Origin of the sequence: Magnetospirillum sp. SS-4 (genome assembly GCF_902729425.1) — a bacterium.
Classification (GTDB): domain Bacteria; phylum Pseudomonadota; class Alphaproteobacteria; order Rhodospirillales; family Magnetospirillaceae; genus Phaeospirillum.
The window spans coordinates 1-55,899 of the sequence record NZ_CACVCH010000081.1 but is presented as its reverse complement, the minus strand read 5'-3'; the positions used below and the strand labels follow the sequence as shown (position 1 = coordinate 55,899).

General features: G+C 66.3%; 52 protein-coding genes and 2 pseudogenes (1 of these 54 only partly in view). 18 read left to right on the top strand and 36 right to left on the bottom strand.

The window, feature by feature from the left end; translation table 11 throughout:
• Window positions 1-1,468, bottom strand: partial view of a hypothetical protein gene (locus MTBSS4_RS14620; protein WP_173984142.1) — the 5' portion only. It extends 575 nt beyond the left edge of the window; only the first 1,468 of its 2,043 coding nucleotides appear in the window; its start codon is at window positions 1,466-1,468; its stop codon lies beyond the left edge, outside the window.
• Window positions 1,469-1,637: 169 nt separating this feature from the next.
• Here MTBSS4_RS14620 and MTBSS4_RS14615 point away from each other — a divergent pair, with 169 nt between their 5' ends.
• On the top strand, window positions 1,638-2,453 hold the full coding sequence (locus tag MTBSS4_RS14615; RefSeq protein ID WP_173984141.1) for a YkgJ family cysteine cluster protein: 816 nt from the start codon (window positions 1,638-1,640) through the stop codon (window positions 2,451-2,453).
• Here the strand turns inward: MTBSS4_RS14615 and thiD are convergent.
• Entirely contained in the window at window positions 2,450-3,250 is an 801-nt protein-coding gene (thiD, locus tag MTBSS4_RS14610; protein WP_173984140.1) for a bifunctional hydroxymethylpyrimidine kinase/phosphomethylpyrimidine kinase, read from the bottom strand. The genes MTBSS4_RS14615 and thiD overlap by 4 nt on opposite strands.
• 191 nt (window positions 3,251-3,441) lie before the next feature.
• Between thiD and MTBSS4_RS14605 the strand changes: the two genes are divergently transcribed.
• On the top strand, window positions 3,442-3,636 hold the full coding sequence (locus MTBSS4_RS14605) for a hypothetical protein (protein ID WP_173984139.1): 195 nt from the start codon (window positions 3,442-3,444) through the stop codon (window positions 3,634-3,636).
• 4 nt (window positions 3,637-3,640) lie between these two features.
• On the opposite strand, the gene glmM is transcribed toward MTBSS4_RS14605, so the two are convergent.
• Both glmM and MTBSS4_RS14595 read right to left on the bottom strand, forming a co-directional pair.
• Entirely contained in the window at window positions 3,641-4,999 is a 1,359-nt protein-coding gene (gene glmM, locus MTBSS4_RS14600) for a phosphoglucosamine mutase (protein ID WP_173984138.1), read from the bottom strand.
• Window positions 5,000-5,088: 89 nt separating this feature from the next.
• Window positions 5,089-6,789 (bottom strand): hypothetical protein, encoded by a 1,701-nt coding sequence (locus MTBSS4_RS14595; RefSeq protein WP_173984137.1) that lies wholly within the window; start codon window positions 6,787-6,789, stop codon window positions 5,089-5,091.
• 184 nt (window positions 6,790-6,973) lie between these two features.
• Between MTBSS4_RS14595 and MTBSS4_RS14590 the strand changes: the two genes are divergently transcribed.
• The 5 genes from MTBSS4_RS14590 (at window position 6,974) to mobB (ending at window position 13,640) form a co-directional block, all read left to right on the top strand.
• The gene (locus tag MTBSS4_RS14590) at window positions 6,974-7,312 is read left to right on the top strand and encodes a hypothetical protein (protein ID WP_254432569.1); all 339 of its coding nucleotides are present in this window, start codon (window positions 6,974-6,976) and stop codon (window positions 7,310-7,312) included.
• Between the two features lie 6 nt (window positions 7,313-7,318).
• The gene (locus tag MTBSS4_RS14585) at window positions 7,319-9,340 is read left to right on the top strand and encodes a tetratricopeptide repeat protein (RefSeq protein WP_173984136.1); all 2,022 of its coding nucleotides are present in this window, start codon (window positions 7,319-7,321) and stop codon (window positions 9,338-9,340) included.
• A gap of 77 nt (window positions 9,341-9,417) precedes the next feature.
• Window positions 9,418-11,940 (top strand): penicillin-binding protein 1A, encoded by a 2,523-nt coding sequence (locus MTBSS4_RS14580; RefSeq protein ID WP_173984135.1) that lies wholly within the window; start codon window positions 9,418-9,420, stop codon window positions 11,938-11,940.
• A gap of 64 nt (window positions 11,941-12,004) precedes the next feature.
• On the top strand, window positions 12,005-13,123 hold the full coding sequence (gene prfB, locus MTBSS4_RS14575; RefSeq protein ID WP_173984134.1) for a peptide chain release factor 2: 1,119 nt from the start codon (window positions 12,005-12,007) through the stop codon (window positions 13,121-13,123).
• 19 nt (window positions 13,124-13,142) lie between these two features.
• Window positions 13,143-13,640, top strand: a complete 498-nt coding sequence (gene mobB, locus MTBSS4_RS14570) for a molybdopterin-guanine dinucleotide biosynthesis protein B (RefSeq protein WP_173984133.1) — start codon at window positions 13,143-13,145, stop codon at window positions 13,638-13,640.
• Between the two features lie 16 nt (window positions 13,641-13,656).
• Here mobB and MTBSS4_RS14565 read toward each other — a convergent pair whose 3' ends face one another.
• Window positions 13,657-14,172 carry a hypothetical protein gene (locus MTBSS4_RS14565; RefSeq protein WP_173984132.1) on the bottom strand — a complete coding sequence of 172 codons (516 nt, stop codon included), beginning with the start codon at window positions 14,170-14,172 and terminating at the stop codon, window positions 13,657-13,659.
• A gap of 160 nt (window positions 14,173-14,332) precedes the next feature.
• Between MTBSS4_RS14565 and MTBSS4_RS14560 the strand changes: the two genes are divergently transcribed.
• Window positions 14,333-14,692, top strand: a complete 360-nt coding sequence (locus MTBSS4_RS14560; protein ID WP_173984131.1) for a DUF4189 domain-containing protein — start codon at window positions 14,333-14,335, stop codon at window positions 14,690-14,692.
• Between the two features lie 23 nt (window positions 14,693-14,715).
• On the opposite strand, the gene MTBSS4_RS14555 is transcribed toward MTBSS4_RS14560, so the two are convergent.
• The 14 genes from MTBSS4_RS14555 to MTBSS4_RS14490 form a co-directional block, all read right to left on the bottom strand.
• The gene (locus MTBSS4_RS14555) at window positions 14,716-16,083 is read right to left on the bottom strand and encodes a GH1 family beta-glucosidase (RefSeq protein WP_173984130.1); all 1,368 of its coding nucleotides are present in this window, start codon (window positions 16,081-16,083) and stop codon (window positions 14,716-14,718) included.
• Window positions 16,084-16,136: 53 nt separating this feature from the next.
• The gene (locus tag MTBSS4_RS14550) at window positions 16,137-16,778 is read right to left on the bottom strand and encodes an NrsF family protein (protein WP_173984129.1); all 642 of its coding nucleotides are present in this window, start codon (window positions 16,776-16,778) and stop codon (window positions 16,137-16,139) included.
• The gene (locus MTBSS4_RS14545; protein WP_173984128.1) at window positions 16,762-17,340 is read right to left on the bottom strand and encodes a sigma-70 family RNA polymerase sigma factor; all 579 of its coding nucleotides are present in this window, start codon (window positions 17,338-17,340) and stop codon (window positions 16,762-16,764) included. The genes MTBSS4_RS14550 and MTBSS4_RS14545 overlap by 17 nt, the downstream gene beginning before the upstream one ends.
• A 124-nt stretch (window positions 17,341-17,464) precedes the next feature.
• Window positions 17,465-17,944: a quinol oxidase gene (locus MTBSS4_RS14540; protein ID WP_173984127.1), complete on the bottom strand. Its 480-nt coding sequence runs from the start codon at window positions 17,942-17,944 to the stop codon at window positions 17,465-17,467.
• On the bottom strand, window positions 17,937-19,298 hold the full coding sequence (locus MTBSS4_RS14535) for a cbb3-type cytochrome c oxidase subunit I (RefSeq protein ID WP_173984126.1): 1,362 nt from the start codon (window positions 19,296-19,298) through the stop codon (window positions 17,937-17,939). The genes MTBSS4_RS14540 and MTBSS4_RS14535 overlap by 8 nt, the downstream gene beginning before the upstream one ends.
• A gap of 12 nt (window positions 19,299-19,310) precedes the next feature.
• Entirely contained in the window at window positions 19,311-19,817 is a 507-nt protein-coding gene (locus MTBSS4_RS14530; RefSeq protein ID WP_173984125.1) for a hypothetical protein, read from the bottom strand.
• Window positions 19,814-21,379 (bottom strand): hydrogenase iron-sulfur subunit, encoded by a 1,566-nt coding sequence (locus MTBSS4_RS14525; RefSeq protein WP_173984124.1) that lies wholly within the window; start codon window positions 21,377-21,379, stop codon window positions 19,814-19,816. The genes MTBSS4_RS14530 and MTBSS4_RS14525 overlap by 4 nt, the downstream gene beginning before the upstream one ends.
• A 36-nt stretch (window positions 21,380-21,415) precedes the next feature.
• Complete coding sequence (locus MTBSS4_RS14520; protein ID WP_173984123.1) at window positions 21,416-22,225, bottom strand: SCO family protein; 810 nt, start codon at window positions 22,223-22,225, stop codon at window positions 21,416-21,418.
• Between the two features lie 138 nt (window positions 22,226-22,363).
• Window positions 22,364-24,040 (bottom strand): cbb3-type cytochrome c oxidase subunit I, encoded by a 1,677-nt coding sequence (locus tag MTBSS4_RS14515; protein ID WP_173984122.1) that lies wholly within the window; start codon window positions 24,038-24,040, stop codon window positions 22,364-22,366.
• 16 nt (window positions 24,041-24,056) lie between these two features.
• Window positions 24,057-24,599: a cytochrome C oxidase subunit II gene (locus tag MTBSS4_RS14510; protein ID WP_173984121.1), complete on the bottom strand. Its 543-nt coding sequence runs from the start codon at window positions 24,597-24,599 to the stop codon at window positions 24,057-24,059.
• Between the two features lie 14 nt (window positions 24,600-24,613).
• Complete coding sequence (locus tag MTBSS4_RS14505; RefSeq protein ID WP_173984120.1) at window positions 24,614-24,772, bottom strand: hypothetical protein; 159 nt, start codon at window positions 24,770-24,772, stop codon at window positions 24,614-24,616.
• Window positions 24,773-24,936: 164 nt separating this feature from the next.
• Entirely contained in the window at window positions 24,937-26,025 is a 1,089-nt protein-coding gene (locus tag MTBSS4_RS14500) for a COX15/CtaA family protein (protein ID WP_173984119.1), read from the bottom strand.
• 11 nt (window positions 26,026-26,036) lie between these two features.
• Entirely contained in the window at window positions 26,037-26,609 is a 573-nt protein-coding gene (locus MTBSS4_RS14495; protein ID WP_173984118.1) for a TlpA disulfide reductase family protein, read from the bottom strand.
• Between the two features lie 142 nt (window positions 26,610-26,751).
• Window positions 26,752-27,441 carry a Crp/Fnr family transcriptional regulator gene (locus tag MTBSS4_RS14490; protein WP_173984117.1) on the bottom strand — a complete coding sequence of 230 codons (690 nt, stop codon included), beginning with the start codon at window positions 27,439-27,441 and terminating at the stop codon, window positions 26,752-26,754.
• Window positions 27,442-27,620: 179 nt separating this feature from the next.
• Between MTBSS4_RS14490 and MTBSS4_RS14485 the strand changes: the two genes are divergently transcribed.
• Window positions 27,621-28,328, top strand: a complete 708-nt coding sequence (locus tag MTBSS4_RS14485; RefSeq protein ID WP_173984116.1) for an isoprenylcysteine carboxylmethyltransferase family protein — start codon at window positions 27,621-27,623, stop codon at window positions 28,326-28,328.
• A gap of 25 nt (window positions 28,329-28,353) precedes the next feature.
• On the opposite strand, the gene MTBSS4_RS14480 is transcribed toward MTBSS4_RS14485, so the two are convergent.
• The 6 genes from MTBSS4_RS14480 to MTBSS4_RS14455 all read right to left on the bottom strand — a co-directional run bounded on the left by MTBSS4_RS14480 (window position 28,354) and on the right by MTBSS4_RS14455 (window position 33,215).
• Complete coding sequence (locus MTBSS4_RS14480) at window positions 28,354-28,815, bottom strand: chemotaxis protein CheW (RefSeq protein ID WP_173984115.1); 462 nt, start codon at window positions 28,813-28,815, stop codon at window positions 28,354-28,356.
• A gap of 94 nt (window positions 28,816-28,909) precedes the next feature.
• Window positions 28,910-30,022, bottom strand: coding sequence for a glutamate 5-kinase (gene proB, locus MTBSS4_RS14475; RefSeq protein ID WP_173984114.1), 1,113 nt, complete (start codon window positions 30,020-30,022; stop codon window positions 28,910-28,912).
• Window positions 30,019-31,185 (bottom strand): GTPase ObgE, encoded by a 1,167-nt coding sequence (gene obgE, locus MTBSS4_RS14470; protein WP_173984113.1) that lies wholly within the window; start codon window positions 31,183-31,185, stop codon window positions 30,019-30,021. The genes proB and obgE overlap by 4 nt, the downstream gene beginning before the upstream one ends.
• An 80-nt stretch (window positions 31,186-31,265) precedes the next feature.
• A complete protein-coding gene (gene rpmA / locus MTBSS4_RS14465; protein WP_173984112.1) occupies window positions 31,266-31,535 on the bottom strand; it encodes a 50S ribosomal protein L27 in 270 nt (89 codons plus the stop codon).
• Window positions 31,536-31,569: 34 nt separating this feature from the next.
• Window positions 31,570-31,872: a 50S ribosomal protein L21 gene (gene rplU, locus MTBSS4_RS14460; RefSeq protein ID WP_173984111.1), complete on the bottom strand. Its 303-nt coding sequence runs from the start codon at window positions 31,870-31,872 to the stop codon at window positions 31,570-31,572.
• Between the two features lie 128 nt (window positions 31,873-32,000).
• Window positions 32,001-33,215: a 6-phosphofructokinase gene (locus MTBSS4_RS14455; protein WP_173984110.1), complete on the bottom strand. Its 1,215-nt coding sequence runs from the start codon at window positions 33,213-33,215 to the stop codon at window positions 32,001-32,003.
• A gap of 149 nt (window positions 33,216-33,364) precedes the next feature.
• On the opposite strand from MTBSS4_RS14455, the gene MTBSS4_RS14450 reads away from it, so the two are divergent.
• Entirely contained in the window at window positions 33,365-33,565 is a 201-nt protein-coding gene (locus MTBSS4_RS14450) for a DUF1289 domain-containing protein (RefSeq protein WP_217425551.1), read from the top strand.
• Between the two features lie 26 nt (window positions 33,566-33,591).
• On the opposite strand, the gene MTBSS4_RS14445 is transcribed toward MTBSS4_RS14450, so the two are convergent.
• From MTBSS4_RS14445 to MTBSS4_RS14435, 3 genes are all read right to left on the bottom strand, one after another.
• Entirely contained in the window at window positions 33,592-33,921 is a 330-nt protein-coding gene (locus MTBSS4_RS14445) for a hypothetical protein (RefSeq protein WP_173984108.1), read from the bottom strand.
• Between the two features lie 48 nt (window positions 33,922-33,969).
• Window positions 33,970-35,946 (bottom strand): lytic transglycosylase domain-containing protein, encoded by a 1,977-nt coding sequence (locus MTBSS4_RS14440; RefSeq protein ID WP_254432568.1) that lies wholly within the window; start codon window positions 35,944-35,946, stop codon window positions 33,970-33,972.
• A 138-nt stretch (window positions 35,947-36,084) separates the two neighbouring features.
• The gene (locus MTBSS4_RS14435) at window positions 36,085-36,921 is read right to left on the bottom strand and encodes a DUF3108 domain-containing protein (protein ID WP_173984107.1); all 837 of its coding nucleotides are present in this window, start codon (window positions 36,919-36,921) and stop codon (window positions 36,085-36,087) included.
• A 298-nt stretch (window positions 36,922-37,219) separates the two neighbouring features.
• Between MTBSS4_RS14435 and MTBSS4_RS14430 the strand changes: the two genes are divergently transcribed.
• From MTBSS4_RS14430 to MTBSS4_RS14415, 4 genes are all read left to right on the top strand, one after another.
• The gene (locus tag MTBSS4_RS14430) at window positions 37,220-38,809 is read left to right on the top strand and encodes a Re/Si-specific NAD(P)(+) transhydrogenase subunit alpha (protein WP_173984106.1); all 1,590 of its coding nucleotides are present in this window, start codon (window positions 37,220-37,222) and stop codon (window positions 38,807-38,809) included.
• Window positions 38,810-38,818: 9 nt separating this feature from the next.
• Entirely contained in the window at window positions 38,819-40,228 is a 1,410-nt protein-coding gene (gene pntB / locus MTBSS4_RS14425) for a Re/Si-specific NAD(P)(+) transhydrogenase subunit beta (protein WP_173984105.1), read from the top strand.
• A 181-nt stretch (window positions 40,229-40,409) separates the two neighbouring features.
• Window positions 40,410-41,114 carry a transcriptional repressor LexA gene (gene lexA / locus MTBSS4_RS14420; protein WP_173984104.1) on the top strand — a complete coding sequence of 235 codons (705 nt, stop codon included), beginning with the start codon at window positions 40,410-40,412 and terminating at the stop codon, window positions 41,112-41,114.
• A 1-nt stretch (window position 41,115) separates the two neighbouring features.
• Entirely contained in the window at window positions 41,116-41,322 is a 207-nt protein-coding gene (locus MTBSS4_RS14415; protein ID WP_173984103.1) for a hypothetical protein, read from the top strand.
• A 21-nt stretch (window positions 41,323-41,343) separates the two neighbouring features.
• Here the strand turns inward: MTBSS4_RS14415 and MTBSS4_RS14410 are convergent, their stop codons facing one another.
• From MTBSS4_RS14410 to MTBSS4_RS14385, 6 genes are all read right to left on the bottom strand, one after another.
• Window positions 41,344-42,432: a divergent polysaccharide deacetylase family protein gene (locus tag MTBSS4_RS14410; RefSeq protein WP_173984102.1), complete on the bottom strand. Its 1,089-nt coding sequence runs from the start codon at window positions 42,430-42,432 to the stop codon at window positions 41,344-41,346.
• Window positions 42,433-42,562: 130 nt separating this feature from the next.
• Window positions 42,563-43,477, bottom strand: a complete 915-nt coding sequence (locus MTBSS4_RS14405; RefSeq protein WP_254432567.1) for a GGDEF domain-containing protein — start codon at window positions 43,475-43,477, stop codon at window positions 42,563-42,565.
• A 20-nt stretch (window positions 43,478-43,497) separates the two neighbouring features.
• Window positions 43,498-43,863 carry a response regulator gene (locus MTBSS4_RS14400; protein ID WP_173984101.1) on the bottom strand — a complete coding sequence of 122 codons (366 nt, stop codon included), beginning with the start codon at window positions 43,861-43,863 and terminating at the stop codon, window positions 43,498-43,500.
• Entirely contained in the window at window positions 43,851-44,396 is a 546-nt protein-coding gene (locus MTBSS4_RS14395) for a chemotaxis protein CheX (protein ID WP_173984100.1), read from the bottom strand. Before MTBSS4_RS14395 ends, MTBSS4_RS14400 begins: the two co-directional genes overlap by 13 nt.
• A complete protein-coding gene (locus MTBSS4_RS14390) occupies window positions 44,393-50,314 on the bottom strand; it encodes an AAA family ATPase (RefSeq protein ID WP_173984099.1) in 5,922 nt (1,973 codons plus the stop codon). The genes MTBSS4_RS14395 and MTBSS4_RS14390 overlap by 4 nt, the downstream gene beginning before the upstream one ends.
• Before the next feature lie 69 nt (window positions 50,315-50,383).
• On the bottom strand, window positions 50,384-51,712 hold the full coding sequence (locus MTBSS4_RS14385; protein WP_173984098.1) for a hypothetical protein: 1,329 nt from the start codon (window positions 51,710-51,712) through the stop codon (window positions 50,384-50,386).
• Between the two features lie 381 nt (window positions 51,713-52,093).
• On the opposite strand from MTBSS4_RS14385, the gene MTBSS4_RS14380 reads away from it, so the two are divergent.
• The 3 genes from MTBSS4_RS14380 to MTBSS4_RS14375 all read left to right on the top strand — a co-directional run bounded on the left by MTBSS4_RS14380 (window position 52,094) and on the right by MTBSS4_RS14375 (window position 54,081).
• Window positions 52,094-53,482 (top strand): hypothetical protein, encoded by a 1,389-nt coding sequence (locus MTBSS4_RS14380; protein ID WP_173984097.1) that lies wholly within the window; start codon window positions 52,094-52,096, stop codon window positions 53,480-53,482.
• 145 nt (window positions 53,483-53,627) lie between these two features.
• The gene (locus MTBSS4_RS22630) at window positions 53,628-53,759 is read left to right on the top strand and encodes a hypothetical protein (RefSeq protein ID WP_256367415.1); all 132 of its coding nucleotides are present in this window, start codon (window positions 53,628-53,630) and stop codon (window positions 53,757-53,759) included.
• Between the two features lie 76 nt (window positions 53,760-53,835).
• A complete protein-coding gene (locus MTBSS4_RS14375; RefSeq protein WP_173984096.1) occupies window positions 53,836-54,081 on the top strand; it encodes a type II toxin-antitoxin system ParD family antitoxin in 246 nt (81 codons plus the stop codon).
• A gap of 10 nt (window positions 54,082-54,091) precedes the next feature.
• Here MTBSS4_RS14375 and MTBSS4_RS22450 read toward each other — a convergent pair.
• A pseudogene (locus MTBSS4_RS22450) lies at window positions 54,092-54,531 on the bottom strand (IS5 family transposase); the annotation flags it as partial.
• Window positions 54,532-54,672: 141 nt separating this feature from the next.
• A pseudogene (locus tag MTBSS4_RS22445) lies at window positions 54,673-54,825 on the bottom strand (transposase); the annotation flags it as partial.
• Window positions 54,826-55,689: 864 nt separating this feature from the next.
• Here MTBSS4_RS22445 and MTBSS4_RS22150 point away from each other — a divergent pair.
• Window positions 55,690-55,899, top strand: a 210-nt coding sequence (locus MTBSS4_RS22150; protein WP_217425550.1) for a hypothetical protein, incomplete at its 3' end; no start/stop codon positions are given.

Below are 55,899 nucleotides of genomic sequence, written 5' to 3'. Positions count from 1 at the left end.
TCTCGGACTTCAGATCGCCTATCAGAGGAACGATGGGCAATTCATTGTTCTTGTCCGTCTCGTCGGCTCCGGCGGCCGGTGCCTCGCCATTCCCGCCGAACACCTTGTTGTTGACGTGAAGGTTGAAATGATTGCGAAGGAATTGCTGGCAGTTGCGCTGCCCCAGCTTGAAGTCATGCTCGCGGAAACCCTGGTCGAGGAAACCGCCGAATCCACCCAGCAGGCCGCAGGCGATGTCCTTCGAACTGACCGAGGCGCCGTTCCCGCGTTTCGGAGCGATGAGAAACCGGCTGCGAACATCCGGCTTGGCCGCCGCCACCAGTTCGTCATCCTTGAAGCGGGCCTGCTGGATCATGGTGGGCAGCAGCGCCGCGATCACCTTCACCAACTGGTAATCGGCATCGGCGGGATCGCTGACCGGAAAGGAATATCCCTCGGGAAATGGCGCCACCATGATCACCGCCCGGTCCGCATCCCAGGATGAACGGGGATTCCGGGTGGTCTTGCCGTCCATGATGGAGAATCGGGCCAGTTCGAAGGGCTCGTTGTTGATGGTGCCGCCGTCGACCGCCACATAGCTGAACCGCCGGTCCATCGCCTGGAAAGCGTCCGGCCAATGGGGGTCGATCACCGCATGGTGGCTGCCGTCGTCGTTGAGGGCGCCGACCACCGGCCACGGCCGGCTCTTGTACTCCGCCACCCCCGTCTCGATCCGGCGCGCCGCCAGTCCCACCGGAAACGCGCCGGTGGCGACCGCCGCGACGCCCATGGCCTTCCATCCGGGACCGACCTCTCCCGGCTGGTTCAGTTCGGCCAGCGTCAGGTGGGCCGCGGCGGGATCGCCGTTCGACCATATGCTTGCCGCCGTTGAATTGCCGCCCAGCCCCTTGACGCTGAAATGCTTGCGGTCGGCGTGGTTGAGCATGCGGTACTTGCCGGTGCCGAAATCGATGTCGTACTGGATGCCGCGCAGATTGGTCAGGGTGACGTAGACGTGCAGCGGATCGGCCAGGAACCCGTAGGGGGTAACGGCGGGAATCGGGTCGGGCGCCTTCAGCGCCGTGGCCTGAATCCGGTCCAGCAGGCTGGCATTGAGCAGGGAATGCACCTTGCCGTCGCCCAGATCCTCAAACGACAGCAGGTCGGCGGCGGAATTCCGGGACACCATCCGCGCCTCTTCCACCCAGGCGGCATAGAGCCCGGGCAGGACGCAATTGACCCTGCGGTCGCCATTTCCCTTTTGGGTCGGCTGCAAGCCCCGTCCCATGGCGATGGCCCCCAGCACCGCCGTCATGCCGCCGGCCGAGGCGCCGGTCATGGTGGTGATGGCGGTCCGGTGAAAGCCGTTCTTCCGGCTCTCCTCGTCCCAGGCGCTCAGCGCCTGAATCAGGAAGTCGAACACTCCGGCGGTGTAGGCCCCCGCCGAAATCGCCCCAGCCATGGTCAGACCGATCTGAAACTGCCCCATCGCCCCCTCCCCGGACGGCATCAAGACGGGGAAGCATATCCCAATTGGGGAAAAATATTCAATAAATCAATTTCGATTGGTTACAAATTCCATGCATTTAATCGCCAAAAACTGCTCAACATACAGACTGAGCCATCGAAAAAGAGCATAAACTGCCGTGTGGCGCCCAATGGCCGGACTTGCTATCCTCGCCGCCATGACCGCTCCGTTCACCGCTGAATCCGCCCTGTCCACCATACGGGCGCCCCGTTCCCGCGACGGACGTTCCTCTCCCATCAAGGACGCCGCGTTCGACGCCGTCCAGGCGATGGTCGCTCCCGCCCTGGCCGGTGGAGCCGAGGCGGCGCTGGACGCGGTCGGACAGGCCTACGCCGTCGCCGAGGCCATATGGGCCGACATCCGCGCCACCCCCGCATATGCGTTCGGAACCGCCAAGGCCGCCTGCGGCAAGGGGTGCGGCTGGTGCTGCCACCAGCGGGTGGGGGCGGCGGCGGTGGAGGTGCTGCACATCGCCCGGCAATTGCGCCTGCGCCCCGACGCCGACACCCTGATCGCCCGCCTCGATGCCTGGCCGACCGGGCGGGCCTGCGCCTTCCTGGTGGACGGCGCCTGCGCCATCTACGAGCTGCGCCCGTTCAAGTGCCGGGGGCTGTACCAGTTGGACGCCCGCTGGTGCATGACCACCTACGCCAAGCTGGACGTTCCCCTGTTCGGGCCGCCGCCGTCCCACGATTATCAGGCCCCGCCCAAGGACGTCTTCGACGGGGCCGTGTTCGGTCTCGCCCTGCCCTTCCACCGGGCCGGCCGCGACTGCGCCGGCGTGGATTTCATGCCGGCGTTGAAGGCGGTGATCAACCGGCCCGATGCCGCCGCCCGCTGGTGGCGCGGCGAGAAGGTGTTTCCGGCCGAAGCCCATCTCCACGACTGGTTCCCGTCCATCAAGCCGGCCAAGCCGAAGCGGGCCGACCGGCACCGGGGTCTCTAGCCCACCCGCACCGTATGGCCATGGTTGAGCGGCCCATGGCCGCCGCCCAAATCAGGCGCGGTCCGAATCGCCTCGCGCACGTAGTCCCGTCCCCTCGCCACCGCGTCGACCAGCGGCAGCCCCAGCGCCAGACCGCAGGCGATGGCCGAGGCCAGGGTGCAGCCGGTGCCGTGGGTGGACCGGCTGACGATGCGCCGGCCGGCAAAGCGGGTGACCCGGCCGCCGGCTTCGGCCAACAGGTCCACCAGGTCGTCGCCCTCCATGTGACCGCCCTTCAGCAGCACCGCCCGCGGCCCCAGCGCCAGCAGGTCCAGCGCGGCGCGCTCCATGTCGTCGACGGTGGCGATGGCACGGCCCAGCAGAACCTCGGCCTCGGGGATGTTGGGGGTCAGCAGCCGCGCCAGGGGCAACAGCCGCCCCCTCAGCGCCCCGGCGGCGCTGTCGGCCAGCAGGGCGGCCCCTCCCTTGGCCACCATCACGGGATCGAGCACCAGCGGCGCGCCGGGCGCGAATTCGGCCAGAGCGTCGGCCACCGCCTCGACGATGGCGGCGGACGCCAGCATGCCGGTCTTGACGCAATCGGCGCCGATATCGTCCAGCACCACCTCCATCTGGCGGCGGACGAAATCAGGGGCGATCTCGACCACCCCGTGAACACCCAGGGTATTCTGCGCCGTCACCGCCGTGATTGCGGTCGTCGCGAATCCCCCCAGGCAGGTCACCGCCTTGATGTCGGCCTGAATACCGGCGCCGCCGCCGGAATCCGAACCGGCCACGATCAGCACCCGTCCTTGCATGTTCGAGCCTCCCGGTCATTTCATTTCGCCACAGCGAACGACACTCCATCACACCGCCGATGCAAGGCTGCATTTTGGTGACATTTTGTAAGGCGCCACAAAATCCGGTGCCTTTCCATTGTGCGTCGCACCATTTCGTATTAGCATTATCTTGGGTAGGGATAGGGTCCATCACACCGACGAGGTGAAAGATGCAGTACCGTTGGGAAGAAATCGATCAACTCGCTGAAATCCTCGAAGCCGAGGCCGCCGGACAGCCCATCGACGTCGAGCGGGCCCGCTCGCTGGCCGAGAAGCTGACCGAGCTTTGTCCGGACATCGCCCGGACCATGCATCTGGTCATCGACAGGGTCGGCGGAACGGCGGCCAAGGCCGTCGCCGCCTGACGGGTCAGCCCCCGGCGACGCGCCTGATGGTCTCGACGACGTCGTCGACCACGGCGCCGACCAGGGGCTCGCTCTCACCTTCGGCCATCACCCGGATCAGCGGTTCGGTGCCTGATTTGCGGATCAGCAGCCGGCCGCCGCCGGCGAGACGGCGTTCACCCGCGGCGATGGCGGCCACGACGTCGGCATGGGCCAGCACCTCGGCCACCGAGGCGCCCGCCACCCGGACATTCTTCAGAATCTGCGGCAGCGGAGTGAACAGCCGCAGCATCTCGCTGGCTGGCCGGCCCGACTGAACCAGCGCCGCCAGAACCTGCAACGCCGCCACCAGCCCGTCGCCGGTGGTGGAATGATCGGACAGGATGATGTGGCCGGATTGCTCGCCGCCGACGTTGAAGCCCTCGCGCCGCATGTGTTCGAGCACGTAGCGGTCGCCGACATTGGTGCGGACGGTGGTCAGGCCGCGCTGGGCCAGGAAGCGTTCCAGCCCCAGATTGGACATGACGGTGGCGACGACGCCGCCGCCCCGCAACTGGCCCGACCGGTGCCACAGGTCGCCGATCAGCGCCATCAACTGGTCGCCGTCGATCATGTGGCCCAATTCGTCGCACAGCACCACCCGGTCGGCGTCGCCATCCAGCGCGATGCCGAGATGGGCGCCGTGCGCCACCACCTGCTCGCGCATGGTCTGGGTGTGAAGCGAACCGCAATCCTTGTTGATGTTGAAGCCATCGGGAGCGACCGCCACCGGCACCACCTCGGCGCCCAGTTCCCACAGCACGGTGGGGGCGACCTTGTAGGCGGCGCCGTTGGCGCAATCCACCACGATCTTGAGGCCGTCGAGGCGCAGCCCGCGCGGAAAGGTGTTCTTGGCGTATTCGATATAGCGGCCGTTGGCGTCGTCGAGCCGCTTGGCGCGGCCCAGATGGTCGGCGCCGGTGCGATAGGCTTCCAGGCCGTTGTCCATCTTGGCCTCGATGGACATCTCGTCCTCGTCGGACAGCTTGAATCCGTCGGGGCCGAACAGCTTGATGCCGTTGTCCTGATAGGGATTGTGCGACGCCGAGATCATCACGCCGAGATCGGCGCGGAGCGATCGGGTCAGCATGGCCACCGCCGGCGTCGGCAGCGGCCCCAGCAGCATCACGTCCATGCCGACCGAGATGAAGCCGGCGGTCAGGGCCGGTTCCAGCAGATACCCCGACAGCCGGGTATCCTTGCCGATCACCACCATGTGACGGTGGTCGCCGCGGGTGAATTGCCGGCCGGCGGCCATGCCCAGCTTCAGCGCCGTCTCGGCGGTCATGGGCTCGATATTGGCGGTGCCTCGCACCCCGTCGGTGCCGAACAGCTTGCGCGTCATCCCTGCTTCACCCCCTTCTGGCGGAGGGGGACTGGATAGCAAGACCGGGACGGAATGGAAAGGGGAAAGGGGGAAGCCGCGCCTTCCCGTCAGCCGAACCCGGCCTTGACCAGCAACTGGTGGAAGTCGCGCAGGGCCTTCTGCGCCTTCAGGGGATCGGTGAAGCCATCGACGAAGTGGGCGTCGAAATTGGGCTGGCGCAACAGCGCCAGGATGCGCTGGCGAGCCCGGGTCATGGCCCGCCCCTCGGGCAGCACCCCGGCGGCGCAGAACTGCACCAGCCGAACGGCGCGGTCGCGCAGCGGCGAATCATGGTGATCCAGCTTTTCGACGATCTGCTCGTCGATCAGATAGCGTTCCAGAACGCCGTCGATGAAATCGGCCAGCTTCTGCTTGAGTTCCGCCGGAAAGCTGGACGCCATCACCGCCTTGTGGGCATTGGTGGCGCGGATCATGCGGTCCTTGGGCGGCAGGGTGCGCAGGCACAGCTCGCCGATGCCGCGCGCCATGTAGACCAGGTCGAGGCAGGCGACCAGATCGTCGAAATGCTCGGGCATGAACGAGCTTTTGGCCATGTCGCACAGATACATCAGCCCGGTGGCGCGGTCCGGCATGGCGCGGAACACCCCGTCGATGGCGGCCTTGCGCCCGGCGGCACCGCCCTGCTCGACCATGCGGGTATAGCGAGCGGTCAGCGCGTCGGCGGTCTCGGCCCCGCAGGCGAAGCCGGTGGCGACCAGCGTCCGGCCGATCAGGCGCTTGAACTCGTCCAGTTCCTTGCCGGCCTCGTTGCGGTACAGCGGATTGGGCGAGCGTATCTGGCGATGGGCCCGGTCCAGCAGAACGGCGCGGCTGACCGGCAGCTTCCTCTCGGCGAACAGGCGGTTCAGCATCTCGGTGGATTCGCCGGCGTCGCTCTTGACGGCGGGCAGCTTGCCCTCGGCCAGATCGAACATGGCGATGATGGCGGCGCCCAGTCCGGGCTGCCAGCCGAGCACGTCCTGCACCACGTTCGACCCCAGCACGTCGGCGATGACGCCGTCCAGCATCTCGATGGCATGGGGGTCGGTGTCCTCCACCGCCAGGGAACACAGCCGGTCCAGCTTGCCCACCCAGTTGCGCACGTTCACCAGGTCGCGCGACAGCACCACCATGGCCAGATAGTCGACATCCTCCTTCTCGCCCATGGTGCCGATCTTGGCCAGAACCTGGCTGAAGCTGCCTTCCAGCTTGGGCAGCTTCATGCTTTCGACCCGGCGGGCGCGGGCCGATATCTCGTCGATGGACTTGAAGATTTCCTGGCCGCGGCTCTTGGAATCCTGGTCGCCGTCCTTGGTCTGCAACTGGGCGACCCGGTCCACCGCCGACGGGACCAGGGTGTCCTTTTCCTGAAGACGCTTCAACTCCTTGAAGTTGTGCATCAATTCGGTGGGGGTGAGGAACGCCTTGTCCAGGTAATTGCGGAACACCCGGTTGACCACGTTGCGCGAACTGGCCCCCATGAAATCCTCGGGGGTCTCGCACTTTTCGTCGGGAACGGAATCGATGGGAACGATGCGGACGGGGCCGTCATCCTTGATGGTGCGCGACTCGCAGAAAATCTCAGATTCCACCATGGTGCCGTCGCTGCGCAACCAATTGCGCACGATCTTGGCCCCCTCGCACTTCTTGTTGGCCAGGAACTTCTTGGCCAGAGTGCGGGCCTCGTCTTCCTTGTAGGCAATGGTTTCGGTGGCCCAGCGGCCATCCTTCAGGACCTGGACTTCGAAACTTTCACGACTTGCAGCCATTCTGGTGCCGTCCCGTCAGTATAATAGCGCTCCCGCCGCACGCCCCGACACCGTGCGCATTGTCTAGAAATAACCGTGATCGACATAATCTGTCACGGATTTCTTGGCCCCGGCGCCAAATGTCGGATATTGCGCTTGCCGCAGGGAAAGGGGAGAATCCATATCCGGCAAGGGAGGGCGCGTCATGTCGAGCTACAGGGTAAGCTTCATCAAGGCCAGTGGCTGGACCCGCCTGGGGGTGGCGGCCGGAACGGCGGCGGCGCTGTCCGCCCCCATGCTGTGGGCCCTGGGCAGCTTCGGCCTCGCCGAGGAAGCGATTCACCGCGCCATCGTCTATGCCGGCGCCGGCCTGTGGCTGTTCCTGGCGGCCGGCTGGCTGACCGGCTGGGCCATCCAGGGCTTCGTCATCCGCCAGAAGGCGACGGAGGATGAAGCCGACGACCGGCCGCCGCAACGCCCGACGCCGCCGCCGGCGCCGCCCCATTCCCGCCCGGCGCCGCCGCCGCGCCAGGGATCGCACTGATCCCCCATGACCCAACGACACGCCCACGAGGCCGAGGCGCTGGCCGTGCGCTCGGAAACCCTCTACCGCGAGGGCAGGCTGGCCGAGGCGGAGGCCGCCTGCCGCAAGCTGGCCGGCCTGCTGCCCGACCACCCCATGGTCCATTACAATCTGGCCCGCGTGCTGACGGACCGGGGCAGGACCGACGCCGCGGCGGCGGCGTTGCGCAAGGCGCTGGCCCTGGCGCCGGCCCTGGTGGAGGGCTGGCTCAATCTCGGCTCGCTGCTGGGCGAGGCCGGACGGTTGACCGAGGCGGCCGAGGCGTTCGAACGCGGCCTCGCCGTCCGCCCCCAGACCTGGCAATTGCTGACGGGGTTGGCCCATGTCCGCATCCGCCAGGGACGGCGGAACGAGGCGCTGGACCTGCTGCGCCGCTCGCTCGGGCTGGCCCCGGATTCGGCGCCAACCCTGACCAATCTCGGCAACCTGCTGGTGGATTACGGCTCGGCAACCGAGGCCGCCGGCCTGCTCGACCGCGCCCTGGCCCTGGCTCCGGCCATGCCTGAAGCGCTGCTGGGAGCCGGCCACGCCGCCCGCAAGCTGGGAGAGATGGGCAAGGCCATCGGATTTTACGAGCGCGCCGCCGCCGCCCGCCCCCACGACCTCGCCATCCGCGCCCGCCTGACCGAGGCCCGCCTGGGAACCTGCGACTGGCAGGACGTGGAAACCTTGCGCGCCGACCTGATCGAGCCGGCCCTGAAGACGCCGGGGGTGGTGGGGCCGCTGATGGCGCTGTGCCTGCCGCTGGATCTGTCGCCCGGGGAATTGCTCGCCTTCGCCCGCCAGCGCTCCGACATCGTGGCGGCCGAGGTGGCGCCGCTGCGGGCCAAGGTCAAGGCGGCCAGGCCGGGCCGGCGCGACCGCCTGACCATCGGCTATCTGTCGGCCGATTTCCACGATCACCCCACCAGCCATCTGATGCGCGGCATGTTCCCCGCCCACGACCGCTCCCGCTTCAAGGTGGCGTGTCTGGCGCTGGACCCCGACGATGGCGGCGATTACCGCTGTTTCATCCGCGACCACAGCGACGTGTTTCTCGACCTGGCGCCGCTCGACACCCTGGAGGCGGCCCAGGCCATCGCCGGGGCTGGAATCGACATCCTGGTGGACATCAATGTCCACACCCGGGGCAACCGGCTGCAACTGACCGCGCTCCGCCCCGCGCCGGTGACGGTCAACTGGCTGGGGCTGCCCGGCTCCAGCGGCGCCGCCTTCATGGATTGGGCCCTGGTCGACGCGGTGACGGCGCCGCCCGGCCACGAGGCCGATTTCCGCGAGCGCCTCGCCGTCCTGCCCCATTGCTACCAGCCCAACGACCGCGACCAGATCATCGCCGAGGACGGCCCCGACCGGGCGGAATGCGGCCTGCCGCCGGGAGCCTTCGTGTTCTGCTGCTTCAATCAGGCCTTCAAGATCGAACCGGTGGCGTTCGGCCGCTGGATGCGGATTCTGGCGCGGGTGCCGGATTCGGTGCTGTGGCTGCTGGCCGGCTCGCCCGAGACGAGAGCCAATCTGCGGCGCGAAGCGGCGGCCAGGGGCATCGACCCCGACCGGCTGGCGTTCGCCGCCCGCCTGCCCAAGCCCCGCCATCTGGCGCGCCACCGCCATGCCGACCTGTTTCTCGACACCTTGTTCTACAACGCCCACACCACCGCCAGCGACGCCCTGTGGGCCGGCGTGCCGGTGATCACCCATCCCGGCCGCGCCTTCGCCTCGCGGGTGGCGGCCAGCCTGCTGACCCATGTCGGCCTTGGCGACCTGATCTGCCCGGACCTCGATTCCTACGAGGACCTGGCTGTCCGCCTCGCCACCCGTCCCGACGATCTGGCGGCGGTGAAATCGCGCCTGGCCGCCAGCCGGACCACCGCGCCGCTGTTCGATACCGCTGGTTTCGTCCGCGATATCGAAGCCGCGTTCGAGACGATCTGGGAAGAAGCCCGCGCCGGACGCAGGACCCGCCGGCTGGAGGTGCGTCCAAAGCGCACTTGACGGGGAACGGGCCAAGGCGCTACCACCGGCGATGATCCGGCCGAAGGCCTGCCGGACGGAACCGGACCCTGCCCCCCATGCTGCGTTTCCTCGTCGGGCTGTTCTCGTTTCTCCTCCTGCTGGGCGTGATCGCGGCGGGCGGAATCGTGTTCGTGTTCTGGCATTTCGGCCGCGACCTGCCCGACTACCACCAGTTGGCCCATTACGAGCCGCCCATCACCACCCGCGTCTATGGCGGCGACGGCCGTCTGGTCGCCGAGTACGCGGTGGAGAAGCGGGTGTTCGTGCCGCTGCATTCCATGCCGCAGGTGATCAAGGACGCCTTCCTGGCGGCCGAGGACAAGAACTTCTACAGCCATCCCGGCATCGATCCGGTGGGCATCGCCCGCGCCATCGTGGTCAACCTGCGCAACCGCGGCATGGGCGGCGACCGCCGGCCGGTGGGCGCCTCGACCATCACCCAGCAGGTCGCCAAGAACTTCCTGCTGACCAACGAGGTCTCCATCGAGCGCAAGGTCAAGGAGGCCATCCTGGCCTTCCGCATCGAACGGACCTTCTCCAAGGATCACATCCTCGAACTCTACCTGAACGAAATCTATCTGGGGGTCGGCTCGTACGGCGTCGCCGCCGCCGCGCTCAACTATTTCGACAAGGGCCTGGACGAATTGTCCATCCACGAGGCCGCCTATCTGGCGGCGCTGCCCAAGGCACCCAACAACTACAACCCCCACCGCAACTACGCCGCCGCCAAGGAGCGCCGCGACTGGGTGATCGGCCGTATGTACGAGGATGGCCGCATCAGCCAGATCGAATACCAGACCATGACCGCCATGCCACTGGAGGTTCGCACCCGCAAGGAAATGCAGGCCACCCAGGGCGCCGACTACTTCGCCGAGGACATCCGGCGCGAGATTCAGGCCAAGTTCGGCGAAACCGCGCTGTACAAGGGCGGGCTGGTGGTCCGTGCCTCGATGGACGCCCATCTCCAGGCGGTGGGGTCCAAGCTGCTGCGCCAGGGACTGACCAATTACGACCGCCGCCATGGCTGGCGCGGGCCGCTGACCCGGATTCCCGTCACCCCCAACTGGCCGCAGCTCCTGGCCGGGGTGCCGCATCCGCCGGCCGCCCCGGAAACCTGGGAAATCGCCGTGGTCACCGGCCTCAACGACCACGAGGCCACCCTCGGCCTGCTGGGCAACCGCACCGGCAAGCTGCCATTCGCCGAGATGAAATGGGCCCGCCCGGCCCTGGAAAAACAGATGGTCGGGCCGATGCCGCGCCGTCCCTCCGACGTGCTGGGCCAGGGCGATGTGATCCTGGTCGAGGCGGCGGACAAGGCCGAGGACGGCAAGGCCTTTGCCCTGCGCCAGATTCCCAAGGTCGAGGGGGCGCTGGTGGCCATCGATCCCCATACCGGCCGCGTCCTGGCCATGGTGGGGGGCTGGGCCTACGGCAAGAGCCAGTTCAACCGGGCCAGCCAGGCCTTGCGCCAGCCGGGCTCGTCCTTCAAGCCCTTCATCTATCTGGCGGCGCTGGAGAACGGCTATACGCCGTCCTCGCTGGTGCTGGACGCCCCCATCGCCCTGCCCCAGGGGCCGGGCCTGCCGCTGTGGCGGCCCAAGAACTACAATGACGATTTCCTCGGCCCCACCACCCTTCGCGTCGGACTGGAGAAGTCGCGCAACCTGATGACGGTCCGCCTCGCCCAGGCCGTCACCATGGAAAAGGTGGCCGATTACGCCGAGCGCTTCGGCATCTACGACAAGCTGCCGCATCAGTTGGCCATGTCGCTGGGGGCCGGCGAGACCACGCCGCTGAAGCTGACCGCCGCCTACGCCATGCTGGTCAACGGCGGCAAGCGCATCCGCCCGACCCTGATCGACCGCATCCAGGACCGCAACGGCAAGACCATCTTCAGCCACGACCTGCGCTTCTGCGACGGCTGCTCGGCCCAGCGCTACAGCGGCCAGGACATGCCCCACCTTCCCGACATCCGCGAACAGCTGGTCGACCCGGTCTCGGCCTACCAGATGGTCAGCATCATGGAAGGCGTGGTCCAGCGCGGCACCGGCACCTCGGTCCGGGCGGTGGGCAAGCCGCTGGCCGGCAAGACCGGCACCTCCAACGATTCCAACGACGTCTGGTTCGTCGGCTTCTCGCCCGATCTGGCGGTGGGGGTGTTCGTCGGCTTCGACGACCCCGCGACGCTGGGCCCCAAGGAAACCGGCGGCTCCATCGCCGCGCCCATCTTCCGCGACTTCATGGCCGAGGCCCTGAAGGACAAGCCGCCGACGCCGTTCCGGGTTCCGCCGGGGGTGCGGCTGGTCCGGGTCAACGCCTCGACCGGCAAGCCGGCCATGCCCGGCGAGGCCAAGGCCATCTACGAGGCGTTCAAGAGCAACGATCCCATGCCCAGCGACGAGGAAGACGTGCTGGAGGGGTCGGGCAGCGCCGATTCCGGCTTCAGCTTCGCGCCCTATCTCAACGCCGAGGAGGGCGCCGCCGCCCCGGCCGATCCCTCCGCCCCCCGCCCTGCCGGGACCGGCGCCCCGCCGCCCCAGCCGGCCGGCCCGGCGCCGTCGGCGGGGGGATTGTATTAGTAGGGTTGCCTCCCCCAGCCGACTTCCTTAAAAAGGCTCCTCCACGCATTCAAGGGGAATGATCATGCGGGCAGAGATCGAAACGCTCGCCCAGGATATCGGACGTTCCGTCGCCCTGGTGAAGCGCCATCTCGACTGGGACGCGGCGCTGATGCGGCTTGACGAGCTCAACGCCTCGGCCGAGAACCCCGATCTGTGGAACGACGCCGCCGCCGCCCAGAAGATCATGCGCGAGCGCACCGAACTGGAGACCGCCATCTCCGGCATCCGCGCCGCCGAGCGCGACCTGGCCGACCTGCTGGACCTCATCGAGCTGGGCGAGGCCGAAGGCGACCGGGACGTGGTCGACGACGCCGAGGCGCAGATCCGCGCCATCCGCGACCATGCCGCCAAGATGGAGCTGGAGACCCTGCTGTCGGGCGAGGCCGACCACAACGACTGCTACCTGGAAATCAACGCCGGCGCCGGCGGCACCGAGTCCCAGGACTGGGCCGAGATGCTGCTGCGCATGTACACCCGCTGGGCCGAACAGCACGGCTACAAGGTCGACTGGCTGGAGGAGAGCGAGGGCGAGGCCGCCGGCATCAAGTCGGCCACCATCCGCGTCTCGGGCCACAATGCCTATGGCTGGCTGAAGACCGAGAGCGGCGTCCACCGGCTGGTGCGCATCTCGCCCTATGACAGCGCGGCGCGGCGTCACACCAGCTTCTCGTCGGTGTGGGTCTATCCGGTGATCGACGACACCATCGAGATCCAGATCAACGAAAGCGAATGCCGCATCGACACCTACCGCGCCTCCGGCGCCGGCGGCCAGCACATCAACAAGACCGATTCGGCGGTGCGCATCACCCACATTCCCACCGGCATCGTCGCCGCCTGCCAGATGGAACGCTCGCAGCACCAGAACCGGGCCAGGGCCTGGGACATGCTGCGCGCCCGCATGTACGAGGCCGAACTGCAAAAGCGCGAGGCCGCCGCCCAGGCGCTGGAAGACCAGAAGACCGACATTGGCTGGGGCCACCAGATCCGCTCCTACGTGCTGCAACCCTACCAGATGGTCAAGGACCTGCGGACCAACGTGGAAACCTCGGATTCCCAGGGCGTGCTGGACGGCGACCTCGACCAGTTCCTCGCCGCCTCGCTGGCCAGCCGCATCAAGGGCGACGCCGGCGGCAAGGGATGATCCCCACCCAGGACCGGCCATGAAGATCTTCGGAATCGCCGGCTGGAGCGGCAGCGGCAAGACCACCTTGCTGGTCCGCCTGATTCCGGCCCTGACCGGCCGGGGTATCGAGGTCGCCACCATCAAGCACACCCATCACAATCCGGCGGTCGGCGACGATGAAAGCCGGACACTGGCCGCGGCGGGGGCAAGCGAGGTGATGATGGCCTCACCGCGCCGATTTGCCCTCATCAATGAATTCCACGGCGCCGAGGAACCGCCGCTCGACCAACTGACGACACGCTTCGCCGGCATCGACCTGCTGCTGATCGAGGGATTCAAGTGGGCGCCGCATCCCAAGCTGGAAGTCTGGGCGCCCGATCTCGGCAAGCCCATGTTGGCGCCGTCGGAACCGTCGGTGGTGGCCATGGCGTCCGACCTCCCCGTTCCGCACGTCGCCTTGCCGCGCTTCCATCGCGACGATGTCGCCGGCATATCGGATTTCATCGTCGGCTATTGCCGCCTGGGACAGGGATAGGCACGGCCGGCGTCGGCTACCTCGCCTTGCCAAGCTCCGCCCAGACCGGCTCGGCGCCGCCGACGGCCAGTTCCAGGGCCGCCCGGCGGATGCCCAGCGGCTGCTTCGATCCCACATCGACCACGACCCGGTAGCTGCCGGGGGGAAAGCTGCCGACCGCGACGCGGGCCAGCGAAGCACCGGCCGGAGTCTCGCGGCGGAAGGCGGCCCAGGCCGAAACCTCCTTGCGCAGGATTCCGTCGGGGCCGTACACCTTGGCGGCGACGCTGGCCATGGCCTCCTCGGCGCCGTCAGCCCTCCGGAAATGCAGGACCATCAGGGCGTCGCCGGAAGCGGCGGCGCCGCCGGAATAGCCGACATGGACCGGCAGCGATTCGTCTTGCGGGGCGGCCGGAGCGGCGACCGGCGCCGGGGGCGGGCGATTCCGCCACCACTGCATCAGCGCCTGGGGGTCGCCGAACCGCAGCCAGGAAGATATCCCCGCCACCACGACGAACAAGGCCGCCAGCAGCATTTTCCGGAAGGCGCTCACGTCTCCTCCACGACCGGTTCCACACCTCAAACTTGCTCCCGCCCCCGCCGGCTTGCAAGAGCGGATCGCGCCTTGGCCGCAGCCCCAAGATTCAGATTTCCCAATTCCGAATTCGCGCCTATCCTCTGTAATTATTTAATTGCCAAAGTGGGGAATGACGATGAAACGCACGATATTGGCCTTCAGCCTCGCCATCGCGATCGGCCTTTCCGCCGGTGGCGCCCTTGCCGCCGGAGCCATCGCGGTCGATGACGAACAGGGCTCGAAGGCAAGCGAGGTCGGCTACGGCGTCGGCAGCGGCAGCACCAGGGAAGAGGCGGCCAGGGACGCCATGAACGAATGCAGGAAGGCCGGGAATACCGGTTGCAAGGTGGCGGTGCGCTACGACACCTGCGGCGCCTATGCCGCGTCCAAGGACTATTCCGGCACCGGTTGGGGCAGCAGCGAGAGCGAGGCCAAGGCCAACGCCCTGGAAGCCTGCGGCAGCGGTTGCCGGATCGTGGTTTCCGACTGCCAGTAGGACGACGCATAGGGGGGGGAGGACTACTCCCCCTTATGCCTGCCGGCGATCAGGTCCCGGTACCACTTGCCGGAATTCTTCAAGGTCCGCTTCTGGGTCCCGAAATCCACGTGCAGCAGACCGAAGCGGGGGCCGTAGCCCGAGCCCCACTCGAAATTGTCCAGCAGCGACCAGACGAAATAGCCGCGGATATCGGCCCCGGCCGCCGCCGCGTCGCGCATGGCCTTGATGTATTCCCGGAAATAGGCGATGCGGTGGGTGTCCTTGACCTCGCCGGCCCCATCGGGCTCGTCGCTGCCCTTGCCGCCGCCGCAACCGTTCTCGGTGACGAAGATCGGCATCTTGTAGCGTCGGGTCAGTTCCAGCAATTCGTCCCGGAACACCTCGGGAAAGATCGGCCAGCCCACTTCGGGATGGTTGGCCGATTCGGGTGGCGCCCCCCAGCCGTACCCCCAGGTGGTGGCGGGATCGGCCTTGGCGTAGATGGGACCGTAGTGATTGAGGCCGATCCAGTCGGTGGGCCGGCAGATGCGGGCCATGTCGCCGGCCCTGACGTGGGGTTCCATGTCGTTGATGACGATGGCCGGATAATAGCCGAGATGCTGCGGGTCGACGAAGACCAGATTCCAGTGGGCCGACAGCAGTTCCGCCGCCGCCACGTTCTCCTCCAGCCCGCCCTCGGGGCGCACGATCTGGCGATTGTGGATGGCGCCGATGGAGGCGCCCGCCACATGGTCGCGCACCACGTCGACTCCCAGCCCATGGGCCAGATTGACATGGTGGATGGCCTTCATGTGGGCCGAACGGTCGGTCACCCCCGGCGCGGCCCAGTCGATGGCGTAGCCGAACATTGTGAACACCGAGAATTCGTTGAAGGTGGCCCAGTGCTTGACCCGGTCGCCATAGCGCTTGGCCGCCACCACGGCGTAATCGGCGAACCAGCCGGCGCAGTCGCGGTTGGTCCAGCCGCCGAGATCATCCAGCGCCTGGGGCAGATCCCAGTGGTAGAGACAGACCCAGGGCTCGATCCCGGCCTCCAGCAGGCCGTCGATCAGGCGGTCATAAAAGTCGAGGCCGGGCTGGTTGACCGCCCCCCGTCCCCTGGGCTGGAGGCGCGGCCATGCCAGGGAAAAGCGATAGGCGCCGACGCCGATTTCCCTCATCAGCGCCACGTCTTCCGGCCAGCGGTGGTAATGGTCGCAGGCGACGTCGCCGGTGGCGCCGTTCCACACGCCGCCTTGCAGGCGGCAACGGATATCCCAGATGCTGGGGCCGCGCCCGTCCTCCTTGACCGCGCCCTCGACCTGATAGGCCGAGGTCGACACCCCCCAGACGAAATCCGGCCGCAGCCCCAGGGCCTTGGCGACGGTCTCGGGCTTCTTGGCGACCATGGAACCTCCCGCAGGTTATAAGAAGAAAATCTTCCCACCCGCGAAAGGGTTCGTCAAGGAATCGACCGGATCGGCGGCGTCCTGCCCAGCACCGCCGCCAGCGACGCCAGGACGGCGAACTGGACCAGAAGCACCAGCAGGCCGGCGTCGTCGGGATGGATCAGGCCGAGGGCGGAATTGGTCAGGGCCGCCACCGCCAGTCCCCCCATGGCCAGGGCCAGGCGCGGCCGCAGCCAGGCGCCGCGGCGCACCATCATCACCATGACGACGGTGGGAACCGCGGTCATCACCACGATATCGGGCAGGCATTCCGGATGAGGCAGGCCAAGACGGCTGCCCTCGACCAGCCCCAGCCATTCCAGAACGCATTGGCGGCCGAACCCGGCCAGCCAAACCAGCATCGGCGGCAGCGGCAGCAAGGCCCAGCCCGGCGACAGCCCCGGAATCCCCAGGGCCAGCGCGGCGGCGGCGGCGCAGAACGCGGTGACGAGGCCGGCGCCCAGGGTCAAGAGCGCCGACGGCTCGGCCAGATGCCCGGCCAGATCGACACGCGGCCCCATGACCAGGGCGACGCCAAGAAGGGCCGGAACCACCACCGCCAGCCACAGGGCCGCCCGCATCAGGGGCGGACGCAGGCGTCGCACCGGAACCGCGCGTTCGGCCAGACGACGGATCAGATCATCGGTTCCGGTCATGCTTTCCTCCCGCCAGGACCGCGCGCAAGGTCTTCAATCCCCGGTGAACCGCCACCTTCAGCGCCCCGACGCTCATGCCGGTGACGGCGGCGGCCTCCTTCAGCGAATGTTCCTCCAGCTTCATCAGTTCGATGGCGCGGCGCTGCCCGTCCGGCAGGCTGGCGATGGCGCGCCTCAGTTCCTCGGAATCACCCGGACTTTCCGGCGCCGGTTCGGCGGCGGCGTCGGGCAGGCCGTGCTCCAGGCTCCATTCCGAACGCTCGTGGACCGAACGGCGGGCCGCCTTGCGGCCAGCATCCTTGAGACGGAACGAGACGATGGCCATCAGCCAGGGCATGAACGGCCGGGCGGGGTCATAGGTATGGCGGACCGAATGCAGCGATATCAGCACGTCCTGAACCACATCCTCGGCGTCGGCCGACCCGGACCCGCCCCAGCGCCGCCGCACCACCCGGCGCAGCACCGGGGTGATCTCGGTCAGCAGGGCGGCGTAGGCGCGGCTGTCGCCGCCCTGGGCGGCGCGCATCATGGCGCTCCAATCCGAATCTCCGGCTACGGTCATGCCGCGATGGCCTTCCTTCCCCGCCGAAGGCAACCATGGCCCGGAAACCGTGGCGGCGCAATCCATCTCCGGTCCCTTCCGACAAAACGTTCCTGTCGAGGGTTCGCCGCCGACCGCTGGAAGGTTACCGGACGATTTCGATGCTGCCGATCATCTTGGTGTGGCCCAGACCGCAATATTCGCCGCACTGGATGCGCACCCGCCCCGACGGCGGCGTGACCAGGGTGACCACCTTGACCACCCCCGGCACCAGCAGTTCCTCGGCATCGCCGATGGCGGCGGAATGCACCACGTCCTCGGCCAGCAGGTGCAGCCGGTAGGTTTGGCCCGGCCGAAGCTCAAGGGCCGGCGAGAATTCCCAGCGCCGGACCCGCACCACCACATCGCCGGGCGGCGGACGCACCACCGACATGGTGCCGATGGTCTCGCCAGTGGCGTGGGCCGCCAGTTGCGCCTCGAAACGGGCGGTGAAGGCGGCGGAATCGACGGCATAGCTTTCCACGGCCAGGGTGGGTTCCCAACCATGGCCGCCCAGCCATGTCAGCAGCAGCAGCAGGCTGGCCAGAACCAGGGCGATGGGGGCGAAGCCGCGCCGCTCAGTCATGCCCGCCCTCCCCGCGCCGCAGCAGCCGGGCCAGGGCCATCCACACGAAGATGACGCCGCCCAGCACCGCCAGGCCGGTCCCCATGCCGACCACCCCCATGGAAACCTTCTTCCACAAGGTGTCGAGCCCCTGATCCAGGCCGGTGGTCTTGCGCGGCACCCCGGCGGTGCCCGCCAGGAAGAAGCCCAGCGCGTGGATCAGCTGCCCCCAGCCATAGAGGTGGAATTGCAGCCGCCCCGCCCTGCCCTCGCCGAGGCGGCGCCCCAGCAGCGGCAGGATCACCACCAGGATCAGCCCCATCAGGCCCAGTTGGACGCCGCCGATCACGGCGTGGTAATGCGACGGCGTGCGGGTGTCGGCCACCCCCAGGAAGAATCCGGCAAAACCGCCGATGGCGAACACCACCAGCGACAGCGCCAGCGACAGGAAGGCCGGCGAACGCCAGTTCCTCGGCCCGCGCAGCAGACGCAACGCCAGCCCGGCCCCCATCACCAGCGGCGGCAACGGCAGGCCGACCCACAGCAGGCGGGTGAAGATCTGGCGGTGCCCCAGCCCCAGGACATCGCCCCCCAACCAGTAGACCAGCGGCGAGGCGACGGCGAACAGCGCCAGGGCGGCGAAACCGGCATTGGCCAGACCCGCCGGCACCGGACCGGTGCCGAATTCGCGCTCGCTCAGTACCTGCCAGGCGATCATCAGGATCAGGGTATTCAGAATCTGCAACACATGGCCGCCGCCCCAGAACACCCGCTCGTTGAACAAGTCGGGATCGGTCCCGGCCGGGATCAGCGTCCAGGCCAGCAGAAAGCAGGCGAGCGCCGCCAGATAGGTCAGGGCGGCGCAGGCGATGGCGAACGGAACCGGCCGGCGGGGCAGGCGCCACAGCAGCGCCAGCGGCCGCAGGGCGGCGATGGCGACGCCCAGGGCGTGCAGGCCCAATCCCACGTAGAACAGGGGATGCCCGACCACCGGGACGTAATTGTTCAGCGACGGCTCGCCCTGATCGGCGAGGGCGGGAATCAGCAGCAAGATCACCCCGGCCGCCCCCAGCAGCAAGCCGGTCCAGCCGAGGCGGTCGCCGCCGTTCCCAGCCGAGGCCGCCAGCACCGACAGCGCTCCCAGCGAGGCCAGATACCAGACCACCACCGACAGCACCACATGGGTGACCAGGGCGCGGTAGAAGAAGTGCGGCCCCCAGGGCAGCCAGTCCTGCGCCCCGGGGGTTCGCGACAATCCCAGCAGCAGGGCCAGGATGCCGGCGATGGCCAGCGACCCCACCGCCAGCAGCAGCCAGCCGCGCAGTTCCGAGCGGCGGGCCGGAGAGAGGGAGGTGGGGGACCAGGTCGTCAGCATCGTCTCCATGGTCTACTTGAAGGACAGCTTCTTGTCCTCTTCATCGAAATCGACCACGAACACCTGACGGGGCTTGAGGTCAACCACGATCTCGGAATCGTAGTCGAATACGTCGGGGTTGTTGCCGTCGCGCATCCTGGCCCGGATGACGTGGCGGCCGGCGGGAATCTCGCGCGAATCGTAGAAGCGCGAGCGCCCGTCGCCCGACAGGCCGGCCGGCTTGGCGGTATGGCGATAGACGGGCTTGCCGTCGATGTCCATCTCCAGGGTCACGGCGTTGCGCTCGCGGCCGCAGGATTGCTTGGTGCGCATGTTGGGCGCCACCTTGGCCAGTTCCTCGGCGGTGCGCTCCTTGCAGTCGTCCACCCGCTGGCCGGCATGGGTCAACGACAGCTTCAGCAGCGCGGCATCCGGCGGATGATGGATGTAGGACGGCGACGCCGAGAAGTAGGCGATCACGACGGCGAAGGCGGTATAGGCCAGCGCCTGGCCGGCGATGTGCTGCGGCTTGATCTTCATTCCGCCACCCTCCTCTTGGTGGTTTCCGGCCGTTCCGGCTTGGGCAGGTCGGCCAGGGCCGCGCGGAACGCGGCCAGATCGGCGGCCAGCGCCTTGGTCTCGGTGCTTGCCGCCCAGGACAGGCGGACCCGGTCGCGCGGCACCGCGCCGCGCAGCTTGGGCACGCGCTGCCCCGCCAGACGCAGCTCGGTCCATTCCGGCCCGAGACGGTAGAAGCATTCGCCGGGGCGGCACGCGGTGACCAGCACGCCGTCGGCAAGGTCCTTGTTCAAGATATAATCAATCAGCGATGGCGGCAGCATGCCGGTGCAATGCAGCGCCAGGACGCCGACCGACGGCCCCTTCAGATGGTCGAGGACGGAGCCGTGCTCGCAACCCAGCACCATCACCCGCCCCTCGCCCACCAGGCCATGGGTCCGGGCCGATATCCGCTTGACCATCAGATCGAAGGAGAAATCGGGAATGTCGATGCCGGTCTCGTGCTTCTGGCTGGGCAGGAACGGATTGGTCCGGTTGCACGACGCCATGCACATGCCGCAGCTGGTGCACAGGTCGGGCTGGACCACCGCGATCTTCTGATGCCCGGACTCGTCCTGGCGCGGACGCATGACCACGGCGCCGAACGGACAATCGAAGGTGCAGACGCCGCAGCCGTTGCAGTTGGGCGGCGACACCTGGGCCGGCTTGCGCCGCTTGCGGCGGAACGCCATCCACGGCATCAGCGACAGGAAGATGCTGGCGCCCACCGCCACCGCCCAGGCCACGGCCGGTCCCTTGGTATCATAGAGCGGATACAGCCCCATGAAGAACCAGTCCGGGTTCAGCACGCTGGTGGCCTTGTCGAGATCGGCCGGCGGATGGCTCTGCGCGGGATAGATCAGCGACAGCGCCACCAGCATCAAGGTCGCGCCGATGACCAGGGGCCGCGGCGGGTTGGTGTTGGCGCGGTTGATGCGCAGGATATGGACCCACATGGCGAACAGCAGGAACAGCGGCACCGCGATGTGGATGAAGATCAGCAGGGTGAAGAAGCGATCGGTCAGGGCTTCCCGGTTGAGGAAGTTGCGCGCGATGCTTTGGCCGAAGATGCCCAGCCAGTCCAGCCATTCGGCGGTGCCGACCGCCAGGTACTGCGCCAGTTCGTCCCACACCAGCCAATAGCCGGTGACGCCCGAGGCGAACACCATCCAGATCAGCGGCACGCCGGTGAACCAGGCGAACCAGCGGACCCCATGATAGCGGTCGATCAGCCATTCCCGCAGCAGGTGGAGCATCATGGTGAGCACCATGGCGTCCGAGGCGTAGCGGTGCAGGCTGCGGATCATGCCGCCCCAGTACCATTGCTCGGTGGAGATGTACTGGATCGAGTCCCAGGCGCGCGCCGCGCTGGTGTCGTAGGGAATGAACAGGTACAGACCCGACGCCCCCACGATCCAGAAGAAGTACCACGACATGGCGCCCAGGCAGTACATGGGGTTCGATTCGCGTCCGACCAGCGCGTCCCAGCCGCTTTCGACGCGGAACAGGCCGTTCCTCAGCGCGGTTTTGATTGGATTAGACAAGGCGAAATTTCCTTTTCGTTTCCATTTTTTCGCCGCTCACGAACCCGAGGCGGACCGGCTCTCGCGCCACAGCCTGAAGGTCCAGACGATGATGGTCAGGACGGCCAGGAAGCCGAACGCGATCGAAAGAATGATGCCGTAATCAAAGCGATAGGCATCGGATCGGGGGTCGTAGACCGTGCAGAAATAGCGGATGCGGTTGCCGATGGCCTCGACCGAATCCAGCGCCGCCGACACCCGCCCCAAAAGCAGGTCCTTCAGCGGTTCCACCAGCAGCGGAATGTCGAAATTCTCGCCATAGACCTGGCGGTAGATGACGCCATCGGCGTCGACCACCGTGGTCTGGGCGATATGGTCGAACCCCCTGGAGGTGACGAACCAGGTAAAGCCGAGATTGGCGGCCAGCGCCTCCATCGTGGCGGCGTCGCCGGCCAGGAAGGTCCAGCCGTCCAGCCCGATGTCATGCTGCTTCGCGTACATGCGCAGCGCCTCCGGGGTGTCGCGCACCGTGTCGAAGCCGATGGTCACCACATGAAAACCGTCGCGCCCCAGCGACTTGCGCGCCACCTCCACCGCCTTGGCCACCGTCTGGGTGGTCACCGGGCAGGTGTGGTCGCAGGCGGTATAGACCATGCTGATCACCAGTGGCTTGCCCCGGAACGAGGCGATATCCACCGGCTTGCCGTCCTGATCGCGCAAAAGATGCGGCCCGACAGTCCGGCCCACCGACTCGAGCGACGCCTTCAGCGCCGCCTCGGCATTGGCGGAAACGGTCGGCGCCCCGATGGCCGGCGGCATCCCCGACAGGGAAAGCCCCAGCAGGATCAGTGTGATGAAGCGAAACATGACGACTTTCTAACTCGCCTTTCCCGAAGTCAACATGACGGCGGTCAAGCCTCAGGAATTCCGCCCGAATCGAAGCCCCAAAAGAAACGGGCGGGACCCGAGGGTCCCGCCCGCCTTTACCCTTGTCCGACCGGACGCCTAGCTCATGAGCCAGGTGCTGGCCAGATACTTCCAGTTCACGAAGTAGTACAGCACGAACATGGTCAGGAACAGCAGCGCCAGGGTGAAGGTACCCGGAACGCTGGCATGCTCCTCGCTGCCGTAGGACGCCACCGGCGACGGAGCCGGAGCCGGAGCGGTCGCCTTGATCGGATTTCCGAAGAACACCGAGCAGACGATGATCAGCACGAACAGCGCGCCGCCAACCACCGCCACGACGGCGGAGATGCCGACCACGCCCATCATCAGATAGGCGGCGGGGGCATGGCTGAAGGCATGCGGAGCGTCGGAGAAGGCCATGTCCCAGTGACGGCGGGACACGCCCAGGGTGCCGGCGCCCATCATGAACAGCGAGAACACGCCCATGCCGAGGCCGAACAGGTACGGCTGCAACTTGGCGAGACCCGGGAACATGATTTCACGCTGCCACAGGGCGGGCACCAGGAAGTAGGTGATCGCCATGAACGCCAGCGTGGTGCCGACCGCCACCGTGCCATGGAAGTGGCCGGGGACGTAGATGGTGTTGTGGATCATGATGTTGATCTGTTCCACGCCCATGGTGACACCGGAGATGCCGCCCAGGAAGCCGAACATGATCAGGGAGAGGAACATGCCGGAGAACACCGGATTGCCCCACGGAGCCTTGCGCAGCCACTCGAACAGGCCCTTGTTGAAGCCCTTCTTGCGCTGGGCCGCCTCGATGCAGCCCGGAACCGTCAGACCGTGGATCATCGAGCCCAGCACGGCGAGATACATGCCGTACGAGGTGTTGAAGATCTTGTAGGACGACGACAGGCCGGGTTCCACCAGCAGATGGTGGGCCGAGGCGATCTGGAGGAAGAAGACGTAGGTCAGGTAAGCCATGCGGCTGACCTTCTCGGACAGCGGCTTGGCGCCGAACAGGATCGCGGCGATGGCGTACCACACAGCGATGTGGGCGGCCACGTTGATCTGCTGCGACGAGTGGCCCATGCCCCACCACACGACCTTGTACATCAGGGGGTCGATATGGCCGATCAGGCCAATGGACCACAGGAAGGTCGGGATCAGGATGATGGCGCCGGAGGCGATGGTGTAGACCGCGATGATGCAGGCCACCAGGGCACCGAAGGTGACCAGCGGAATCGACCCTTCATAGGTCTTCTCGGCCTTGGCGACCACCAGGGTGCCGAGGAAGATGAAGCAGGCGATCAGCGCGCCCACGGCGAACAGGATCAGACCCACGTAGAACAGCGGATCGGCCTGCATCGGCACGTAGGAGGTCATCATCACGCTGGAATTGCCCTCAAGGACCTTCCAGTTGGTGATGACGGCGCCCAGGACCATCAGGGCGAACGCGACCCAGCCCATCTTGGGGGCCGCCAGCCGGCTGCCCAGAAGAATGGCCGAGGCAAAGTACATCAGGGCGACTTCGAAGAAGATGCACCAGACGATCAGGATGTCGATACCGTGCGCAGTCAGCGCCAGGTAGAACAGGTCGGCCGGCAGCAGATGCACGGACGGCCAGCGGGTCAGGGCGACGAGCAGACCGAACAGACCACCGACGGCCAGCACCACGATGGCGACGACCGCGTTGGCCTTGATCAGCTTTTCAGCTTCGTCGTGAATTTTCAGACCTGTGAGGCCACAGGTTCGAAATACGGGCTTGGCAACCATTTGCGCTCCCCCTCGATTACTTGGCTGCCACGACTCGGATCTTTCCGAGCATGGTGTGGTGGCCGATACCGCAGTATTCGTTGCAGATGATGCCGAAATCACCCGACGTGGTCGGAGTGATGGTCACCACCTCGTCGATACCGGGATGGACCTGCAAATTGATGTTGGCCGGCTGCACGGAGAAACCATGCTGCCAATCCAGCGAGGAGAGGTGCAGGCGATAGCTCTTGCCCTGCTCCAGTTCCAGAACCGGATACCATTCCCACAGGCGGGCCAGCAGGTAGACGTCGGAACCGGCCGGCGGACGCACCACCGGGGTCTGAACCTTGCCTTCCTCACCCACCTTGTACTTCTCGACCATCTCATCGACCTTGGCCTGGAAGGCCTCGGGGTGGATGCGATAGGCCTCGTTGGACATGTTCTGGGTGCCCTTGAGGTGCCACAGCGGCATCATGGCGAACATGATGAGCGCCCACACCAGGGCGATGCCGACCCACAGCAACTCGACCTTGTCGACTGGTTCATTGTACCAGCCGGCTTTCGGAGGAGTGATAGACATTGCGCGCTCCTCCCTTACTTAGCGATAGGCAGCTGGGCGACTTCCATGATCCCCCACATGGTGTAGGACACCGTCGGAACCACGACCCCGATAAAAAGCAGGAGGAACGGATTGTCCAGGATGCGCTGCATCACAGGAACATCGGCTTCCTCGTTGTCGACTTGATTGGACATCGATCGAACTCCCTTGGCATTTCCGAAAAACTCCGGACGACCGGACGATGAGCCTCGCATTACGGAAAGTTCATCTCCTTGACTTTGGTAAAGTGACACGGTTCCGGACGGTGAATCCGGAAAAAAATCGGCATGGACATGCCGAAATTAAAATCCCTGAAGAATCAGGTCTGTCGACGCAAGCCGTGCATGGCCCACAGACAGAGGGTCAGCAGCAGCATCGCCCCCATCTGGTGGGCCGAGGCCAGCGATACGGGGACAACCATGAGAAGAGTGGCAATGCCGAGTCCCACCTGCGCCACCGCCATGGCCGCCACGGCGTGGACCGAGGCCGGCACGGCGCTTCCCAGCCGCCGGCGGGCGCCGAACCAGCCGACGACCGCGACCACGACGGTCAGTTCGGCCAGGGTGCGGTGAATGAACTGGACCGTCATATGGTCCTCGAACGCCTCGTGCAGGCCGGTGGCGAACAGCCCCTTGGGAATCAGGCTGCCGTCCATCAGCGGCCAGGTGTTGTAGATCAGGCCGGCCCTGAGGCCGGCGACCAGACCACCGTAAAGAAGCGTCGCCACCACCAGCGCAGTCAGGACCCCAAGCCAGCGGACGGTGGCGGCGGCATCGTCGCCAAGCCGGCGGGGCGGCGGCCGATGCGCGGCCAGGATGTCGAGCGCCATCCAGAACATCCAGGCATGGATCAGGAAGGCGAGGCCGAGATGGGCGGTCAGGCGGTAGTGGCTGACCGCCGGATTGTCGACCAGGCCGCTTTTCACCATGAACCAGCCCATGCCGCCCTGGGCCGCCCCCAGCAGGAACAGCCCGACCATGCGGGGAATCATCTCCTTGCCGATGCGGCCGGAATAGGCCAGCCACAGGAACGGCAGCAGAAAAACCAGGCCGATCAGCCGCCCCCAGACCCGATGGATGTATTCAAGCCAGAAGATGCCCTTGAAGTCGGACAGGCTCATCCCGGCGTTGACCTTGATGTATTCCGGAGTCTGGCGGTACTTGTCGAAGAACAGCTGCCAGTCGGCCTCGGTCAGGGGGGGGATGATGCCTCGGATGGGCTCCCACTCCACCATGGACAGGCCGGAATGGGTCAGGCGGGTGAGTCCGCCCAGCAGCACCATCACCGCCACCATGAAGCAGCAGGCCAGCAGCCAGACGGCGACATGGCGGTGGGCGGCGGGGCGGTGGGCGGCGGGGCCTGATCCGGCCAGGCCGGTGGTTTCGAGGGAATCGGTCGCGCTGCTCATCCCGAGAATCCTCACTGCTCCGGCAGGGTTCCGTTCAACAGCCCGGTCACCACATCCAGCGAGGCTTTCTGGCTCCAGTCGGCCTCGCCGGTCATGCGGGCGATCTCGACACCCTTTTCGTTGACGATCAGGGTGGTGGGCATGCCGTTCACCCGGTGCGCCTTGGCCACCGAGCCGTCGGCGTCCACCACCAGCCTGAGATGGGACAATCCCTTCTCGGCCAGGACCTTGACCGGCGGGCCGGCGCCTTCCTTGTCCTCGGACACCATCAGGACGTCAATGCCGGCGGCGTCGGCCATGGCCTTGAACTGCCCCAGGGTGGGCAGCTCGCGCAGGCAGGGAATGCACCAGGTCGCCCAGAAATTGATGATGGTCGGCCGGGTGACGCGGGCATTGAACGGCAGACTGGCGCCGTCGGCATCCACCGAGGCGATATCGGACAGCGGCCGCGGCACCTTGGCCACCGAAACCTGTTCGATCAGCAGGGGCGACACCGCCTGCGGCTTGCGCATCTGAAGGCTGGTGCCGAACACCAGGGCCAGGATGATGGATATCGCCACCAGGATGAGAACACGATCGGACATGAACTTCGAACACCATCTGCCTTGGAACCGGCGGTCCCATTCCGGTCGGGAGTAGACCACGGCGACGGTGGGACGCAACTTGTTTTTGGTCAAGTGGCCGTCCGTTCTCCCCCCCCGGAACGCCTGAGGTGGGCCGAGGGGGTCAGGCCGTCAGGCGGGCCATCATCCGCAGGCGGTCGAGATCGCAGATCACCAGTCCCATGGTCTTGCGCCGGACGATGCCGTCGCGGGCAAGCTCGCCGATGGCCTGGGCCACCTGCTCGCGGCTGGTGCCGGCCCAGGCGGCGATCTCGCGATGATTGGGCATGTCGGGAATGTGCCAGCACTCGGGCCGGGCCACATCGGGTTCGGCGAGGCGCACCAGTTCGCACCAGATGCGCTGGGCCTCGGTCTGCGAGGTCAGTTGGGTCACCCGGCTGTCCAGGTTGCGGACGATGCGGGTCAGCCGCGACAGCACCTTCATGGCGATTTCCGGATAACGGCGCATCAGGTCCAGGAAGGACGCCCCGTCCAGCGAGGCCAGCACCGACTCGCGCGTGGCGATCACCCGCGCCGAACGCCTCATTCCGTCGATGGCGGCCAGCTCGCCGAAGTAATTGCCGGCCAGCACGTCGGCCAGGGCCACCTCGCGGTCGTCGCCGGTGGCGTTCAGGATGCGGACGGCGCCGTCGATGACGAAATAAACGTCGAGGGTATCGCTTTCCTTGTCGAACACCTGATCGCCCGAAGCGAAGCGGTGCCAGGCGCAACGCCCCTCGATCTCGGCCAGGGCGGCGGCCGGCAGGTCGGCGAACAGGGAAACGCGGGACAGCGCTCCGTCGATGGCATCCATCTTCTTCCTCGTCGTCTGCGCCACGTTCACGCCGAAGTATCGGTGAGCGGGCGGAGCAATTCAACCTTTCCTCCAGTGTGGCAGACCATTGGATGGGGGGAAGTGAGACGGTTCACAGACCGATCCGGCCGAAGGCGCGACACTGCCCGTCATCTTTCAGGTTCCAAGGACGCAAGACCATGACCGCCCCATCATCATCCCAGGCCGCCCTCGCCGTCCCCGCCGTCCCCGCCGGGCGGGAGGGGGCGACCGACATCGCCGAGATCATCGGCCGCGCCCTGCTGATCACCTTGATGTCGCTGGTGGCGGCGGGAAGCTTCACCCGCATGCGGACCCTGCTGGCCCAGCCCGATCCGCTGACCACCCTGGATTTCCTGGGAGAGCTGGGAGCCTTCGTCTTCGCCGCCATGGTCTGCCTGCTGGCGGTGTTGCGGCTGAAGCCGGTGCGCCGCGCCAGCGGCTGGGCTCCGCTGGTCAGCGCCCTGTCGGGAGCCTTCATCCTCACCATCGTCAACCACCTGCCCATGGCCAGCCTGTCGCCGGCCACCCAGGCGGTCGCGGTGCTGCTGCTGGCGGTCGGCAACGTGGCGACGGTGGTCTGCCTCGCCCATCTCGGCCGGTCGTTCTCGGTGCTGCCGCAGGCCCGCCGGCTGGTGCGCAGCGGTCCCTACGGCGTGATCCGCCACCCGCTCTACGTCGCGGAAGCCATCGCCACGGTGGGCATGGTCATGCTGCATCTCGGCTGGGCGGCGGTGATCCTGGGGCTGGTCCAGACCGCGTTGCAGCTTGCCCGCATCCATTACGAGGAGAAGGTGCTGGCGGAAGCCTTCCCGGAATACCGCGACTACGCCCGCGAGGTGCCGCGCTTCCTTCCCAGGCTGCGCTGACCCTCAACCATCGGAAACCGGAAGATCAGGCGGCGGCGACGGACAGGATGTCCCTGTCGCGTTCCATCAGGCGGACGAGATCCAGCAGCACCACCATCCGCCCCTCCACCGTGACGATCCCGCCCACATAGCCCGGACCGCCGCCGTTCTCCAGATCGGGTGGCGGCTGGATGTCGGTGACGGGCACCGTCAGGATATCCACCACCGCGTCGGCCAGCAGTCCCACCGTCATGTCGCCGATGGCGACCACGATGATGACGTGGGTGGGGGTGACCTCGGTCCGGCCATTATGAAACCGGACCCGGAGATCGATGATGGGAACGATGGCGCCGCGCAGGTCGATGACGCCGCGCATGTGAAGAGGCGCCTCGGGCAGCGGCGTGGTGGGGGTCCAGCCCTTGATCTCGCGAATAGCGATGATGTCGACGCCGTATTCCTCGTCGCCGACGGTGAACGAAATGAACTGCTTCGTCGATATCTCGGCCATGTTTCGTCCGACCCCTGGGAGCGACGGAGCTCCACTCTATGCCCCCTCCCCTCCCCTGACAAGGACGAGTGGGCAACCTCCTGCGCCTTCGCGGCTAGCCTTCCATCACCAGGTCATCGCGGTGAATCAGTTCGTCGCGGCCGCGAAAGCCCAGCACGGCCTCGATCTCGCCCGACTTGCGCCCCAGGATGGCGCGGGAATCGGCGGCGGAATACGCCACCAGCCCGCGCCCCAGCACCCGGCCGTCGCGGGTCTTGACCAGGACGCAATCGCCCCGGCCGAACTCGCCGCTGACCTCGACCACGCCGGCCGGCAGCAAGGAGCGCCCCGCCGCCAGCGCCCGGGCGGCGCCGTCGTCCAGCACCAGGATTCCCGCCGGCTTCATGGAGCCGAAGATCCATTGCTTGCGCGCCGTGCGCGGCTCGGAACCGGGGATGAACCAGGTGCAGCGGCCGCCATCCTCGATGGCCTTCAGCGGATGCAGGGTCTCGCCCTTGGTGATCGCCATGCGGCAGCCGGCCGACAGGCAGATGCGGGCGGCGGTCAGCTTGGTCACCATGCCGCCCGAACCGTAGGCCGAGCCGGGGTCGCCGGCCATGGCCTCGATCTCCGGGGTCAGCTCGCGCACCTCGGGAATGAAGCGGGCGTCGGCGTGCTTGCGCGGGTCGGCGGTATAAAGCCCGTCGATGTCGGAGAACAGCACCAGGGCGTCGGCCGAGACCATCTGGGCGACGCGGGCGGCGAGGCGGTCATTGTCACCCACCCGGATCTCGGCGGTGGCGACGGTGTCGTTCTCGTTGATCACCGGCACGGCGCCGAGGCGCAGCAAGGTCTCCAGGGTATTGCGGGCATTGAGATAGCGGCGGCGGTCCTCGGAATCGTCCAGGGTCAGCAGCACCTGCGCCACGGTCAGCGAATGCTGGGCCAGCGCCTCCTGATAGGCGTGCGCCAGCCTGATCTGGCCGCAGGCGGCGGCGGCCTGCTTCTCCTCCAGCCGCAGCGGCGGCGTCAGCCCCAGCTGGCGGCGGCCCACCGCCACCGCCCCCGACGACACCACCAGCACCTCCTGGCCCCGCGCCCGGCAGGCGGCGAGATCGGCGCACAGCGAATCAAGCCAGGTCCTGCGGACATGGCCGGAGGTCTCGTCCACCAGCAGACTCGATCCGATCTTGACGATCAGCCGGCGGGCCTGGGCGAGGATGGTCATTCCTCCCCCCCGTCGTCCTCGTCATCCGGATCGTTCCAGATCCACTCGCCGTTCGGCCCCATGCGGCCATCGTCGCCGTCGTCGTCGTCCTCGGAGGATGATCTGAAGTGGGGCGTCGAGCGCTTGCCGGCGCCGAAGACCGAGGACGCCGCCAGCACCGCCGGCTCGGCCTCGCGGGCTTCCTTGATATGGGCGAACAGCCGCGCCAGCACCGGCTTCATGCCGATGGCCGAGACGCCGGACATGGGCAGCGCCTCGGCGCCGCAGGCCTCGGACAGCGCCGCCAGCTTGGCCTCGATATCCTCGGAGGCCAGCGAGTCGCACTTGTTCAGCGCCACCACCTCGGGCTTGGCGTCCAGGCCGCCGCCATAGGCCGCCAGTTCGTGGCGGACCACCCGATAGGCCTCGGCCACGTCGTCCTCGGTGCCGTCCACCAGATGCAGCAGCACCCGGCAGCGTTCGATATGGCCGAGAAAGCGGTCGCCGATGCCGGCGCCCTCGTGGGCGCCCTCGATCAGGCCGGGAATATCGGCGGCGATGAACTCCTCGTCGCCCAGGGTCACCACCCCCAGATTGGGGTGCAGCGTGGTGAAGGGATAGGCGGCGATCTTGGGCCGGGCCTTGGTGCAGGCGGCGAGGAAGGTGGATTTTCCGGCATTGGGCAGCCCGACCAGACCGGCATCGGCGATCAACTTCAATCGCAGCCAGATCCAGCGCTCCTGGCCAGGCCAGCCCTCGTCAAAGCGGCGCGGCGCCTGATTGGTGGAACTCTTGTAATGCAGGTTGCCGAAACCGCCGTCGCCCCCCCGCAGCAAGACGAGGCGCTGGCCGGCGGCGGTCAGGTCGGCCAGCACCGTCTCCCTGTCCTCGTCCAGAACCTGGGTGCCGACAGGAACCTTCAGGATGACGTCGTCGCCCTTGCCGCCGGTCTTGTTGCGGCCCTGGCCATGATGGCCGATCCTGGCCTTGAAGTGCTGCTGATAGCGGTAGTCGATCAGGGTGTTGAGATTGGCGACGCATTCCAAGATGACGTCGCCGCCCCGTCCGCCGTCGCCGCCGTCCGGACCGCCGAATTCGATGTGCTTCTCGCGCCGGAACGAGCAGCACCCGGCCCCGCCGTCACCACTTTTGACGAAGATCTTGGCCTGATCGAGAAACTTCATAGAGGTAAACCCATCCAAAAACCAAAAAGGGGAACGGTTTCCCGTTCCCCCTCGGCAAAAGCATTCAACCGGGAACGGCGCTACTCGGCGGCCTCCGGCAGCGGCTCCACCACCACGAAGGTGCGACCCTCGGCCTTGTGCTTGAAGGCGACCTTGCCGGCGGCCTTGGCGAACAGGGTGTGGTCGGTGCCCATGCCCACATTGGCGCCGGGATAGAACTTGGTGCCGCGCTGGCGCACGATGATGTTGCCCGGAATGACGACCTCGCCGCCGAACTTCTTGACGCCAAGCCGCTGACCTGCCGAGTCGCGGCCGTTGCGGGATGAACCGCCAGCCTTTTTATGAGCCATAGTCTACTCTCCTCGTATCCGCGTCTGGCTGCGATCAGCCGGCGGAGATGTCGGTGATGCGCAGGATCGTCAGGTCCTGGCGGTGGCCGTTCTTGCGGCGCGAATTCTGGCGGCGGCGCTTCTTGAAGACGATGATCTTCTCGCCGCGGGCCTGGGCGACCACGGTCGCCTTGACCTGGGCGCCGGCCACCACGGGAGCGCCGACCTTGTCGCCGACCATCAGCACCTGATCGAGCACGATCTCGGAACCGGCCTCGCCGGCCAGCTTCTCGACGCGAATCACGTCGTCCTGGGCCACCTTGTACTGCTTACCGCCGGTCTGGATGACTGCGAACATGACGATTCTACCTGAGCAAAAGAATTAGTGACGCGCAAGGAAGGCCCCCCGCGCGAGAGGGCCGAACTATACCCAGCCAAGGCCGAGAGTCAACGCCTTTGTGCGCCCGGCGAGGCGATCCCGGTCGCCTAGCGGTTCAATATCTTGGGGACGGCGTTGAGGCGCAGGCGGAAGGCGTCGGGCATGCCGGACCCCAGCAGCGGACGCAGATACATGCGGAAGGCGTCGGTGACGTCGGTGCCCGAATCGGCGATGAGATGGTCTTCCATCACCCGGGTCTTGCCGGCGACCATCTCCAGCGGCAGCAGCTTGTAGTCAACCGAGTAGAATCCGGTGCGCTGAATGGAGACCGAGCCGTCGACGGCGCCCCACATGCCGAACTGGACCGCCTTCTCGCCGACCTCGCGGGCCTCGCGCTGGTCCACGTCGGAGACGCATCCGATGAACGAACGCTGGATATAGCCGAAGGTGTCGCCCCTGACCCGCTTGATGCCCAGCTTGGACTTGATCTCCTCGCACAGCAGGTCGGCCAGGGCGCCGGTGCCCGACAACTGGATATTGCCGTGGGCGTCCTTTTCCACATCCTTGGCCAACGCGGTGATGATGGGAGCGCCGTTCTCGTCGTGAATTCCCTCGGACACCGCGATCACGCAGCGGCCATGACGCTCGTAGCAGTCCTTGACGTCGCCGAGGAAGCGGTCGAGCGAGAACACCCGCTCGGGAATGTAGATCAGGTGGGGACCGTCGTCGGGAAACTTCTTGCCCAGCGCCGAGGCGGCGGTGAGAAAGCCGGCATGGCGGCCCATCACCACCGCCAGATAGACGCCCTTCAGGGCGGCGTTGTCCAGGTTGGCGCCCATGAAGGCCTGGGCGACGAACCGCGCCGCCGAGGGAAAGCCCGGCGTGTGGTCGTTCAGCACCAGATCGTTGTCGATGGTCTTGGGGATATGGATGCAACGCAGCGGATAGCCGGCCTTGTGCGCTTCCTCCGAGACGATGCGCACGGTGTCGGAGGAATCGTTGCCGCCGATGTAGAAGAAATAGGCGATGCCATGGGCCTGGAGGACCTTGAACACCTCCTGGCAGTATTTCAGGTCGGGCTTGTCCCGGGTCGAGCCCAGCGCCGAGGACGGAGTCTGTGCCACCGCCTCCAGATTGTGGCTGGTTTCCTGGGTCAGGTCGAGGAACTCCTCGTTGATGATGCCGCGCACGCCGTGATGGGCGCCGTAGACCAGGTCAACGTTGCGGAACTTGCGCGATTCCAGCACGGCTCCGACCATGGACTGATTGATCACCGCCGTCGGGCCGCCGCCCTGGGCGACCAGAACCTTGCCATGCAGCATCGCGCATCCTCCCTGAACCGTTTTGTTGTTGGGGCCAGGATACGCCGGTCATGGGCGCACTGCCAGAGGCGGCGGGGGTTTTAGGACTCCTGAGTAGGCCCCATATGGGAAGATGCCCCGCCGAATGGGGAGTTGAGGAGGAGGTCGGCTTGCCCCACCCGCCGTTGCGCCTGTTCGACAGCCCCTGCCGGTCGGTGTGCCGCATCGACGACCGGTTCGGCTGGTGCGTCGGCTGCAAGCGGACCCGTGCCGAGATCAAGGCATGGTCCACCATGGACGGGCGGGAGAGGAAGGACATTCTCGACCGCCTTCCGGCCCGCGTCCAGGAAGAGATCGAGCGGAGCCAGTGACGGCCAAGCGGCCTCCCCGCCCCGCCTCAGCCCCGGATCTTCTCCGGGTGCTCGATTCCCAGCCGCCGGGCCTCGGCGTCGAACGCCTCGCGGTAGATGGGAAAGGCGCGGGTCTTGGTGACGGTCTCGCCGGTGCGGGCGTGGACGTATTGGGTCCGCTCCAGCAGCGGATGCGCCGCCTTGTCCGGACAGGCATCGCCCTCGGCGATCAGGGCCTTGATCTGGGCGGTAAGCCCGGCGACATGGCAGGCGTCGATATCGGCCTCGGCATGCAGGTCCTCGACCTCCTGGCGCAGCGATTCGATCTCGCGGCGCAGTTCATCGTTCTCGGCCTGAAGGATATCCACGTCGTTCATGGTGTCAAACTCCCGACAAGGCCGGCACTCGGCGGAGATGGCGCGGCGTCACGGCATCGCCCCGGCGGTGCGGCGGTTCCAGCGCTTCAGGTCGGCCTCCAGGGTCGGCCCGGCCGGCTTGCCCAGCCGGCGGCGGTAGACGGCGACGCTTTCGATCACCCGCTGGACGTAGTTGCGCGTTTCGTTGAACGGAATCATCTCGACCCAGTCGACCACGTCGACGGCGGGTTCGCGTGGGTCGCCGTATTCCCTGATCCAGCGGCGCGCCCGCCCCGGCCCGGCATTGTAGGACGCCAGCGCCAGCACGTACGAGCCCTCGAAATTGCCCAGCATCTCGCCAAGATAGGCCGATCCCAGTTGGATGTTGAAATCGGGATCGTCCAGCCTGCCGGGGTGGAATTTCAGCTTCAACGTCTTGGCGACCTTGGCGGCGGTGGCCGGCATCAGCTGCATCAGGCCACGGGCGCCGGCGGTGGATTGAACAGCCGGCATGAAGCCGCTTTCCTGGCGGATCAGGGCCAGGACCAGGGCTTTTTCCGGCGTTCCGTCCTCGGCGCCGACGCGAGGCACCGGCCAGCCGGCCTCGATCAGGGTGACGCCCTCGCGCTCGGAGCGCCTGGCCACCGTCAGGGCAAGGTCGTCGCGGCCGGCCTTGGTGGCCAGACGCGCCACCAGGGTCCGTTCGCCCGGAGTGTGGACGATGTCGTTGAGCCGGATGAAGAAGGCCCGCAGCGACTCGCTCTCGCCGGCGCCGAGCAGCAGCCGCGCCGCCTGGACCACGTCGCGGTTCCCGAACCGGGCCGCGTCCTCGGCGGTCGGACGGGGATCTTCCGGCAGCGGCCAATGGTGATCGCCCAGCTTGGACGCCGCCAGCTGGCCGTAATAGGCGGTGGGGTAGCGCGCCGCCCGGGTGAACCACTCCCGCGCCTTGGGATCGCCGCCGGCCTCGAAGGCGCGGCCGGCCCAATAGGCGGCGCGGGCGCGGGACAGCGGGTGGCTGGCCCATTCGTGCAGGCGGGTGAAGTGGGTTATGGCCGTCTCGCGGTCGTCGAGGAAGCGCAGGGCGATCCAGCCGGCCAGGAACTCGGCGTCCACATATTGGGTGCCGCCCTCCAGGCCATGGTCGGCGGCGGCCTGATAGGCCCGCGACACATGCCCCTTCTGAAGGGCGCGCCGCGCCAGGATGGCGCGTTCCTGCCACCACAGGTCGGGACGGATCTTGTTGCGGGCCGGGTGCAGCAGCAGGTCTATGGCCTCTTCGTCCAGGTCCTTCTGGCGCCGCCAGCGCACCCGCTCGTAGATCAGGCCGGGGTCATCGCGCAGGCCCGGGGGAACCGCCCCCAGCAGCGGTTCGGGATTGGCCTTGCCCGATTGCAGCGCCAGCCGCGCCTGGGCCAGCGAGCGGTGACCCGCGTCGACCTTGAGCAGCATGCGCTGGACCGAGGCCTCCTGACGGTCCCACAGCAGGCGGTCGAGCCGCCCCCAATGATCCTCGTAGCGGAGATGATCGCCGAACAGTGACAGGAACTGCCGTTCCTGCAAGACGCCGAAACTCTGATTGACCCAGGTGTCGCGCACCGCCTTGACCGCCTGCTCGGTCCGGCCGGCGGCGAACAGCGACCGCGCATGGGCCATGCCGCCATCGGCGGTGGTGGGCGGATGATGCTCGAACCAGGCCAGGACCTCGGCGTTGGGGGTGGCGGCGGTGATGGATTCCTCGGCCCGCCGGGTCATGTTGGACATCATCGGCCAATCCGGATTGGCCTTGATGAATCCGGTCAACTGGGAGAAATCGGCGCTGGAGCGTCCCGAGACATAGGCCATCCAGGTCACCAGCCGCGGCAAGGTCGGGTTCTTCGACTGCCGCGCCAACCGCAGCGCCTCGTCGAAGCGGTCCTTCTTGGCGGCCGCCAGGGCCTGACGGGCGACGGCGAGATCGCCGGGCACGGACTCGGCCTTGGCCGGCGCTGGCTGGAACAAGGCGAGTCCGACGGCGAGCAGGACGGCAAGAACGGGAACTCTCACGGGATGGGCACCTGGCAGGTCAATACGGGCAGCTTGAACGAACGTCCCCACCATAGCGTCGGCCACGGCAAACGAGAACCTCTAATCGCCCCCCCGGAACCATGCGGACGACACCGTGGCGGGATCGCGGAACGGCGGTCACTTGCCGCCACCCTCCCCGTCCGCCGCCAGTCGCGGCCCGCACTGATCGGCGGCGACCAGGCAGGGTTCGATGACATTGATCACCGTCGAGGCGGTGAAGCTGTCGGTCTCGATCCGGACCGGCAGCAGGGTTTGCGGGTCCAGGTGGACGGTGTAGTCGGCCCCCTCCCACAGCTTGCGGAACCGTTCCTTGAAGCCGGCGACCGGATGCAGGACCATTCTCAGCCGGATGGTCTGGTATTCCCGGCCACGGATGTTGACCCGGCCGCGGCCTTCCACGGTCACATCGAAATCATAGTTGCGCCGACCGTCGAAGGTGGTGGTGCGAAAGCGCGACGCCCCCCCGTTCAGGGCTTCCGCGGCCTTTTTCCCCAGGAGGGCGACGTTGGTCAGCGGGTCCAGGCCCCCCCGCCGCAATTCGGGTGGAACCTCGGGCATGGGGTCCCCATCGTCGGAGGACGGCGCGAAGACGGCCAATACCTGATCCTCGACGATCACCGCCTCGTCGCCCGGACGATAGGCCACGCGCAACACCTGTTCGCGGCTGCGGTTGCGGAAATGGGTGCGGTAGTACTCCGAGGTCAGGCCGGTTCCGTCATCCCGGCGCCCGCCACCCTCGGCGCTGAAACGAAGGCGCAGCAGGCTGTCGAACAGGCCCAGCGTGCGGATGGACATGCCGGTGACGGTGCGCGGACCGCCGTCGTCGCGGGTGATCGCCAGTTCGCCGGCATGGAAGCCGCCCCACATGATCTCGTAGCGGTACCCCACCGGCTCGGCCCTGGCCGGAAGCGCGATCATCACGGCTAGCATCAGGCCGGTCAGCGGACTTTTCATGGGTCGTCCCTCGCCTCCACGCTCCCGAGATTATCACCGGAAGGGCCGCCACCTCAAATCCTGATCGGAACGCATGATTTGAGTCAAACCTGCTTGGCAAAAGAGCGGGGTAAGGGCATTGTTACCCGTAAAATAGAGGCGGAAAAGCCCACCACCTACAGGGAGCGTCAGGGGTCTGCCCGTCCCGCCGCACACGATGCATGGTCAAGCCCGCCCCATGGCGGGCCTGAACCAGGGAGGCCGCGCCGTCGTGACTGTCCGGGTCGAGATGCAACGCCAATGAAGCACAGGAGAAACCATGCCTTCGATCATTGGAATTCCTAAGGAAATCTACCCCAACGAAAAGCGGGTCGCGTCGGTTCCCGATGTGGTCGAGAAGCTGATCAAGCTGGGATTCGGAGTGATTGTCGAAAGCGGTGCCGGCGCCTTGGCGAACTTCGACGACGAATCCTACGCCGCCGCCGGAGCGAAAATCGCCGCCAACGCGGCCGAGCTGTGGGACGGCGCCGACATCGTCTTCAAGGTCCGCGCCCCCGGCATGGACGAAGTGGCGCTGATAAAAGAAGGCACCACCCTGATCGGCTTCATCTGGCCGGCGCAGAACCCCGAGCTGATGCAGGCGCTGGCAGCCCGCAAGATCACCGTGCTGGCCATGGACTGCGTGCCGCGGCAGCTCTCGCGCGCCCAGAAGATGGACGCCCTGTCCTCCATGGCCAATATCGCCGGCTACCGCGCCGTGGTCGAGGCCGCCAATCAGTTCGGCCGCTTCTTCACCGGCCAGATCACCGCCGCCGGCAAGGTTCCGCCGGCCAAGGTCTTCGTCGCCGGCGCCGGCGTCGCCGGCCTGGCGGCGCTGGGCACCGCCGTCAGCCTGGGCGCCATCGTGCGCGCCAACGACACCCGTTCCGAAGTGGCCGATCAGGTCAAGTCCATGGGCGCCGAGTTCGTCGCCGTGGACTACCAGGAAGAGGGGTCGGGCGGCGGCGGCTACGCCAAGGTGATGAGCGAGGGCTTCCAGGCCGCCCAGCGCGAGATGTACGCCCAGCAGGCGCGCGAGGTGGACATCATCATCACCACCGCCCTGATCCCCGGCAAGCCCGCTCCCCGGCTGATCACCGCCGAGATGGTCCAGAGCATGAAGGCCGGCAGCGTCATCGTCGACATGGCCGCCGAACAAGGCGGCAATTGCGAGCTGACCGTGCCGGGCGAGGTGGTGGTGCGCCATGGCGTGACCATCATCGGCTATGCCGACCTGCCGAGCCGCCTGTCCAAGCAGGCCTCGACGCTTTACGCCACCAATCTGCTGCGCCTGACCGAGGAACTGTGCAAGACCAAGGACGGCGTCATCGACGTCAACATGAGTGACGACGCCATCCGCGGCCTGACCGTGATCAAGGAGGGCGAGATCACCTGGCCGCCGCCGCCTCTCGTGCTGCCGGCGCCGCCGCCGGCCAAGCCGGCCGCCGCCCCGGTCGCGGCGAAGAAATCCTCCGGCCATGGCCACGGTTCCGGCGAGCCGATGTCGCTCAAGACCCTGGCCATCGTCTTCGGACTGGGCGCCCTGGCGTTCTGGTTCGTGGGAATGTACGCCCCGGCCGCCTTCCTCGGACATTTCACCGTGTTCGTGCTGGCCTGCTTCGTCGGCTACATGGTTGTGTGGAACGTCACCCCCGCCCTGCATACCCCGCTGATGAGCGTCACCAACGCCATCTCCAGCATCATCGCCATCGGCGCCCTGGTCCAGATCTCGCCGCCCTTGGCCGAGGGCGTCTCGCGCCCCAACATCTGGATCGGATTCCTGGCGGTGATCGGCATCATCCTCACCTCCATCAACATGTTCGGCGGATTCGCCGTCACCCGCCGCATGCTGGCGATGTTCCGCAAGTAAGGAGGCACCATGTCCGCAAGTCTCGTCACCGTATGCTATATCGGTGCCACCATCTTGTTCATCCTCAGCCTGGGCGGCCTGTCCAACCCCGAGACCTCGCGCCGGGGCAACTATTTCGGCATGGTCGGCATGGCGCTCGCCGTCGTCGCCACCGTGTTCGGACCACAAGTCACCTGGGGCGGGGTTCCCTGGATCATCATCGCCATGACCATCGGCGGCAGCGTCGGTCTCTACGCCGCCCGCAAGGTGCAGATGACCCAGATGCCCGAACTGGTGGCGCTGATGCACTCGCTGGTCGGCCTGGCCGCCTGCCTGGTCGGCTTCGCCAGCTATGCCGACACCTCGATCACCTATACCGGCGTGGAAAAGACCATCCACGAGGTCGAGATCTATATCGGCATCCTGATCGGCGCCATCACCTTCTCCGGCTCGCTGATCGCCTTCGGCAAGCTGTCCGCCAAGATCGACGGCAAGCCGCTGCTGCTGCCGGCGCGGCACTGGATGAACCTGGCGGGCCTGCTCGTCGTGATCTGGGTCGGCAACATCTTCGTCAACGTCGAATCCGGCGGCGCCGGCGCCTTCGCCCTGATCGTCATGACCATCATCGCGCTGGCGTTCGGCGTCCACATGGTGATGGCCATCGGCGGCGCCGACATGCCGGTGGTGGTCTCCATGCTGAACAGCTATTCCGGCTGGGCGGCCGCCGCCACCGGCTTCATGCTGTCCAACGACCTCCTGATCGTCACCGGCGCGCTGGTGGGGTCAAGCGGCGCCATCCTCTCCTACATCATGTGCCGGGCGATGAACCGCAACTTCATCAGCGTCATCGCCGGCGGCTTCGGTACCGGCGGCGGCACGGTGGCGGCGGCGGCCGACGGCCAGCCGGCCGGCGAGGTCACCCCGATCAGCGCCCAGGAAACCGCCGACCTTCTGAAGGAAGCCAAGAACGTCGTCATCGTGCCGGGCTACGGCATGGCGGTGGCGCAGGCCCAGCACACCGTCTACGAGATCACCAAGCACCTGCGGGAAAAGGGCGTCAACATCCGCTTCGGCATCCATCCGGTGGCGGGGCGCATGCCCGGCCACATGAACGTGCTGCTGGCCGAGGCCAAGGTGCCCTACGACATCGTGATGGAAATGGACGAGGTCAACGACGATTTCCCCGAAACCGACGTCTCGATGGTGATCGGCGCCAACGACATCGTCAATCCGGCGGCGCAGGAGGACCCCAACAGCCCCATCGCCGGCATGCCGGTGCTGGAGGTGTGGAAGGCCAAGACCTCCATCGTCATGAAGCGGTCGATGGCGTCGGGTTACGCCGGCGTCGACAATCCGCTGTTCTACAAGGACAACAACCGCATGCTGTTCGGCGACGCCAAGAAGATGCTGGACGAGGTGCTGACCGCGCTGAAGAGCTGACCGCCGTCATCGGCGCCACGACGCAAGGACGGCGGGTCTCGCGAGAGGCCCGCCGTTTCGCTGTGGGGCGGCGCCGGGGCGATACGAAAAATCCCCTTGACGCAAATCGGGAACGAGCCTAGAACAAAACAGGTTGGTTTAAGGTTTGTTCTTGAATGTTTTCGTCAGGGGAGGGGGCGGCATGTTGACCCGCAAGCAATACGAACTGTTGATGTTCATCGATCAGCGGCTTCGCGCCACCGGCATCTCCCCCTCGTTCGACGAAATGAAGGACGCGCTGGACCTGAAGTCCAAGTCGGGCATTCACCGCCTGATCACCGGGCTGGAGGAACGGGGCTTCATCCGCCGCCTCGCCCACCGCGCCCGGGCGCTGGAGGTGGTGCGCCTGCCCGAGAACGTCGCCGATCAGCCGCTGCCGCCTCCGGCCATGTCCTTTGCCCCCACGGTGATCAAGGGCGGCTTTCCTCAGACGCTGGTCGGAGCGCCGGTAGCCGGCCCCTCCGACGCCGTAACCCTGCCGCTCTACGGCAAGATCGCCGCCGGCACCCCCATCGAGGCCCTGCGCGATCACAGCAACAGCATCGACATTCCCGCCTCCATGCTGGGCAGCGGCAATCACTACGCCCTGACCGTCGAGGGCGATTCCATGATCGACGCCGGCATCCACGACGGCGACACCGTCGTGATCCGCAACTGCGACAGCGCCGAGGCCGGCACCATCGTCGTCGCCCTGGTCGACAACGAGGAAGTCACCTTGAAGCGGCTGCGCCGCAAGGGCGCCTCCATCGCCCTGGAACCCGCCAACAAGAAGTACGAGACCCGGATATTTCCGCCGGATCGGGTCAAGGTCCAGGGCCGCCTGGTCGGCCTGCTCCGGAGTTACTGACATGGCCTCCGCCCGTCCGCTACGGTTTGGCTTCACCGTCGACGGCCAGCCCGCTGGCCGCGACCGCGCCGCCATGAACGTCACCTATCACGGCCGCTTCGACCGCAAGGCCGCCGAGGCCGACGCCCGGCGCCGGTTCGAGGAATGGCGGCAAACCGGTAATCCGGTCACCCGCCGCTGGACCGCCGATCAGGTGGTGGCGGAGTGATCCCCGCCCCCCGGGGGAACGTCAGTCCCGGGAAGACAGACGGATGATGGTGCTGACCGGAACCAGCACCAGCCCCTTGGCCTCCAATCCTCCCCGCCACCCCGCCAGCGCGTCGATGGTGCCGTCGTGGGGGTGGCCGATGGCGACGGCGAAACCGTGCTTGCGGGCATGGGCTTCGGTCTTGGCCAGTTGGGCCCGGACATGGGCCGGACTTGAATCATTGTCCAGGAAGATATGGCGGGCGGTGAAGGGAACTCCGTACTGCTTCGCCGTCTCGGCGCCGACGCTGCGTTCCGAGGTCACCGAATCGACGAACACCAGGCCACGCCGGCGCAATTCCGCCATCACCACCCGCATGCCGGCGACGTTCGAGGTGAAACGGCTGCCCATATGGTTGTTGATGCCGATATAGCCGCCGAACCGCGACAGCCCCCAATCGAGGCGCTGGCGGATTTCCTCGGGGGAATGCCCCACCTCCAGAACCTCGGGTCCCGGATCGTAGGTGGCGCTTTGCGGCTGCATGGGAACATGGACCATCAGTTCGTGCCCCCGGGCGCGGGCATCGGCTGTCTGACGCGCCAAGTCCTCTGCATAGGTCATATAGGATAAGGTCAGCGGCCCTTTCAGCATGGCGACGCGCTCGCTGCGCTTACGGTCGACGCCAAGGTCGTCGATGATGATGGCGATCATCGGCCGTCCCGCCACCTTCGGGGGCGGCAAGGCGTGTCGCAGCCACATCCCCGCTGCGGCGGAAGACGGTTTCGGCGGTGGACGGGCATCATCCCTTGGCGGCGGCAGGACGGCCACGTCGGACGCATGCCCCAGTTCCAGGGCTTCCGACGACCCCGGATCGGGACGCGGCGGCGGCGGCTGAATCAGCGGCCCCGCCTCCGCGGAATCGTCCCCGGTTGGTCCGCCTTGCGGCGGCAGGGCGGGAACCACCGGCGCCGGGGCCTGTTCCGTGGCGATGGCCGGAGCGGATTTCGACGCCCTGTCGCTGAGCCGGCCGATGCCAAGCCCGACGGCAAGGCCAAGCAGCAGCACCGCGGCCATTACCCCCACCAGAAACGAGGGACGTTCCCACAGGGGCTTCCTGTGCCCCATCAGCATTCGTCTGACGTCCCTGCGCCCCACGGGCTCATCCTCTCATCCGATCTCCCGGCGGGTTATAGCCCCGGCGCATGTCGGGTGCAAAGACTCACGGCATCGGGCCAGGGCCTTGCCTCGGTATCGGCTTGCTTCAGGTCTCGACCCGGTTGCGCCCCAGGGACTTGGCCCGGTAAAGGGCGGCGTCGACGCGGGAAACCAGGTTGCGGACGCTTTCGCCCGGAAACGCCTCGGCCACTCCGAACGAGGCCGTGGCCTGGACATCGCCGGGATAATCGGCCCCCTGGATCAGGCCGCGCAGCTTCTCGGCCAGGGCAAGGCCGCCCTCCAGATTGGTCTCGGGGCTGAGGATCAGGAACTCCTCCCCGCCCCAGCGGCCGATGGTGTCGACGGTGCGAAAGCCCTTGCGCATGGTGTCGGCCACCACCTGCAACACCTTGTCGCCGATCTGGTGGCCGTGGGCGTCGTTGATCTGCTTGAAGCGGTCGACGTCGAGCAGAATCACCGACAGGGGGACGTTGTAGCGGGCGGCGCGGCCCAGTTCGTAATCGAGGGACTGGTCCAGCCGCCGGCGGTTGTAGAGTCCGGTCAGGGCATCGGTCACCGACAGCAGCTCCAACTCCTCGCTTTTCAGCGCGAGCAGGGCATAGGCCTCCGACAGCTCGTTCTGGGCCTCCTTCATCCGGCAGATATCCACCGCGATGGAATGTTTCACCGGCCGGCCGTCCAGCCAGGTCAGAACGGTTTCGTGCAACTGGTACCAGCATTCGTCGCGATCGTTGAAATGCTCGAACACCACGGCGCCGGAATCCTTCGTCCCGCGCAAGTCATGGATCTTGCAGAAGATGCAGGGGGAGGACTGGCGATAGATCGCCCAGTGGCAGGCCTCGCCCGGCCGGGCGCCGGTCTTGTCGTGCATCGCCCGGTTGACGCTGACGATTTCCAGCGAATTCATGTCGGTGACGTAAATGGGGAACGGAATGGCGTCGAGGAGGCCGTCCCGGAATGCCGTTTCCGCCGAGGAAGGTTGTCTGGAGCCCTTTGGCATGCCGGTGTACCGCCTTCCCCTCAATTGAAGATGCGCGCTATCATGTCGCGCAGTTTCTCAGGCTTGATGGGCTTCAACACGTATCCCTTGGCGCCGGCCTTGACCGCCTTCATCACCATGCCTTCCTGCCCGTGCGAGGTCACCATGATGATCTTGGCGCCGGGGAACTCCCGGATGATGCTGGAGGTGGCCTGAATGCCGTCCATGTCCGGCATGGTGATGTCCATGGTGACCAGATCGGGGGGACTCGCGCGGTAGGCCTCCAGCGCCAGGGCGCCGGTTCCGGCCGTCTGCACCACCAGATGGCCCATATCCTTCAGCATGGCGGTCAGCGTTCTGACGGTAAGCAGGGAATCATCGACGATCAGGACCTTCAGCGGATGCATGTTCCCCCCTCTTCCGACAGGACGTTCAGCCGATGATCGAACAGCTCCGATGGACCTATGAAATAGATATCGAGTATGCCGACGCTTGTTGAGATTTGAATTGTAGCGAACGTCGCCTTTCTTGGGCGGTGGATGCACCGCCCTTCCTCCAGCACCACCGGCGGAGACAGGCTGACGTCGTTGCCCTGCTCGGCAAGGTCGGCGGTGGCGTGGCCGAGGATGAAATTGACCGTCTCGGCCGCGGTCTCGCGCAGGAACAGCTCGCGCTCGTGCGGCTCGATCCCCAGCTTGGCGGTCGAGACGTGGAACAGGCGTTCAAGCAGGCTCTGGTCGAAGCAGAAGGCGATCAGCAGGTTCACCGGACCGCCGGTGCCGACAATGATGGTGATCCTCTTCAGGTCCAGGATGTCGATGTTGCCGATCATCGTCTCGTTCCTGACGAAGGTAGCTCCGATCTCGTCCTCCAGGTACGCCCGCGCCCGCTTCAGGACGGCGTCCATGGTCTTGGGGAAGTCTTTTTTCCGGATATTCACGCCCCCCTCCTTTCCGCCGGCCGGGCCGGAACGCGAAAGAGAAACGACGTACCCCGTCCGGGACGGGTGTCGAGGCGGACGCTGCCGCCCAGTTGGAGGATGGCCGCCTTCACCGCCGGCATGCCGACGCCGCGGCCGGACAGGTCGGTGGCCTCGGCCCGGCTGGAGACGCCCTCGGCGAAGACGAGGTCCGCCAGCCCCCAGGCCGAGACGTCCTGGCCGGTGACGGCCGAGGCCCGCCGCCTCAGCCCCTCGACGTCGATGCCGCCGCCGTCGTCGGTGATCTCGATGGTGATGTCGCCGTTGTCGCGGCCGATGGCGCAGGCGATGACGCCGAACTCCGACTTGCCGGCGGCCAGCCGGGTATCGGGAACCTCGATTCCGTGGTCGACCGCGTTGCGGAACACATGGCCGAGCGAGCGCAGGAACGGCCCCATCGTCTCGGGGTCGACGCGGATATCGCCACCGGAGACCTCCAGCGGCACCACCGTCTTCTCCAGCCGGCGCGCCACCTGCTGGATCAGCTTATCGTACTCGGCCAGCCCCTGCTTGAGGGAGACGGTGCGGATGGCGGCGATTTCCTCCAGCACCTTCGGTGCCTCCGCCTTGTCGAGCAGGCCGCGGGCGAACAGCTCGAAGCGGCGGGCCTGATCGGGCGGAATGGCGACGAAGCCACGCCGGGCCATGAAGTCCTCGCCCAGGGACGAGGTCACCGTCTCCAGATCGGAATCGAGCAGGGCGTTCCAGTCGTGGCCGAAGGCCAGGGCGGCCGCCTCGACGGCGCCGGTCTGCTCGGGCAGGGTCTGAAGCGACGATTCCACCACATGCAGCGCCTGGGTGACGTGGTGAAAGCCGAACTGGTTGAAGGTGCCCTTGAAGGTGTGGATGGCGCGGTAGAGCGGCGCCTTGCCGCCGCCGTTGCTCCAGGGCGCTGCCCCCTTGCGGGCGAAGTCGCGGAAATCCGCCACCGCGTCGAAGAAGTCGTTGCCGCAGGTCACCGCCGCCACGATCATCTCCAGGCGCGCCCGCTCGCGCTCCACCTGGGCGGCCAGGGCCTTCTCCTCGGTGACGTCGGTCACCACCGCCATGACCGCCCGTTCCAGCATGCGGAACTCGGTCTTCAGCGCCTTGTCGCCGACCACGATCTCCTCGGGCAGCAGCGACAGGTAGAGGTGGCGGCGCAACGGATCATCGTCGTCGAAAGCGGCCTGGACGCAGGCGCGCAGGGTCTCGCGGTCGCCGACGGCGTCCCGGCACAAAAGCTCGTCCACCGGCCGGCCGGCCGGCGAGCCGCCGAAGAAGGTCAGGCAGGCCTGACTGAATTCGGGCTCGACCACCAGATCGGGGCCGAAGGACAGGAAGCCCTGGCCGGAATTGTCGAGCAGGGCCGAGACCTGGCTGCTCTTGACCCGGACGGTCTGAAGCGATTCGGCCAGCTCGCGGGTCCGGTCGCGGACGCGGGCCTCCATATCGGCGTAGAGCCGGGCGTTCTCGATCGAGATGGCGGCCTGGGCCGACAGGTGACGCAGCAGTTCCAGCCTTTCCTCGGTGAAGGCGCCGACGGTCAGGTTGTTTTCCAGATAGAGCATGCCGACCAGCTTGCCCTGATGGACGATCGGCTCGCACAGCACCGACAGCGGCCGAACCCGAACGAAGTAGGGATCGGAGGAAAAGATCGAGCCCTGTCGGGCGTCGTGGATCACCTGCGATTTGCCGGTGCGGACGGCGAACTGGATCATGGAGCGCGGCAGGGGCAGTTCGCCTTCCTCCCCGATGGGGATGGACCGCACCGCGATCTCGGTGGATTCGCGGGCGGCGCCCTGGGCCTCGATGGACAGCTCGTCGCCCTTCTTCAGCACCAGCAGGGCCTTTTGCGCCCCGGAATGCTCGATCACGATCCGCAGCAGGGTCGTGATCATGTCGCCGATGACGATCTCGCGCGAGATCGCCTGCGACGCCTGGGTCAGGGCCAGGGCGTCGAAAGCCTTGTGGCTCTGCCTGCCGCTGCCGCCGCTCTTGTCCCGGGCGGTGCTCTGGTGGTGGTCCGCGCCCAGCGCCACCGTCAGCAACAGTTCGGGGAACTCGGCGGTCAGGCGCGCCGTCTTGGCCTGCGCCCCCCAGCGCTCGTAAAGCTGTATCGCGTGGCGCAGGTAGAATCCGGCCAGGCGTTCCTGCCCGCGCTCGACATAGCAGCGGGCGGTCAGTTCGTGGGCCAGCGCCTCCTCGTGCAGGAAACCGCCGGCGCGGGCCTGGTCGATGGCCTCGTCGTAGAGGCGGATCGACTGGTCCGACTTGCCCGCCACCCGCAGCCGCTCGGCCTCGACCAGCAGCCAGTGGTGGCGATAGTTCATGGGGGCGTTGTCGGCCCAGACCTTCAGCTTCTCCTGGTTCTCCGCCACCAGCCTGGCCACCTTGCGCCGGCCCAGCGTCCCGGCGTTGGCCAGCAGGGCCAGGGATTCGTAGGCATGGAACAAGGTGAAGGCATGCATGCCGACTCCGCCCTTGCAATAGGCGCGCGCCCGCTCGGCATAGGCGGCGGCGGCGGCGCGCTCGCCCATGACGCAGGCGATCAGCAGCTTGGCCTGATAGAGCAGGAAAAGGGTGCTGACGTCGTTGACCTTGAGGTGCTGGGGCACCGACACCGCCTCGTCATAGGCCGGGCCGGCCAGGACGTGAGGCTCGGGACAGGGCCGCGCCAGATTGATCGCCGCCTGCCACCAGATGTCGTGCCAGTAGAGCGACGAGCCGACCTGGAAGCGTTGCAGGTCGCGATGCGCCCGCTCCATCTCGCCGAGCAGGGAGTCCAGGCCGCGGCCGAGATGGAACAGCGCCTGCATGTGGTTGTTGCGGGCGTAGGAGGCGTATTCGAAGTCGCCGATCTCCAGCGACAGGGCGAAGGCCTGTTCGAACAGCGGGATCGATTCCGCCAGATGACGCCGGTACTTCCGGACGATCCAGGCCTCGAAGAACAGGGGCTGTTGCAGGTTGAGGCCGTGACGCCGGGCCAGATCGATGGCGAAGGTGCCAAAGGCGCATCCCTCCTCGATATTGCCGAGGATGGCGCAGTCGATGATGCCCCACCACGAGAAGCCATAGCCGGCATTGGGCGAATGGCCGTGCAGCACGGTCTGCTGCACCATCTGGAACACCACCAGCGCCAGCAGTTCCTGCGACGTCCAGTAGGCCGGCGGCAGCGCCAGCCCCAGAAGGTCCATGGCGGCCAGCCGGTCCGGGTCGGTCATGGCGGGCAGGTTCAGCAATTCGTCCATGCTCTTGCCCGACAGCATGCCGATGGTCCGGGTCAGCTGCTCCATCACCTCGGCGCCGGTCGGCGCGTCGGGCAGCGGCACCCCCACCAGATCCAGGGCGTGCAGCGACACCGCCACCGCCTCGGACAGGCGGTTCTGGGCGACATAGGCCATGATGCGGATCTTGTGGGCGCCGACCCGGTCCAGCGGCGCGGCGCGGTGGGCGAGATAGGTGTCCACCCATCCTTCCATCGCCGGGTAGTCCTTGGTCAGAAAGGCGACCTCGGCGGCCAGCAGGTAAAGCTCGGCCGTATCGGCCGGCAGGGAGGTCCAGCAATCGCCGGGCAGCAGCTCCATGGCGGTTTGCAGGTAGTGAAGCGCCGTGGGATAGGCGGTGGCGCTCTTGGCGCGGCGGCCGGCCCGCAAGTTGATCATCGCCAGCCGGGTGCGCTGGTCGGGGGCGGCGATGTGGTTGCGGCCGGCGTTGAACTGGTTGGCGATGTCGAAGATGCGGAGTTCCTGCTCCTCCTCCGAAAACTCCGACAGCCACTTGTTGGCGATGTCGAAGTGAATCCGTTCCGCCGCGCTGGGTTCCAGCATGCCCTGGGCCGCCTGGCGCACCCGGTCATGGACGAACTGGTAGGTGACGTTGGCGGTGTTGCCCTTTTGCCGGGCGATGCGGTAGTTGAGCCCGACCGGCACCAGGATGCCTTCCTGCAACGCCACTTCCAGCTCGGCCGCCGCCAGGTGCGCCGGCTTCTCCAGGATGGCGGCCAGGGTCGACAGCTCGAAGCGGTCGCCGATGCAAGATGCGTGGATCAGGGTCCGCTGCACCTTTTCCGGCAGCCGCCCGATCTTCACCGTCATCAGGTCGACGACGTTGCCCGAGATGTCGCGCGATTCGATGTCGGCCTGCCGCCACACCCAGCGCCAGTCCTCCTGGCTGAAGCGGATCACCGAGGTCTCGTACAAATCGGTCAGCAGTTGCACCGTGAAGAAGGCATTGCCCCGGGTCTTGCCATGGATCACGCGGGCGACGTCCTCGATTCCGGGCGCGTCGTTCAAGGTGTCGCGCACCAGGTCGCGCACGTCGGCGGTTCCAAGCGGCGGCAGCTCGATGGTGGTCATCCGGCCTTCCGCCTTGCCGATGTCGTCGAGCGCGAGGCTGAGCGGGTGAGCGGTGTGGATCTCGTTGTCGCGATAGGCGCCGATCAGCAGCAGATGGCGGATCTCCTTGTCCGCCATCACCGATCTGAGCAGCGACAGCGAGCCGGAATCCGCCCATTGCCAGTCGTCGATGAACACCACCAGGGGGAAGTCCTTGACGCACAGCGCCTTCAGGAAATTGGCGAAGGCGTAGTTCAGGCGGTTCAGCGCCTGTTCGCCGGCGAGCGGCGGCACCTCGGGCTGCGGTCCGACGATCAGTTCGATGGACGGGATCACCTCGGCCACCACCTTGCCGATGCTCCCCAGCGCCCCGGCGATGCGGTCGCGCCAGCGGGCGAGCGAGGCCTCGTCCTCCTTCAGCAAAAGACTGCACAGCTCCTCGAACGCCATCTTCCAGGCATGGAAGGGCACGTCGCGCTGGTACTGGTCGAACTTGCCCGAGATGAAGCTGCCGCGCCGCTCGGTCAGGGGCTTGTGCACCTCATGCACCAGGGCGCTCTTGCCGGTGCCGGAGAAGCCGCTGACCAGTAGCAGCTCGGCCGGCCCCATGGCGGCGCGTTCGAAGGCGGCGATGATGGCGGCGGTTTCCATCTGGCGGCCGTACAGCTTCTGCGGAATTTGCAGCCGGGTGGAAGCGTCCTTTTCCCCCAGGTCGAAGGGCGCGATGCCGCCGGTCCGCCGGAGCGAATCCAAGCAGCGGCGAAGGTCGTGTTCCAGCCCCCAGGCGCTCTGGTAGCGGTCGTCGGCCATCTTGGCCATCAGGCGCATGATGATGTCCGACAGCGGACGGGGGAGATCGGGCGCGATCTCGTGCGGCGCGGGCGGCATCAGGGCGATATGGGCATGCACCAGCTCGATCCCCGCCCGCGCCAGAAAGGGCAGCGAACCGGTGAACATCTGGTAGAGCGTGACGCCGAGGGAATAAAGGTCGGAACGGTAGTCCAGCTTGCGGTTGACCCGGCCGGTCTGTTCCGGCGAGGCGTAGGCCAGGTTGGCTTCCAGCTGGTTGACGTTCTGGAAGTCGAGGCGTTCCTGGCTCAACTGCGACGAGATGCCGAAATCGATGATCCTGAGCGCCCCGCTCTCGCGGTTCCAGATGATGTTGGCGGGAGTGCAGTCCTTGTGGATGACGCGGTGCTGGTGGATCTGGCCGAGGACATGGGCGACGCGCGCCGCCAAGTCCAACCCTTCCTCCAGCCCAACCGGGCCGGATTGCAGCGTCCTCGCCAGGGACTGGCCGCCGATATCCTCCTCGACGATCATCACGGTGTCCTGCACCGCTTCCAGGGCGCGCACCTTGATCACATCCTCGATGTCGGCCAGCGACCGGGTAACCTCGAATTCGTGCTGGTACTGGGCGTAGACGTCGGAATGGACCGTCTCGCCGCTCAGGATCTTCAAGATCACCGGCTGCTGGTCGGCGAGGCTGAGCGCCCGGCAGACGCGGGTGTGGCCGGAGCCGTAGATCTCTTCCAGCAGCTGGTAGTTCGATAATGCGTGCACGGGCGATCCTGCTGAACGGATTGGACGAGGTCCGGCGAGGGCGGGGCCGCCGCCGGACGCTCCGGAAAATCAGGCCTGCTCGATCACGGCGGCGATCTCGTCGGCCGCCGCCAGGTTTTCCGCCTCGGCGCGGAGCGAGGGGAAGAACGACAGGCACAGTTCGTCCTTGGCCGACATGTTGATCACCAGGATCGGCCGGTTGACCAGCACCGCCCCCAACACATCCTTGGGCTCGATGTTGACGCCGCTCTGGTGACGGACCGACTGGCAGCCGTGGAGGTACTCGGCCTGATTGAGATAGCGGTAGTTGTTCCAGTTGGTCACCACGAACGACAGGGGGTCGTTGGCGGTTCCCACCTGGGCGGCGTCAACCGCCTCTTCCACCAGATTGAAGATGGTGGCGTCGAGCTTGCTGTCCTTGAAGTGGCGGATGCGGTCGTGAATCGCCTTCGCCATCTCTTCGATCGGCAGGTGACCGTCGACGCTGGTCGGCACGAAGGCGATGTAGTTGCCGCTGTACTGCTCCCGCAGTTCCGGCTTCAGCAGGTCGGACAGCATCTTGAAGCTGATGACGTGCTGGTCCGGCGCGCCCCGGGTCTTCAGGTTCAGGTTGTAGAAGCCCTTGGACAGGGCGGCGCAGGCCACCGCGTTCTGGGTCAGTTCGGGGTATTTGGCGCGGCACCGGTCGACCAACTTCCCGAGCTTGAAGAAGCGCATGACCGGAGCGAAACGCCGCTTCTTGTATTCCTCGAGGCAGGCCGGAACCATGTCGAGCGGGATGGCGTATTCGCCGACGTCGGCGACGGGATAGGCGGCCAGCCCCTCCATATGGGCGTCGCGGTCATAGCCGTCGGCGGTGAGGATCTCGACCATCTCGGCGGCCGGCAGGGTCCTGATCCGGCGGGCGGCGTCCAGCACCTCGGCCTGACGGGCCTCATCGCCCCGGCACAGCGCGTTGTAGTGGTCGATGATCAGGTTGAACACCGTCTCGGCGCTTCGCGCGTCCACATAGGTGTGCTCGCTGGTCTGGGCGACGATGAAGTCGTGCGGCCGGCCGCGGTCGCGGATCACCGTCAGCACCATGGGACAATGGTTGCCGCCGTCGAGCAGGGACAGGCTGTGGCGGCACAGTTCCTTGAACTCGTGGTCGAGGTCGTCGGCGTCGATCACCCGAAGCCGCGTGTCGTGACCGCCGGCATGAATCCAGTCGAAGTCGTTCTGGGCCCGGAACCGCATCTTGTGCTGGAATTTCTCGATGTTCCCGCTTACGGCGGCGAAGCTCTTCTCCAGATTGCCGACATGCAGATCCCCACGAAACCGGTAGCCGCTCGTGAACAGGATGTTCGCCCGACTCATCAGGCTTTCCAGATTGATCGTGCCAACGGGGGATTTGGTCATGAAGCCTCTCTCTGCCGTGTTCCTGATCGTATTATTATCTATTCCGGCCGGCTTCGGCGGCCGGCGCGTCCCGCCTATTTGGAGATTAATTAAGCACACTTGGGTAGTCGCGGAAAGAGGTTGCGCTCACAGGTCCAGGCCTTTCGGTTGGGGCCGCCCACCCCTCGCGCACCGACCATGGCGAAAGCGATATGCGAGGGCGTTGCTCCTGTCGGATTGCTGACGACATGGATGTGATGTACAATAATAATCGAACAAGACAAATCATCCCTCAATGATTGCGGATTGGCACCCAACTATCTTCCGATGTGGCGGCGTCTAGTTAATTGCTAATCACGATCAGAGGCGGGAGAGGAGCCGAAGAATGGGGAGGGGGAAACCATGAAGATCGCGTCCGTCCTGGGCAGGGTCCGCCGCGTCCTGGTGTGTGCCTGCCTGTGCCTCGCCGCCCTGACGCCCCTGACGGCCCTGACGGCCTGCGCCGATCAGGTGGTCGTCACCCTGAGCGATCCCAACCTGATCCACTACTACCCCAACGCCCAGGACCCGGCGATGCCGGCCTATTACAAGGCCAAGACCGGATTTCCCCAGACGTTGGGGCAATCCATCCTGCAATTCACCCAGGCCTCGCTCCAGCGCGACGGGCTGAAGGCCGACGTTTCGGTGACAACGAACGGAACCACCGCCGCCACCATCACCATGACCAGTTCCGATCCGGCGGTGGTGAAGGCGCTGGCCGGCTACGGTCCGATGCTGACCGGCTTCATCGGCAATGCCGGGCTGGGGTGGAGCGGGGCGCTCGGCTGCCAGGACAAGTCCGGCTGCTGGGACCCGGCCTCGGCCACCAGCGCCTCGCCCTGGGCGTTCTATCTGCCGCTCGGCCTGCCCCTGGTCAACCAGAAGGCGGTGATGCTGCTCAATTATCCGCCGAGCGACGCCCTGTGCAGCGCCGATTACCTCAGCAACTTCACCATGGCGCGCTGGTCGACCGTGTTGCAGCGGGTCGGGATTTCCGACCCGGTGCGGTACGAAACCATCGTCGACGTGCACCCCATCGCCGCGCCCGGCTCGGGGCAAAGCAACTACATCGCCGCCACCACCGGCTTCTTCTCGCCCGGCTACGATCAGCCGATGGTCAACCTGCTGCTCGATCCGCCGAGGTCGGACGCCCAGGTTACCCAGCCGCTCCAGGTGGCGGGCTCGGATGCCCTGGCGAGCTGGGCCGCCATCACCGGCATGGGCACGGTCAAGCCCGGCACGGTCGGCACCTACGCGCCGCCCGGCGGCACCGCCATTCCCTGGGTCGCCACCAACCATCCCGACGTGACCACCTACCAGTCCTGTCCCGGCGACACTCCCAAGTCGGAAGGCAAGGCCGACGCCGCTCCCGTCGCCTACACCGACGACAACCTCGTCGCCGACGAACTGATGGACCTGCGCGCCGCCTGCGCCCTGCGCCTGATCGCCGCCAGCCCCGGCCAGGTCAAGCCGCAGGACGCGCTGGACCAGTGCGCCAGGATCTGGTGCACCGACGACAACGGCGTCTGCCAGCGCAAGGCGGTCTGCATCCAGACGCGCCTGGACTACAGCTACACCTCGTCCGGCAATTGCAAGTGCGAGGCGGCGGCGGCGGCATTCTGCGCCACCCACGACAACAACGCCTGCCCGTCCACCACCGGCGTCACCTCGTGCGAGGCCTATAACGCCCAGTACTGCGGCAACCCGCCGCAATCCTATTCCACATGCAAGAGCCTCACTCCCCCCGGCTGATCACGACGCATGATCGTTGCGGCAAACGGAACCTTGCCGTTTTTTTGAGGTCGCTTCCCGCCTGACTGCCGCACACAGAGGCTGCTTTGAAAAAGGCTTGGGCGGCCATTGAAAAGGAGACGAAACGGTATCTCAGCAATCTGACGTGGTAATGTTCATCCTGGTGCCGCAGGTGGATACGCGCACGCCGTCGGATTTGATGGACACCATCGAAACCAAGGGGCACGAGATCGCCGACGCCCTGGCGGAATTGCGACGGCTGGCGGCAGGTCCATAGGTGCCGATCTCTCTTTTGGTGTCTTTGTCGGGTACCAAAGAATGGTATATATTGGCATCAGCCAAGGAGGTGCCACATGGCGCGCAACACGTCGGTTTCGCTCGGCGACCATTTCGCCGATTTCATCGATGCTCAGGTTCAGACCGGCCGCTTCGGTTCGGCCAGCGATGTGGTGCGGGCGGGGCTGCGGCTGCTGGAGGAGCACGAAGCCAAGGTGAAGGCCTTGCAGGACGCGCTCATCGTCGGGGAGGAATCCGGCGCGCCGGTGCCGTTCGATAACGAGGCATTCCTGAAGGGCATGCGGGCCAGGCATGCCGGGTAGCGGCGTTCACGATGGCATCGGTGTCGTAGCCCTTGTCACCAAGCACAGCCTCGGTGGGAATACCTTCAATCAGGGGCAGTGCTTGAGTGCAGTCGGCCTCGTTTCCACCGGTCAAGATGAAGCGAACCGGGTTGCCCAAGGCGTCAGTCAAGGTATGCACCTTGGTCGTCAGCCCGCCCCGGGAACGGCCAATGGCTTCCGCCTGCGCATCCCCCCTTTTGCTCCGGCACTGTGCTGATGAGCGCGGATGATCGTCGAGTCCATCAAGACGTATTCGAAGTCGGGATCACCGGAAAGTGCCTGGAAGACCCGCTCCCAGACGCCGTTCTTGGCCCAACGATTGTAGCGTGCGAACACGCTGTTCCAGTTGCCGAACACCTCTGGCAACTCGCGCCAATGCGATCCACTTCTCGCGATCCACAAGACCGCATCGACAAACAGCCGATTATCTTTACGATAGCCGCCAGCCAGTTCGATCTCGATCCGATCATCGCGCGCGACGGGATGTGGCTCCGGTTGCGGCTCCACCGTCAGCACCACCGGCACCAAGCCCGGCGCCATCGTGTCGAGCCCAGGCGGACCAAAGAGCTTCCGCCAGCCGAAGAGTTGATTGGCATTGACCTCATAGCGGCGCGCCACCGCCGCGACCAAGGCCCCAGGCTCGAACGTCGCCGCGACGATCTCCCGTTTCAGCGGTTCAGGCCATGACCGGTTCCGGCGCCGAACAACCGAACTTCTGTCCATAAACGAATTTGTGGACACATCCGCCACCACCAACGCCAATCAGGCTGGCAGAATCTCAGACCAAGGGCCGCTCGAACAGGCGGCCGTCACCGGGGGGATACTCAGATCACGCGGGCGCGCGGTAGGTGGCCTTCCCCGGACGGGTACGCATGACCTTGCCCCTTCGTGCAGGGGCTTGCGCTGGGCTGCTTACCCTGTGCTTACCCGGGCTTGGCGGCGGCGGGGTGAGTTGGACACGAAAAACCCCTTGAAACGGTTAAGTTTCAAGGGGTTATGATCTGGTTGCGGGGGCACGCAACCACCGCCAGTTAATTTTTGGTCGCTTGCCCGAAATTATCCTGCCACCGCTGGCGCTATGAGAGAGCGAAGGAGATGATTTCCCATTCGTTCGCCTGCGGTCCAATCAACTCAAAGCAGCCCTGCCACGCGGATCTTGATTTTGATGGGAACCGTACCCACATCGATAGCAGGTTCCATCACAGCCATGCCTACATAAGGAGGCCCCATGTCAGACGTTGAAATCGTTAGAATATTGATAACGTATAAACTTCAGACACCAATTGTTCAAAAGGCATTGCGTGAGTTAAACGTCATTAAAATGAGGCGCGCGACAGGCAACATCTTGAGGCGCCTTCAGAAAACACTTGAAACCGCATAACGCATCAGCACAGCAACAACCACTCAGGCACTTTTCCGCGACTTAAACAATTTAAACGCGTTATTTTTGCGTGCATTGTACATTCGTACGCTATAGAATGCTTGGTGCCGCATGGTCGCGGTACAACGCGGGGCCGTACGCCAATGCACACGCATAATTCCGGAAAGATAAAATTCGCCGCGGTTTCAAATTTCCTGAGATTACGGATGGCGCTTGGAACATGGCTAGCCATTCTCGCGCTGAGTGGTCCGGCGTTCGGAGAATCGACATATTTCAAGCCGCAAAACGGTATTGTAACCACACATATTGTGATCGACATGTATGGTAATGTTGACTTAGCTCGATCGTTAGCAATATTTGACACTAGTTCAGAGTGTTGGAATAACGCGAAGAAATCTCTTGATGGTGTCAGGGCA

What these genes read in the sequence shown, in the direction of transcription:
- MTBSS4_RS14550 (WP_173984129.1), bottom strand. Translation starts at nt 16,778, where the DNA reads ATGACCGGAACCGATGATCTGATCCGTCGTCTGGCCGAACGCGCGGTT.
- pntB (WP_173984105.1), top strand. Translation starts at nt 38,819, where the DNA reads ATGTCCGCAAGTCTCGTCACCGTATGCTATATCGGTGCCACCATCTTG.
- rplU (WP_173984111.1), bottom strand. Translation starts at nt 31,872, where the DNA reads ATGTTCGCAGTCATCCAGACCGGCGGTAAGCAGTACAAGGTGGCCCAG.
- MTBSS4_RS14415 (WP_173984103.1), top strand. Translation starts at nt 41,116, where the DNA reads ATGGCCTCCGCCCGTCCGCTACGGTTTGGCTTCACCGTCGACGGCCAG.
- rpmA (WP_173984112.1), bottom strand. Translation starts at nt 31,535, where the DNA reads ATGGCTCATAAAAAGGCTGGCGGTTCATCCCGCAACGGCCGCGACTCG.
- MTBSS4_RS14515 (WP_173984122.1), bottom strand. Translation starts at nt 24,040, where the DNA reads ATGGTTGCCAAGCCCGTATTTCGAACCTGTGGCCTCACAGGTCTGAAA.
- MTBSS4_RS14560 (WP_173984131.1), top strand. Translation starts at nt 14,333, where the DNA reads ATGAAACGCACGATATTGGCCTTCAGCCTCGCCATCGCGATCGGCCTT.
- MTBSS4_RS14520 (WP_173984123.1), bottom strand. Translation starts at nt 22,225, where the DNA reads ATGTTTCGCTTCATCACACTGATCCTGCTGGGGCTTTCCCTGTCGGGG.
- MTBSS4_RS14380 (WP_173984097.1), top strand. Translation starts at nt 52,094, where the DNA reads ATGAAGATCGCGTCCGTCCTGGGCAGGGTCCGCCGCGTCCTGGTGTGT.
- MTBSS4_RS14480 (WP_173984115.1), bottom strand. Translation starts at nt 28,815, where the DNA reads ATGGCCGAGATATCGACGAAGCAGTTCATTTCGTTCACCGTCGGCGAC.
- obgE (WP_173984113.1), bottom strand. Translation starts at nt 31,185, where the DNA reads ATGAAGTTTCTCGATCAGGCCAAGATCTTCGTCAAAAGTGGTGACGGC.
- MTBSS4_RS14400 (WP_173984101.1), bottom strand. Translation starts at nt 43,863, where the DNA reads ATGCATCCGCTGAAGGTCCTGATCGTCGATGATTCCCTGCTTACCGTC.
- MTBSS4_RS14555 (WP_173984130.1), bottom strand. Translation starts at nt 16,083, where the DNA reads ATGGTCGCCAAGAAGCCCGAGACCGTCGCCAAGGCCCTGGGGCTGCGG.
- prfB (WP_173984134.1), top strand. Translation starts at nt 12,005, where the DNA reads ATGCGGGCAGAGATCGAAACGCTCGCCCAGGATATCGGACGTTCCGTC.
- MTBSS4_RS14615 (WP_173984141.1), top strand. Translation starts at nt 1,638, where the DNA reads ATGGCCGGACTTGCTATCCTCGCCGCCATGACCGCTCCGTTCACCGCT.
- MTBSS4_RS14455 (WP_173984110.1), bottom strand. Translation starts at nt 33,215, where the DNA reads ATGCTGCATGGCAAGGTTCTGGTCGCCCAGGGCGGCGGCCCGACGGCG.
- MTBSS4_RS14405 (WP_254432567.1), bottom strand. Translation starts at nt 43,477, where the DNA reads ATGCCAAAGGGCTCCAGACAACCTTCCTCGGCGGAAACGGCATTCCGG.
- MTBSS4_RS14500 (WP_173984119.1), bottom strand. Translation starts at nt 26,025, where the DNA reads ATGAGCAGCGCGACCGATTCCCTCGAAACCACCGGCCTGGCCGGATCA.
- MTBSS4_RS14375 (WP_173984096.1), top strand. Translation starts at nt 53,836, where the DNA reads ATGGCGCGCAACACGTCGGTTTCGCTCGGCGACCATTTCGCCGATTTC.
- mobB (WP_173984133.1), top strand. Translation starts at nt 13,143, where the DNA reads ATGAAGATCTTCGGAATCGCCGGCTGGAGCGGCAGCGGCAAGACCACC.
- MTBSS4_RS14445 (WP_173984108.1), bottom strand. Translation starts at nt 33,921, where the DNA reads ATGAACGACGTGGATATCCTTCAGGCCGAGAACGATGAACTGCGCCGC.
- MTBSS4_RS14580 (WP_173984135.1), top strand. Translation starts at nt 9,418, where the DNA reads ATGCTGCGTTTCCTCGTCGGGCTGTTCTCGTTTCTCCTCCTGCTGGGC.
- MTBSS4_RS14540 (WP_173984127.1), bottom strand. Translation starts at nt 17,944, where the DNA reads ATGACTGAGCGGCGCGGCTTCGCCCCCATCGCCCTGGTTCTGGCCAGC.
- MTBSS4_RS14385 (WP_173984098.1), bottom strand. Translation starts at nt 51,712, where the DNA reads ATGACCAAATCCCCCGTTGGCACGATCAATCTGGAAAGCCTGATGAGT.
- lexA (WP_173984104.1), top strand. Translation starts at nt 40,410, where the DNA reads ATGTTGACCCGCAAGCAATACGAACTGTTGATGTTCATCGATCAGCGG.
- MTBSS4_RS14535 (WP_173984126.1), bottom strand. Translation starts at nt 19,298, where the DNA reads ATGCTGACGACCTGGTCCCCCACCTCCCTCTCTCCGGCCCGCCGCTCG.
- MTBSS4_RS14485 (WP_173984116.1), top strand. Translation starts at nt 27,621, where the DNA reads ATGACCGCCCCATCATCATCCCAGGCCGCCCTCGCCGTCCCCGCCGTC.
- MTBSS4_RS14505 (WP_173984120.1), bottom strand. Translation starts at nt 24,772, where the DNA reads ATGTCCAATCAAGTCGACAACGAGGAAGCCGATGTTCCTGTGATGCAG.
- MTBSS4_RS14410 (WP_173984102.1), bottom strand. Translation starts at nt 42,432, where the DNA reads ATGCTGATGGGGCACAGGAAGCCCCTGTGGGAACGTCCCTCGTTTCTG.
- proB (WP_173984114.1), bottom strand. Translation starts at nt 30,022, where the DNA reads ATGACCATCCTCGCCCAGGCCCGCCGGCTGATCGTCAAGATCGGATCG.
- MTBSS4_RS14545 (WP_173984128.1), bottom strand. Translation starts at nt 17,340, where the DNA reads ATGACCGTAGCCGGAGATTCGGATTGGAGCGCCATGATGCGCGCCGCC.
- MTBSS4_RS14595 (WP_173984137.1), bottom strand. Translation starts at nt 6,789, where the DNA reads ATGGCTGCAAGTCGTGAAAGTTTCGAAGTCCAGGTCCTGAAGGATGGC.
- MTBSS4_RS14495 (WP_173984118.1), bottom strand. Translation starts at nt 26,609, where the DNA reads ATGTCCGATCGTGTTCTCATCCTGGTGGCGATATCCATCATCCTGGCC.
- MTBSS4_RS14430 (WP_173984106.1), top strand. Translation starts at nt 37,220, where the DNA reads ATGCCTTCGATCATTGGAATTCCTAAGGAAATCTACCCCAACGAAAAG.
- MTBSS4_RS14510 (WP_173984121.1), bottom strand. Translation starts at nt 24,599, where the DNA reads ATGTCTATCACTCCTCCGAAAGCCGGCTGGTACAATGAACCAGTCGAC.
- MTBSS4_RS14490 (WP_173984117.1), bottom strand. Translation starts at nt 27,441, where the DNA reads ATGGATGCCATCGACGGAGCGCTGTCCCGCGTTTCCCTGTTCGCCGAC.
- MTBSS4_RS14585 (WP_173984136.1), top strand. Translation starts at nt 7,319, where the DNA reads ATGACCCAACGACACGCCCACGAGGCCGAGGCGCTGGCCGTGCGCTCG.
- thiD (WP_173984140.1), bottom strand. Translation starts at nt 3,250, where the DNA reads ATGCAAGGACGGGTGCTGATCGTGGCCGGTTCGGATTCCGGCGGCGGC.
- MTBSS4_RS14435 (WP_173984107.1), bottom strand. Translation starts at nt 36,921, where the DNA reads ATGAAAAGTCCGCTGACCGGCCTGATGCTAGCCGTGATGATCGCGCTT.
- glmM (WP_173984138.1), bottom strand. Translation starts at nt 4,999, where the DNA reads ATGACGCGCAAGCTGTTCGGCACCGACGGGGTGCGAGGCACCGCCAAT.
- MTBSS4_RS14590 (WP_254432569.1), top strand. Translation starts at nt 6,974, where the DNA reads ATGTCGAGCTACAGGGTAAGCTTCATCAAGGCCAGTGGCTGGACCCGC.
- MTBSS4_RS14530 (WP_173984125.1), bottom strand. Translation starts at nt 19,817, where the DNA reads ATGAAGATCAAGCCGCAGCACATCGCCGGCCAGGCGCTGGCCTATACC.
- MTBSS4_RS14605 (WP_173984139.1), top strand. Translation starts at nt 3,442, where the DNA reads ATGCAGTACCGTTGGGAAGAAATCGATCAACTCGCTGAAATCCTCGAA.